Origin of the sequence: Streptomyces spiralis, from assembly GCF_014654675.1 — a bacterium.
Taxonomy (GTDB): domain Bacteria; phylum Actinomycetota; class Actinomycetes; order Streptomycetales; family Streptomycetaceae; genus Streptomyces; species Streptomyces spiralis.
This window is the reverse complement of the sequence record NZ_BNBC01000001.1, coordinates 435,870-493,540: the sequence shown is the minus strand read 5'-3', so window position 1 is coordinate 493,540 and position 57,671 is coordinate 435,870. Positions and strand designations below refer to the sequence as shown.

The 57,671-nt window shown below is 69.4% G+C and carries 47 protein-coding genes, 3 tRNA genes and 2 pseudogenes (2 of these 52 cut by a window edge); 42 read left to right on the top strand and 10 right to left on the bottom strand.

The genetic code is table 11. From position 1 onward, the window contains the following. Positions 1-182, top strand: partial view of a hypothetical protein gene (locus IE318_RS02295; protein ID WP_189895735.1) — the 3' portion only. It extends 349 nt beyond the left edge of the window; the window shows 182 of its 531 coding nt (coding positions 350-531); its start codon lies beyond the left edge, outside the window; its stop codon occupies positions 180-182. A 95-nt stretch (positions 183-277) separates the two neighbouring features. On the opposite strand, the gene IE318_RS02290 is transcribed toward IE318_RS02295, so the two are convergent. Further along, positions 278-934 carry an NAD(P)H-binding protein gene (locus IE318_RS02290; RefSeq protein ID WP_189895734.1) on the bottom strand — a complete coding sequence of 219 codons (657 nt, stop codon included), beginning with the start codon at positions 932-934 and terminating at the stop codon, positions 278-280. A gap of 83 nt (positions 935-1,017) precedes the next feature. Then, positions 1,018-2,445, bottom strand: coding sequence for an amidohydrolase family protein (locus IE318_RS02285; RefSeq protein ID WP_229903286.1), 1,428 nt, complete (start codon positions 2,443-2,445; stop codon positions 1,018-1,020). A gap of 241 nt (positions 2,446-2,686) precedes the next feature. Here IE318_RS02285 and IE318_RS02280 point away from each other — a divergent pair. The 6 genes from IE318_RS02280 (at position 2,687) to IE318_RS02255 (ending at position 5,287) form a co-directional block, all read left to right on the top strand. Continuing rightward, positions 2,687-2,759 (top strand) — tRNA-Thr (locus IE318_RS02280). A gap of 46 nt (positions 2,760-2,805) precedes the next feature. After that, a tRNA-Met gene (locus IE318_RS02275) sits at positions 2,806-2,878 on the top strand. Positions 2,879-2,964: 86 nt separating this feature from the next. Continuing rightward, positions 2,965-3,129 (top strand): 50S ribosomal protein L33, encoded by a 165-nt coding sequence (rpmG, locus tag IE318_RS02270; protein ID WP_003948671.1) that lies wholly within the window; start codon positions 2,965-2,967, stop codon positions 3,127-3,129. A 147-nt stretch (positions 3,130-3,276) separates the two neighbouring features. Next, on the top strand, positions 3,277-3,729 hold the full coding sequence (locus IE318_RS02265; protein WP_030174437.1) for a MaoC family dehydratase N-terminal domain-containing protein: 453 nt from the start codon (positions 3,277-3,279) through the stop codon (positions 3,727-3,729). A 7-nt stretch (positions 3,730-3,736) separates the two neighbouring features. Continuing rightward, positions 3,737-4,165 carry a MaoC family dehydratase gene (locus IE318_RS02260; RefSeq protein ID WP_030174439.1) on the top strand — a complete coding sequence of 143 codons (429 nt, stop codon included), beginning with the start codon at positions 3,737-3,739 and terminating at the stop codon, positions 4,163-4,165. A gap of 66 nt (positions 4,166-4,231) precedes the next feature. After that, positions 4,232-5,287: a UDP-N-acetylmuramate dehydrogenase gene (locus IE318_RS02255; protein WP_189895733.1), complete on the top strand. Its 1,056-nt coding sequence runs from the start codon at positions 4,232-4,234 to the stop codon at positions 5,285-5,287. A 37-nt stretch (positions 5,288-5,324) separates the two neighbouring features. Here the strand turns inward: IE318_RS02255 and IE318_RS02250 are convergent, their stop codons facing one another. Continuing rightward, the gene (locus IE318_RS02250; RefSeq protein WP_189895732.1) at positions 5,325-5,957 is read right to left on the bottom strand and encodes an NAD(P)-dependent oxidoreductase; all 633 of its coding nucleotides are present in this window, start codon (positions 5,955-5,957) and stop codon (positions 5,325-5,327) included. A 120-nt stretch (positions 5,958-6,077) separates the two neighbouring features. Between IE318_RS02250 and IE318_RS02245 the strand changes: the two genes are divergently transcribed. Together IE318_RS02245 and IE318_RS02240 are read left to right on the top strand one after the other, a co-directional pair. Beyond that, positions 6,078-6,689: a TetR/AcrR family transcriptional regulator gene (locus IE318_RS02245; protein WP_189895731.1), complete on the top strand. Its 612-nt coding sequence runs from the start codon at positions 6,078-6,080 to the stop codon at positions 6,687-6,689. Between the two features lie 114 nt (positions 6,690-6,803). Continuing rightward, a complete protein-coding gene (locus IE318_RS02240; protein WP_189895730.1) occupies positions 6,804-7,499 on the top strand; it encodes a hypothetical protein in 696 nt (231 codons plus the stop codon). On the opposite strand, the gene IE318_RS02235 is transcribed toward IE318_RS02240, so the two are convergent. Together IE318_RS02235 and IE318_RS02230 are read right to left on the bottom strand one after the other, a co-directional pair. Then, entirely contained in the window at positions 7,480-8,520 is a 1,041-nt protein-coding gene (locus IE318_RS02235; protein WP_189895729.1) for an adenosine deaminase, read from the bottom strand. The two genes, IE318_RS02240 and IE318_RS02235, sit on opposite strands and share 20 nt — an antisense overlap. 121 nt (positions 8,521-8,641) lie before the next feature. Then, positions 8,642-9,868 (bottom strand): pyridoxal phosphate-dependent aminotransferase, encoded by a 1,227-nt coding sequence (locus IE318_RS02230; RefSeq protein WP_030174456.1) that lies wholly within the window; start codon positions 9,866-9,868, stop codon positions 8,642-8,644. 304 nt (positions 9,869-10,172) lie between these two features. On the opposite strand from IE318_RS02230, the gene IE318_RS02225 reads away from it, so the two are divergent. The 14 genes and pseudogenes from IE318_RS02225 to tuf all read left to right on the top strand — a co-directional run bounded on the left by IE318_RS02225 (position 10,173) and on the right by tuf (position 28,177). Then, positions 10,173-10,245 (top strand) — tRNA-Trp (locus tag IE318_RS02225). 109 nt (positions 10,246-10,354) lie between these two features. Beyond that, positions 10,355-10,642, top strand: coding sequence for a preprotein translocase subunit SecE (gene secE, locus IE318_RS02220; protein ID WP_030174459.1), 288 nt, complete (start codon positions 10,355-10,357; stop codon positions 10,640-10,642). An 81-nt stretch (positions 10,643-10,723) separates the two neighbouring features. Further along, the gene (gene nusG / locus IE318_RS02215) at positions 10,724-11,575 is read left to right on the top strand and encodes a transcription termination/antitermination protein NusG (protein ID WP_189895728.1); all 852 of its coding nucleotides are present in this window, start codon (positions 10,724-10,726) and stop codon (positions 11,573-11,575) included. Between the two features lie 176 nt (positions 11,576-11,751). Further along, positions 11,752-12,186, top strand: a complete 435-nt coding sequence (gene rplK, locus IE318_RS02210) for a 50S ribosomal protein L11 (protein ID WP_019756559.1) — start codon at positions 11,752-11,754, stop codon at positions 12,184-12,186. A gap of 111 nt (positions 12,187-12,297) precedes the next feature. After that, the gene (gene rplA / locus IE318_RS02205) at positions 12,298-13,023 is read left to right on the top strand and encodes a 50S ribosomal protein L1 (protein ID WP_030174468.1); all 726 of its coding nucleotides are present in this window, start codon (positions 12,298-12,300) and stop codon (positions 13,021-13,023) included. A gap of 110 nt (positions 13,024-13,133) precedes the next feature. After that, a pseudogene (locus IE318_RS46945) lies at positions 13,134-13,674 on the top strand (SCO4651 family lipoprotein); the annotation flags it as partial. A gap of 341 nt (positions 13,675-14,015) precedes the next feature. Further along, positions 14,016-14,546, top strand: coding sequence for a 50S ribosomal protein L10 (gene rplJ, locus IE318_RS02195; protein ID WP_030174471.1), 531 nt, complete (start codon positions 14,016-14,018; stop codon positions 14,544-14,546). Between the two features lie 116 nt (positions 14,547-14,662). After that, positions 14,663-15,052: a 50S ribosomal protein L7/L12 gene (gene rplL, locus IE318_RS02190; RefSeq protein ID WP_030174473.1), complete on the top strand. Its 390-nt coding sequence runs from the start codon at positions 14,663-14,665 to the stop codon at positions 15,050-15,052. Between the two features lie 609 nt (positions 15,053-15,661). Then, positions 15,662-19,147 (top strand): DNA-directed RNA polymerase subunit beta, encoded by a 3,486-nt coding sequence (gene rpoB, locus IE318_RS02185; protein WP_189895727.1) that lies wholly within the window; start codon positions 15,662-15,664, stop codon positions 19,145-19,147. Between the two features lie 97 nt (positions 19,148-19,244). Continuing rightward, positions 19,245-23,144 carry a DNA-directed RNA polymerase subunit beta' gene (locus tag IE318_RS02180; protein ID WP_030174479.1) on the top strand — a complete coding sequence of 1,300 codons (3,900 nt, stop codon included), beginning with the start codon at positions 19,245-19,247 and terminating at the stop codon, positions 23,142-23,144. A gap of 663 nt (positions 23,145-23,807) precedes the next feature. Further along, positions 23,808-24,179, top strand: a complete 372-nt coding sequence (rpsL, locus tag IE318_RS02175; RefSeq protein ID WP_003948652.1) for a 30S ribosomal protein S12 — start codon at positions 23,808-23,810, stop codon at positions 24,177-24,179. 2 nt (positions 24,180-24,181) lie between these two features. After that, positions 24,182-24,652 carry a 30S ribosomal protein S7 gene (gene rpsG, locus IE318_RS02170; protein WP_003992340.1) on the top strand — a complete coding sequence of 157 codons (471 nt, stop codon included), beginning with the start codon at positions 24,182-24,184 and terminating at the stop codon, positions 24,650-24,652. Between the two features lie 39 nt (positions 24,653-24,691). Continuing rightward, positions 24,692-26,818, top strand: coding sequence for an elongation factor G (gene fusA / locus IE318_RS02165; protein WP_030174480.1), 2,127 nt, complete (start codon positions 24,692-24,694; stop codon positions 26,816-26,818). Positions 26,819-26,983: 165 nt separating this feature from the next. Next, positions 26,984-28,177: an elongation factor Tu gene (tuf, locus tag IE318_RS02160; protein WP_030174481.1), complete on the top strand. Its 1,194-nt coding sequence runs from the start codon at positions 26,984-26,986 to the stop codon at positions 28,175-28,177. A gap of 200 nt (positions 28,178-28,377) precedes the next feature. On the opposite strand, the pseudogene IE318_RS02155 reads toward tuf, so the two are convergent. Next, positions 28,378-29,756 (bottom strand): annotated as a pseudogene (locus IE318_RS02155) (carbohydrate-binding protein). Positions 29,757-29,849: 93 nt separating this feature from the next. After that, positions 29,850-30,821: a LysR family transcriptional regulator gene (locus IE318_RS02150; protein ID WP_189895726.1), complete on the bottom strand. Its 972-nt coding sequence runs from the start codon at positions 30,819-30,821 to the stop codon at positions 29,850-29,852. Positions 30,822-31,009: 188 nt separating this feature from the next. Between IE318_RS02150 and IE318_RS02145 the strand changes: the two genes are divergently transcribed. The 4 genes from IE318_RS02145 (at position 31,010) to mycP (ending at position 38,092) form a co-directional block, all read left to right on the top strand. Continuing rightward, positions 31,010-34,159, top strand: coding sequence for a glycosyl hydrolase 115 family protein (locus tag IE318_RS02145; RefSeq protein WP_189895725.1), 3,150 nt, complete (start codon positions 31,010-31,012; stop codon positions 34,157-34,159). A gap of 170 nt (positions 34,160-34,329) precedes the next feature. Then, complete coding sequence (locus tag IE318_RS02140) at positions 34,330-34,896, top strand: DUF2563 family protein (protein ID WP_229903285.1); 567 nt, start codon at positions 34,330-34,332, stop codon at positions 34,894-34,896. Between the two features lie 100 nt (positions 34,897-34,996). Then, positions 34,997-36,523: a translation initiation factor IF-2 gene (locus IE318_RS02135; protein ID WP_229903284.1), complete on the top strand. Its 1,527-nt coding sequence runs from the start codon at positions 34,997-34,999 to the stop codon at positions 36,521-36,523. A 66-nt stretch (positions 36,524-36,589) separates the two neighbouring features. Beyond that, the gene (gene mycP / locus IE318_RS02130) at positions 36,590-38,092 is read left to right on the top strand and encodes a type VII secretion-associated serine protease mycosin (protein ID WP_229903283.1); all 1,503 of its coding nucleotides are present in this window, start codon (positions 36,590-36,592) and stop codon (positions 38,090-38,092) included. Positions 38,093-38,307: 215 nt separating this feature from the next. Here mycP and IE318_RS02125 read toward each other — a convergent pair whose 3' ends face one another. Continuing rightward, complete coding sequence (locus tag IE318_RS02125) at positions 38,308-38,931, bottom strand: hypothetical protein (RefSeq protein ID WP_189895723.1); 624 nt, start codon at positions 38,929-38,931, stop codon at positions 38,308-38,310. 958 nt (positions 38,932-39,889) lie between these two features. On the opposite strand from IE318_RS02125, the gene IE318_RS02120 reads away from it, so the two are divergent. Then, positions 39,890-40,357, top strand: coding sequence for a hypothetical protein (locus IE318_RS02120; RefSeq protein WP_189895722.1), 468 nt, complete (start codon positions 39,890-39,892; stop codon positions 40,355-40,357). Between the two features lie 135 nt (positions 40,358-40,492). Here the strand turns inward: IE318_RS02120 and IE318_RS02115 are convergent, their stop codons facing one another. Continuing rightward, a complete protein-coding gene (locus IE318_RS02115; protein ID WP_189895721.1) occupies positions 40,493-41,041 on the bottom strand; it encodes a hypothetical protein in 549 nt (182 codons plus the stop codon). 725 nt (positions 41,042-41,766) lie between these two features. Here IE318_RS02115 and IE318_RS02110 point away from each other — a divergent pair. The 6 genes from IE318_RS02110 (at position 41,767) to IE318_RS02085 (ending at position 48,006) form a co-directional block, all read left to right on the top strand. After that, positions 41,767-43,050, top strand: coding sequence for a sugar transferase (locus IE318_RS02110; RefSeq protein WP_444546212.1), 1,284 nt, complete (start codon positions 41,767-41,769; stop codon positions 43,048-43,050). A gap of 84 nt (positions 43,051-43,134) precedes the next feature. Further along, positions 43,135-43,656, top strand: coding sequence for an LbetaH domain-containing protein (locus IE318_RS02105; protein WP_189895719.1), 522 nt, complete (start codon positions 43,135-43,137; stop codon positions 43,654-43,656). After that, a complete protein-coding gene (locus IE318_RS02100; protein ID WP_189895718.1) occupies positions 43,653-44,786 on the top strand; it encodes a glycosyltransferase in 1,134 nt (377 codons plus the stop codon). The genes IE318_RS02105 and IE318_RS02100 overlap by 4 nt, the downstream gene beginning before the upstream one ends. 115 nt (positions 44,787-44,901) lie before the next feature. Beyond that, positions 44,902-46,128: a nucleotide sugar dehydrogenase gene (locus tag IE318_RS02095; RefSeq protein ID WP_051844297.1), complete on the top strand. Its 1,227-nt coding sequence runs from the start codon at positions 44,902-44,904 to the stop codon at positions 46,126-46,128. Between the two features lie 73 nt (positions 46,129-46,201). Beyond that, positions 46,202-47,224: an NAD-dependent epimerase/dehydratase family protein gene (locus IE318_RS02090; protein ID WP_189895782.1), complete on the top strand. Its 1,023-nt coding sequence runs from the start codon at positions 46,202-46,204 to the stop codon at positions 47,222-47,224. Positions 47,225-47,268: 44 nt separating this feature from the next. Continuing rightward, the gene (locus IE318_RS02085) at positions 47,269-48,006 is read left to right on the top strand and encodes a CDP-alcohol phosphatidyltransferase family protein (protein ID WP_189895717.1); all 738 of its coding nucleotides are present in this window, start codon (positions 47,269-47,271) and stop codon (positions 48,004-48,006) included. A gap of 9 nt (positions 48,007-48,015) precedes the next feature. On the opposite strand, the gene IE318_RS02080 is transcribed toward IE318_RS02085, so the two are convergent. Then, positions 48,016-49,254, bottom strand: a complete 1,239-nt coding sequence (locus IE318_RS02080) for a glycosyltransferase (RefSeq protein ID WP_189895716.1) — start codon at positions 49,252-49,254, stop codon at positions 48,016-48,018. Positions 49,255-49,423: 169 nt separating this feature from the next. Between IE318_RS02080 and IE318_RS02075 the strand changes: the two genes are divergently transcribed. The 8 genes from IE318_RS02075 to rplD all read left to right on the top strand — a co-directional run. Further along, positions 49,424-50,842, top strand: coding sequence for a hypothetical protein (locus tag IE318_RS02075; protein WP_229903281.1), 1,419 nt, complete (start codon positions 49,424-49,426; stop codon positions 50,840-50,842). A gap of 10 nt (positions 50,843-50,852) precedes the next feature. Further along, positions 50,853-52,490, top strand: coding sequence for a hypothetical protein (locus IE318_RS02070; protein WP_189895714.1), 1,638 nt, complete (start codon positions 50,853-50,855; stop codon positions 52,488-52,490). Then, entirely contained in the window at positions 52,487-54,046 is a 1,560-nt protein-coding gene (locus tag IE318_RS02065; protein WP_189895713.1) for an oligosaccharide flippase family protein, read from the top strand. The genes IE318_RS02070 and IE318_RS02065 overlap by 4 nt, the downstream gene beginning before the upstream one ends. Before the next feature lie 82 nt (positions 54,047-54,128). Then, positions 54,129-55,673, top strand: a complete 1,545-nt coding sequence (locus tag IE318_RS02060) for a fibronectin type III domain-containing protein (RefSeq protein ID WP_229903280.1) — start codon at positions 54,129-54,131, stop codon at positions 55,671-55,673. Continuing rightward, entirely contained in the window at positions 55,673-56,137 is a 465-nt protein-coding gene (locus IE318_RS02055) for an FAD synthase family protein (RefSeq protein WP_189895712.1), read from the top strand. Before IE318_RS02060 ends, IE318_RS02055 begins: the two co-directional genes overlap by 1 nt. Positions 56,138-56,655: 518 nt before the next feature. Then, positions 56,656-56,964: a 30S ribosomal protein S10 gene (rpsJ, locus tag IE318_RS02050; RefSeq protein ID WP_003948644.1), complete on the top strand. Its 309-nt coding sequence runs from the start codon at positions 56,656-56,658 to the stop codon at positions 56,962-56,964. 16 nt (positions 56,965-56,980) lie between these two features. Beyond that, a complete protein-coding gene (rplC, locus tag IE318_RS02045; protein WP_009190129.1) occupies positions 56,981-57,625 on the top strand; it encodes a 50S ribosomal protein L3 in 645 nt (214 codons plus the stop codon). Positions 57,626-57,633: 8 nt separating this feature from the next. Then, positions 57,634-57,671, top strand: partial view of a 50S ribosomal protein L4 gene (gene rplD, locus IE318_RS02040; RefSeq protein ID WP_030174531.1) — the 5' portion only. Its footprint extends 622 nt past the window's final position; only the first 38 of its 660 coding nucleotides appear in the window; the start codon lies at positions 57,634-57,636; its stop codon lies off the right edge, out of view.

Genomic DNA, 57,671 nt, shown 5'->3' with positions numbered 1-57,671 from the left:
CCTTCCGTGTCGTCCTCGACGCCGGCACCGGCAACGACAGCGTGACCACCGGCGGCGCGAACGACGTCATCAACGTCTCGGACGGGCTCCCGGACACCGTCAACTGCGGCGGCGGCAACGGTGACATCGTCAACGGAGACTCGCACGACACCTTCACGGGCTGCGAGTTGCACAACCCGTAGAAGAACCGAAGAGGCCCTCCGCCCCCAGGAGACTCACTCCGCCGGCGTCGGCGCCGACGCGGCGCGGAGAGAGTCTCCTCGGGAATCGCTTCCCCTCAGTTCCCCGCCACCGACTTCACCGCCACCGACACCGGGGTCGAGCCGCCGATGAGTTCCAGGGTCAGGCCGGCCGTCGCCGGGGTGTCCACCAGCTCGGCCAGGACAGTGGCCACGTCGTCGCGGGGGACCGAGCCGCGACCGGTGTGGGCCTCCAGACGGACCTGCCCGGTGCCCGGCTCGTCGGTCAGCGAACCGGGGCGCAGGATCGTCCAGTCGAGGGCCTCCTGGGCGCGTACGTGATCGTCCGCGGCGCCCTTGGCGCGCAGGTACACGTCGAAGACGTCGTCGCCCCTGTGCCGGGCGTCCGCGCCCATGGAGGACACCACCAGGTGGCGCCGGACGCCCGCCCGGACCGCCGCGTCCGCGAACAGCACCGCCGCGGCCTTGTCCACCGTGTCCTTGCGGGCCGCGCCGCTGCCCGGACCCGCGCCCGCGGCGAACACCGCCGCGTCGGCGCCCCGCAGCCGTTCGGCGACCTCCTCCACCGAGGCGGACTCCAGATCCAGCACGACCGGTTCGGCGCCGGCCGCCCGCAGGTCGTCGCCCTGTTCGGCGCGGCGGATGATCCCCGCGACCTCGTCCCCGCGCGCGGTGAGCAGCCGCTCCAGCCGCAGCGCGATCTGACCATGACCACCAGCGATGACAATGCGCATGTTTCCGACCGTACGCCCGGACGGCCCCGTCCGCCGCACGACTTGAGGCCAACTCCCCTGCGCCCCCTCTCCTCTGCGGCTTTCTACGACAGCTCCCCCCGCCCCTGCCTCGGCAGCCCCAGCTCCACCGACGCGGCCGAATCGCAGAACTCGCGCACCGCGCTGGTCCGTGCCACCACGCGCCCCTGGTGCACCACGATCCGGCTGTACGCGAGCGACAGCGCCCCCGCGAGCCGTTCGCCGCGCACGGCGAGCAGTTCGGCGGCGAAGCCCGCCTCCACGCGTACCTCGGGCAGGCCGAGCACCGCGCGGGCCGACGCGCTCACCGCGTCGTACGCGTCCTCGGGGCGCAGTCCGTGGTGCGAGGCCAGCAGGTAGGCCGCCTCCAGCGGGTCGCCGCGCCCCACCGGGTTCGACACGTCCCGTAGGGCGCCGCTGCCCGCGGCCACCCGTACCCCGGCCGCCCGCAGCAGCCGTACCGGAGCCGTCCCGGGCCCCTCCGCGCCCGCGCAGCCGCCCTGCGGCAGGCACACCACCGTCACCCCGGCAGCGGCCAGCTGCTCCGCGGCGCGCGCGGCCGCCTCGGCGGGCAGCCTCGACAGGCCGCCGCACGGGCTGAGCGTCACTCCGGGGCGCAGCCCGCCCGCCATCGCCGCGATACGGGCCAGGCGGGCCGGGTCCGTGCCGTCGGTGTGCAGGTCGACCGGGCGGCCGTGCTCGGAGGCGACCTCCAGGACCGCCTCCACATAGCCCGTGGGGTCGGGATCCACGTCAGGGCAGCCGCCCACCACGCACGCGCCCATCTTCACCGCGTCCCGCAGCATCGCCAGCCCGTCCGCGCCGGCCGCGCCCGTCAGCACGCGCGGCACCGCCACCGTCGTCAGCTCGGTGAGTCCACGCAGCGCCCGGCGCGCCCGCAGGACCGCCTTCAGGGCGCCCAGTCCCTGGACGTCGCCCACGCGCACGTGTGCGCGCAAGGCGGTCGCCCCGTGGCCGAGCTGCAGCAGCGCGGCCTCGGTCGCCCGCCGCTGGACGTCCTCCGCGTCGTACGAGACGGGGCCGCCGCTGTCGGCGGTCAGCGCGGTGTCGGCGTGGGCGTGCGGCTCCGCCGGGGCCGGCAGGAGCAGATAGCCGGTGAGGTCCAGACGGGCGCCGCCGTCCCGCGGGGCACCCCCGCCCGGCCTGCCCGGTCCGCTCGCCTTGTCAGGCCCGCCGGGTGCCCCTGGTTCCCTCCGTTCCCCCGGCTGCCTCGGCTCGCCCGCTGTGTCGGGCCTGTCGGGCGTGGCGGGCGTGTCGAACGCGCCGGCCCTTCCGGGGCCCCTGCCCGAGCTGCGGCCGAGGCTGCCCGCCGTGCCGACCGCCTCGATGCGCCCGCCGGCCAGTCGTACGTCCACGGTGCGCCCGTCGGTCAGCCGGGCCCCGCACAGCAGCAGGCCGTCCGGTTCCGGCGGACCGCCGGAGGGACCGTGCGGTGGGGACGAGTGGGGCGGCTGTGGCTGACCGGGGGGCATCGCACTCCAGGTACGACAGGCGAGGGCTGGCGGGAGACGAAGGACAGGGGGCCCGAGCGGACACGGGACGCAAGATCACGCAGAGTGCGTCGAGCCTATGGCGACCGCCCGCCGGGAGGGGGGAGGGGCGCAATAGTCGTACCGGTGTGGCCACGGGGTCATCGGGCTCCGGACCCGGACGCGGGGAGCGCGGAACGGATTTGGGCGAACGGCCGCGGAGCGTGTAATGTCTTCATCGCTCGCCCCAATAGCTCAGTCGGCAGAGCGTCTCCATGGTAAGGAGAAGGTCAACGGTTCGATTCCGTTTTGGGGCTCTGGTGTGAGAGGTTCCCGTCGCAAGGCGGGGTCCGATCGCATCGCAGCGGTGTAGCTCAGTCGGTAGAGCAAGCGGCTCATAATCGCTGTGTCACCGGTTCAAGTCCGGTCACCGCTACTCACAGTAGCCGATTGCGGGGTCGGTCCTTCGATCGGCTACTCTTTCTTGCGTTAATAACTACCCGTTCGTCAAGGAGCACTCACGTGGCTGCCACCGACGTCCGCCCGAAGATCACGCTGGCCTGCGTGGAGTGCAAGGAGCGGAACTACATCACCAAGAAGAATCGGCGTAACAACCCGGACCGTCTTGAGATGAAGAAGCACTGCCCGCGTTGCAACGCGCACACCGCGCACCGCGAGACGCGATAAATCAGGCTCATACATGAGGCCGCCCCCGCACCAGGGGGCGGCCTCATGTTGTTTCTGATCCTGCTGATCCCGCTGATCCCGTTGATCCGCGACTGATCCATCTGAACCATCCGCACGACCACAGCTGACACCAGGAGGTGCCGAGCCATGGCGCTCGACCAGACCTTCGTGGGGCGGTCCTACCCGCCCACCGCCCCCTACGAGGTGGGCCGGGAGAAGATCCGCGAGTTCGCGGAGGCCGTGGGGGACGCCAACCCGGCGTACACGGACCCCGAGGCGGCCAAGGCGCTCGGCCACTCCGATGTGATCGCCCCGCCGACCTTCGTCTTCGCGATCACCTTCAAGGCCGCCGGACAGGTCGTCCAGGACCCGCAGCTCGGCCTCGACTACAGCCGTGTGGTGCACGGCGACCAGAAGTTCGCCTACACCCGGCCGGTGCGGGCCGGTGACCGGCTGACGGTCACCTCCACCATCGAGGCGATCAAGTCCCTGGCCGGCAACGACATCCTGGACATCCGTGGCGAGGTGCACGACGAGGCGGGCGAGCACGTCGTGACCGCATGGACCAAGCTGGTGGCCCGCGCGGCCGAGGAGGCGTGAGGAACCGATGACGGCGAAGATCGCCTACGACGACGTCGAGGTCGGCACCGAACTGCCGGCCCAGACCTTCCCCGTGACCCGCGCCACCCTCGTGCAGTACGCGGGCGCGTCCGGGGACTTCAACCCGATCCACTGGAACGAGAAGTTCGCCAAGGAGGTCGGGCTGCCGGACGTGATCGCGCACGGCATGTTCACCATGGCCGAGGCGATCCGCGTCGTCACCGACTGGGTGGGCGACCCCGGTGCCGTCGTGGAGTACGGCGTGCGCTTCACCAAGCCCGTCGTCGTCCCGAACGACGACAAGGGGGCCCTGATCGAGGTCGTCGGCAAGGTCGCGGCCAAGCTCGACGACAACACCGTGCGGGTCGACCTGACGGCGACCAGCGAGGGCCAGAAGGTCCTCGGGATGTCCCGCGCGGTCGTACGACTGGCCTGACGGCCCGCGCACCGGGCGCGTCGTCGGCGTACGGGGCTGTCGGCGGGGTCTCGTAGTCTTGGGCGCGTGCAGGAACTCCACGACGCGCCCCTGGCCCCGCTGACCACCTTCCGGCTGGGCGGCCCCGCGACCCGGCTGATCACCGCGACGACCGACGCCGAGGTGATCGCCGCCGTCCGCGAGGCCGACGCCGCCGGTACGCCGCTGCTGGTGATCGGCGGCGGCTCGAACCTGGTCATCGGTGACAAGGGCTTCGACGGCACCGCCCTGCGCATCGCCACCCGCGGCTTCGAGCTCCGCGGCACGACGCTGGAGCTGGCCGCCGGCGAGGTGTGGACCGACGCGGTCGCCCGCGCCGTCGAGGCGGGGCTCGCCGGCATCGAATGCCTGTCCGGCATCCCGGGCTCCGCGGGCGCCACCCCGATCCAGAACGTCGGGGCGTACGGCCAGGAGGTCTCCGCCACCATCACCGAGGTCGTCGCCTACGACCGCAGGGCGGGCGAGACGGTGACCCTGGCCAACGAGGAGTGCGCGTTCTCCTACCGCCACAGCCGCTTCAAGGCCGACCCCGAGCGGTACGTCGTCCTGCGCGTCCGCTTCGAGCTGGAGGACGCCGGAGGGCTGTCGGCGCCCGTCAAGTACGCCGAGACGGCGCGGGTGCTGGGCGTGGCGGCGGGCGACAGGGTGCCGCTGGCCACCGCCCGGGACACGGTGCTGAAGCTGCGCGCCGGGAAGGGCATGGTGCTGGACCCCGAGGACCACGACACCTGGTCGGCAGGGTCCTTCTTCACCAACCCGATCCTCACGGACGCCGACTTCGCCGTGTTCCGCGCGCGCGTGCGGGAGCGGCTGGGCGAGGGCGTCGAGCCGCCCGCGTACCCGGCCGGCGAGGGCCACACCAAGACCTCGGCGGCCTGGCTGATCGACAAGGCGGGCTTCACCAAGGGCTACGGCAGCGGGCCGGCCCGGATCTCCACCAAGCACACCCTCGCCCTCACCAACCGCGGCGGGGCGACCACCGAGGACCTGCTGGCCCTGGCCCGCGAGGTCGTGGCCGGGGTCCGCGAGGCGTTCGGCATCACCCTGGTGAACGAGCCGGTGACAGTGGGCGTGAGCCTCTGACGGCAGGCCTCCGGGGGAGACACCCCGCCGACGGGCGTCAGTACGCCACCCCGACGCCCTGCTTCACCGTCGCCGGGTCGTCGAGCATGGTCAGCATCGCGTGGGCCACGTCCGCGCGGGCGATGAAGCGGCCGTGGGGCGGGAAGCCGCCGATGACCGTGCGGTAGGTGCCGGTCAGGGGCTTGTTCTGGAGGCGGGGCGGGCGGACCACCGTCCAGTCCGTGGTGCTGCGGGCCAGTTCGGCCTCCATCTCGCGCAGGTCGGCGTAGACGTCCTTCAGGAGCGCCGAGATCACCTTGCGCGCCGTCCGGTCCACGGCGCCGGCGTCGGCCGGCTCGGGGCCCACCGGGCCCGCGCTGACCACGAGCAGCCGCCGTACCCCTTCCGCCTCCATTGCGCCCAGCACCGTACGGGTGAGCCGGGTCGCCACCCCGGCGTCCTTGCGGCTGCGCGCGCCCAGTCCGGACAGCACCGCGTCCCGGCCCGCCACGGCCGGACGCACGGCCTCCGGGGAGGCCAGGTCGGCGCGGAACACCTCCAGGCCCCGGCCGGTCACGGTCAGCCGGGCCGGGTCACGTACGACGGCGGTCACCTGGTGACCGGCGGCCAGCGCCTGCCGGACGATCTCCTGGCCGATGCCGCCCGTGGCGCCGAAGACGGTGAGGTTCATGATGGCTCTCCTGGTTGCCCGAGGTGGGTGAGTGTTCACTCACCATGTTCTCCCCTAGGGTGAGTAAGTACTCACTCACCCGTCAAGCCACTCGGACCCGCCATGAAATCCTTGGGCACCATGGAGCAGAAACCGGCCCGCGTCCGTGTCCTCGACGCCGCCCATGAGCTGATGCTCACCGTCGGGCTCGCCCGCGCCACCACCAAGGAGATCGCCAAGGCGGCCGGCTGCTCCGAAGCGGCGCTCTACAAGTACTTCCCGAGCAAGGAGGAGCTGTTCATCCAGGTGCTGCGGGAGCGGCTGCCCCGGCTGACCCCGCTCCTGCGCAGCCTCGCCGCCGAGCCGGGCCGCCGCACCCCCGAGGAGAACCTCACCGAGATCGCCCGCCAGGCCGCCCTCTTCTACGAGCAGAGCTTCCCGATCGCGGCCTCCCTGTACGCCGAGACCCAACTCAAGCGCCGCCACGACGAGGCGATGCGGCAGATGGGCTCCGGCCCTCACCTGCCCATCGAGGAACTGGACGCCTACCTCCGCGCCGAACAGGCCCTCGGCCGGATCGGTCCCGACGCCGACACCTTCGCCGCCGCCTCCCTCCTCCTCGGCGCCTGCGCCCAGCGCGCCTTCGCCTACGACTCCACCCCCACGGGCGAACGGCCGCCCCTGGACGACTTCGCCCCCCGCCTGGCCCGCGCCCTGCTCGCCGGAATCTCCGTTGCCGACGGCCGCCGGTGACCGCGACGCTGAGGGCATGACAACCCCGGAGTCGACAACTCCAGAGACGACAACCTCAGAGACGACAACCCCGGACACGACAACCCCGGCCGACCGCACCGCCCGGCGCCGCGCATGCGGCTGAGACTGCGCCAGTTCCGGCCGCGCACCGGCCCGCACGAACACCGGATCGTCCAGCCCCTCCGGCCGCTGCGGCACACCTCACTGCGCGACCCGGAGTCGTACGGCCTCCTCATGGGCGACCACGACGGCCTCAGCCGGCTCGCCGGTCTGTTCTCCTTCGCCGCCTACTCCCGGCACACCGTCGTCCACGTGCCGCTCCGCGACGGCGTCCCGCCCGACGAGGGCGTCGGCGAGCGGGTCGACCTGGTCCTGGTCCACCACTCCTACGGCCTGCGGCCCAGCCGGTGGCCCCAGCTGCGCCGCAGGCTCGGGCCGGGCACACCGCTGACCGTCCGGACCGACGAGGCCCGCACGGCCCGCGACGCGGCGTCCTGGCGCGAGCGGCAGGACCGCTTCGGCGAATGGCGCCGGAACCGCGGGCGGGACGATCTGCGGCAGCTCACCCACGCGCGCACGCACTTCCTGATCGGCAGCCGGGACGTCTTCGCCGAGGCCGCGACGGCCTTCGCCCACGCGGCCGGCCGGGGGCCGCGGATGAGACACGTGGCCAAGGGACACGCGGCCTTCGTGACGAACCTGCCCGGTCTACGGGCGGGCACCGGCCCGGATCGGTACCGCGGCCCCGAGATCGTGATCTGCTTCAAGCCCTACCCGCCCTACGCCCACTTCAGGCGACCGGGGCGCTGAGCCAGTCGTCCACCCCGGACAGCAGCTTCGCCCGTACGTCCTCCGGGGCGGCCGAGGCGCGGATCGACTGGCGGGCCAGTTCGGCCAGTTCCGTGTCCGTGAAGGCGTGATGGCGGCGGGCGATGTCGTACTGGGCCGCCAGCCGCGAGCCGAACAGCAGAGGATCGTCGGCGCCGAGGGCCATCGGGACGCCCGCGTCGTAGAGGGTCCGCAGGGGCACGTCCTCCGGCTTCTCGTAGACGCCGAGGGCCACGTTCGACGCCGGGCACACCTCGCAGGTCACGCCCCGGTCGGCGAGGCGCCGCAGCAGCCGCGGGTCCTCCGCCGCGCGCACTCCGTGGCCCACGCGGTGGGCGTGCAGATCGTCCAGGCAGTCACGGACCGACGCCGGGCCCGTCAGCTCCCCGCCGTGCGGCGCCGCGAACAGGCCGCCGTCCCGGGCGATCGCGAACGCCCGGTCGAAGTCCCGCGCCATGCCCCGGCGTTCGTCGTTGGACAGGCCGAAGCCGACCACGCCGCGGTCCCGGTAGCGCACGGCCAGGCGGGCCAGCGTCCGCGCGTCCAGGGGATGCTTCATACGGTTGGCCGCCACCACGACCCGCATGCCCAGGCCCGTCTCCCGGGAGGCGGTGTCGACCGCGTCCAGGATGATCTCCAGCGCCGGGATCAGCCCGCCCAGCCGCGGGGCGTACGAGGTCGGGTCGACCTGGATCTCCAGCCAGCCCGAGCCGTCCCGGAGGTCCTCCTCGGCGGCCTCCCGCACCAGCCGCCGGATGTCCTCCGGCTCCCGCAGGCAGGAACGCGCCGCGTCGTACAGCCGCTGGAAGCGGAACCAGCCCCGCTCGTCGGTCGCCCGCAGCCTCGGCGGCTCCCCGCTGGTCAGGGCCTCCGTCAGGGCCTCGGGCAGCCGTACGCCGTACTTGTCGGCCAGTTCCAGCAGGGTGGTGGGCCGCATCGACCCGGTGAAGTGCAGGTGCAGATGGGCCTTCGGCAGCTCAGAGACATCACGTACACGCTCCATTCCAGGATCCTGCCGTACCTCCCCCGGTCCCGGTAGCCGTTTCCCCGTTCGTGGTCTTGCCCGCACAGACGTACGGGCCGTCTCCCCTGAAGGGAAACGGCCCGCACACGCGCGTGGGAGGTCAGTCCCGCGCCTCCGCCAGCAGCTTCTGGATCCGGCTCACGCCCTCCACCAGGTCCTCGTCACCGAGGGCGTAGGACAGGCGCAGGTAGCCCGGCGTGCCGAAGGCCTCGCCCGGGACGACAGCGACCTCGGCCTCCTCCAGGATCAGCGCGGCCAGCTCGACCGTGTTCTGCGGGCGCTTGCCGCGGATCTCCTTGCCGACCAGCGCCTTGACCGACGGGTAGGCGTAGAAGGCGCCCTCCGGCTCCGGGCACACGACGCCGTCGATCTCGTTCAGCATGCGCACGATGGTCCTGCGGCGCCGGTCGAAGGCCTCGCGCATCTTCGCGACGGCCTCCAGGTCGCCGGAGACGGCGGCGAGGGCGGCCACCTGGGCGACGTTCGACACGTTCGAGGTGGCGTGCGACTGGAGGTTGGTCGCGGCCTTCACGACGTCCTTCGGGCCGATGATCCAGCCCACCCGCCAGCCGGTCATGGCGTACGTCTTCGCCACGCCGTTGACGACGATGCACTTGTCGCGCAGCTCGGGCAGGAGCGCGGGCAGGGACACGGACACCGCGTCGCCGTAGACCAGGTGCTCGTAGATCTCGTCGGTGAGCACCCACAGGCCGTGCTCCACGGCCCAGCGGCCGATCGCCTCGGTCTCGGCCTCGGAGTAGACCGCGCCGGTCGGGTTGGACGGGGAGACGAAGAGGACGACCTTGGTCCGCTCCGTGCGGGCGGCCTCCAGCTGCTCGACCGTGACCCGGTAGCCGGTGGTCTCGTCTGCGACGACCTCGACCGGGACACCGCCGGCCAGGCGGATCGACTCCGGGTACGTCGTCCAGTACGGCGCGGGCACGATGACCTCGTCGCCCGGGTCGAGGATCGCGGCGAAGGCCTCGTAGATCGCCTGCTTGCCGCCGTTGGTGACCAGGATCTGGGAGACGTCCGGCTCCCAGCCGGAATCGCGCAGCGTCTTGGCGGCGATCGCGGACTTCAGCTCGGGCAGGCCGCCGGCCGGGGTGTACCGGTGGTACTTCGGGTTCTTGCAGGCCTCGACGGCGGCTTCGACGATGTAGTCGGGGGTGGGGAAGTCGGGCTCACCGGCGCCGAAGCCGATCACCGGACGCCCGGCGGCCTTCAGGGCCTTCGCCTTGGCGTCCACGGCGAGGGTGGCGGACTCGGAGATCGCGCCGATTCGGGCGGAGACCCGGCGCTCGGTGGGAGGGGTTGCAGCGCTCATACCGCCATCGTTCCAGACTGCGAACGCCCCGGGCACGCGGGTTTCACGGACTGAACAGCAGCGGTCTAACCCCTGAACAGCCGTCCGTTTCCGCCCTCCGGGGCCGTCCGGTTCCACCCCCGGGCGGACCTCCGGCTTCCCTCGGACTTCCTTTCGACGGGCACCGAAGAACACTTTCTGTTCGACGACCGGCTCCGGACCACGTACACTCTCACCTCGTTGGCCTTCAGCAGCCGCCGCCGCACCCGGTGCCCACAAGGACACCGGGCATACGCTCGGATGCGGTACGTTGGGGGACACACAAAGGGTCGTAGCTCAATTGGTAGAGCACTGGTCTCCAAAACCAGCGGTTGGGGGTTCAAGTCCCTCCGGCCCTGCTACACACACCTTCGCCAGGATGTGTGCGCATGTACGTACAGCAATCTGCACCGCCGTGCGGCTCGACCGGGCGCGGCACGGCCACGACCCGGAATCAGGTGAGGACGAATGACGGACGCCGTGGGCTCCATCGACACGCCTGATGCCCAGGACGAGGTCACGGAGTCCAAGAAGAAGCCCCGCAAGGGTGGCAAGCGCGCCAAGAAGGGCCCGCTGAAGCGCCTTGCGCTCTTCTACCGGCAGATCATCGCGGAGCTCCGCAAGGTCGTCTGGCCCTCGCGTAACCAGCTGACGTCCTACACCACCGTGGTGATCTTCTTCGTGGCCATCATGATCGCCCTGGTGACCGTGATTGACTATGGGCTCAACCACGCGGCCAAGTACGTCTTCGGCTGAGCCAAGAGCGAAGGGCGCCGTGGTTACCGGCGCCCGTTTTCGCATGTTCCACCCCTATGTATCCAGGAAGAAGCAGCCACCGTGTCTGACCCGAACCTGAACGACGCCATCGAGCCGACCGAGTCCGTGGATGACGAGCTCGACACCGTCGAGGGTGCGGACGAGGTCGACGAGGCCCAGGCTGCCGAGGCCGCCGCGGGGGAGCCGGCCGAGGAGGCCGCCGTCCACGTCGAGGAGCAGGTCACCGAGGAGGCGGCCGCCGAGGGTGAGGCCGAGGCGGCCGCCGAGGAGGAGGCCGGTGCCGAGGAGCCCGAGCTCGACCCGGTCACCAAGCTCCGCGAGGAACTGCGCACGCTGCCCGGCGAGTGGTACGTGATCCACACCTACGCCGGCTACGAGAAGCGCGTGAAGGCCAACCTGGAGCAGCGTGCCGTCTCGCTGAACGTCGAGGAGTTCATCTACCAGGCCGAGGTGCCCGAGGAAGAGATCGTCCAGATCAAGAACGGCGAGCGCAAGACCGTCCGGCAGAACAAGCTGCCCGGTTACGTGCTCGTCCGCATGGACCTGACGAACGAGTCCTGGGGCGTCGTCCGCAACACGCCGGGCGTCACCGGCTTCGTCGGCAACGCCTACGACCCCTACCCGCTGTCCCTGGACGAGATCGTGAAGATGCTCGCCCCGGAGGCGGAGGAGAAGGCCGCCCGCGAGGCCGCCGAGGCCGAGGGCAAGCCGGCTCCGCAGCGCAAGGTCGAGGTCCAGGTGCTGGACTTCGAGGTCGGCGACTCGGTCACCGTCACCGACGGCCCGTTCGCCACGCTGCAGGCGACCATCAACGAGATCAACGCCGATTCGAAGAAGGTCAAGGGCCTGGTCGAGATCTTCGGCCGCGAGACCCCGGTCGAGCTCTCCTTCGACCAGATCCAGAAGAACTAGTTCGTACTGTTCGTTCTGGACGAACCGCTTCCGAACAGGTCAGGCGGGCTGCCTCAGCCCGTCTGACCTGCTCGGTTTTAAGCCGCGCATCTATACCCGTTATCGTTGTGCGGTATGCCTGCGTCAGGGTCGCGACTCGCGCGGGCATGGACCCGAATGAAAGGACCCGGAGAGCTATGCCTCCCAAGAAGAAGAAGGTCACGGGGCTCATCAAGCTCCAGATCCAGGCCGGCGCCGCCAACCCGGCCCCGCCGGTCGGTCCGGCGCTGGGTCAGCACGGCGTCAACATCATGGAGTTCTGCAAGGCCTACAACGCCGCGACCGAGTCGCAGCGCGGTTGGGTCATCCCGGTGGAGATCACGGTCTACGAGGACCGTTCCTTCACCTTCATCACCAAGACTCCGCCGGCCGCCAAGATGATCCTCAAGGCCGCGGGCGTGGAGAAGGGCTCCGGCGAGCCGCACAAGACCAAGGTCGCCAAGATCACCGAGGCGCAGGTCCGCGAGATCGCCCAGACCAAGCTGCCCGACCTCAACGCCAACGACCTGGACGCCGCCGCGAAGATCATCGCCGGCACCGCCCGTTCCATGGGCGTCACCGTCGAGGGCTGAACCCCAACCCCGTAGTACGTATGCGGCCGTGATCGCCCGATCGCAGCGCCGCACGTGGCAGGGCCTGCTCGGCCCGTACCACGACTCCTTTCAGAACCCACAGGAGCAGTTGTGAGCAAGCGCAGCAAGGCTCTCCGCGCTGCGGACGCCAAGGTCGACCGGGAGAAGCTGTACGCCCCGCTCGAGGCCGTCCGTCTCGCCAAGGAGACCTCCACGACCAAGTTCGACGGCACCGTCGAGGTCGCCTTCCGTCTGGGTGTCGACCCGCGCAAGGCCGACCAGATGGTCCGTGGCACCGTGAACCTTCCGCACGGCACCGGTAAGACCGCCCGGGTCCTGGTCTTCGCGACCGGCGACCGTGCCGAGGCCGCGCGTGCCGCGGGCGCCGACATCGTCGGCGCCGACGAGCTGATCGACGAGGTGTCGAAGGGCCGTCTGGACTTCGACGCCGTCGTCGCCACCCCGGACCTCATGGGCAAGGTCGGCCGCCTCGGCCGTGTGCTCGGTCCCCGTGGTCTGATGCCGAACCCCAAGACCGGCACCGTGACCCCGGACGTCGTCAAGGCTGTCAACGACATCAAGGGCGGCAAGATCGAGTTCCGCGTCGACAAGCACTCGAACCTGCACTTCATCATCGGCAAGACGTCGTTCGACGACTCCAAGCTGGTGGAGAACTACGGCGCCGCGCTGGAGGAGATCCTCCGTCTGAAGCCGTCCGCCGCCAAGGGTCGCTACATCAAGAAGGCCGCCATCAGCACCACGATGGGCCCCGGCATCCAGGTCGACCCGAACCGCACCCGCAACCTCCTCGTCGAGGAGGACCCGGCCGCGGTCTGAGCACCACGGCAGGCCTGAAGTCGGCGACGAGCCCCGCAACCGTTCCGGTGCGGGGCTCGTCGCTTTTCGTGGGACCGGGATCACTTGCGCGACCACCCAGGGGTGGACGAATGAAGAACGGGACCGTGCGCCGGGCGACGCTCTCCGTCGCGGTCGTGGCCGCGCCGGCGGGGGTGGCCGCCTGCGGCTCCGGTTCCTCCGACGGCTCCGGCAAGGGCGGCGGGGCCGCCGGCCAGGGTGTGACGCACGTGAGCCCCACAGCGGCCCTGCGCACGCCGCTGACGCCACCGGCAAGGCCGACTCCGCCCGGGTCGAGAGCACGACCAGCATCGGCGATCTGATGTCCATGAAGGGCGAGGGCGGCCTCGCCTTGGGCGACGGCCTGACCGGCACGATGACGATCACCTGCACCGGCGGCCGAATGAGCGACGCCATGGGGCCTCACCACCGAGACCGTCGACCTCTGGATCAACGACCAGAACCTGCTGGTGAAGAAGGCCGAGCGGGGCGAGTCGTCCAACGGCACCATGGCCAGCACGGCGCACTACAGGGACTACGGCGTGAAGGTCTCCACCGAGGTGCCCCCCGGCCGGCGACACGGTGGACTTCAAGGACCTGATGAGGTCGCAGGCGGCCGGGCAGGGTGCCTCGGGCACGAGTTCCCGACCCGCCCGCCCGGTCGCGCCCGTAGGGCCCGGCACGGGCCGTACGGGCCGATTTGCTCTCGCCCGCCCCGTTCCCGTACTCTCCTTGCGAAGCCAAAGACCGCTGGTCGTTGCCGCGTGCTCGCCAGAGCCGCGGTGGCCGAAGGATCCGCTGAAAATGCGGGCGACCCGCGCAGGTGACTGTGGAAGAACTCCCGGAGTGCGCGCCCGTGTCGTGCGTTCGGCCGGTCGAGTCCGCCCCGTGCGCCTGCGCCGGGGCGTTTCGTTTTCCCCAGTCCTCCTTCGGGTCCGCGCGGTCCGAATCACCCGGAAGGAGGCCGAGGCTCTATGGCGAGGCCCGACAAGGCTGCCGCGGTTGCGGAGCTGACGGACAAGTTCCGCAGCTCCAGCGCCGCCGTGCTGACCGAGTACCGCGGTCTCACCGTGGCGCAGCTCAAGACGCTGCGCCGGTCGCTCGGTGAGAACGCCCAGTACGCCGTGGTGAAGAACACGCTGACCAAGATTGCGGCCAACGAGGCCGGGATCACGCTGGACGACCAGCTCTTCGCTGGTCCGACGGCCGTCGCCTTCGTCACCGGAGACCCGGTGGAGTCGGCGAAGGGTCTCCGTGACTTCGCCAAGGACAACCCGAATCTCGTCATCAAGGGCGGTGTCCTTGACGGCAAGGCGCTGTCCGCCGACGAGATCAAGAAGCTTGCGGACCTCGAGTCCCGCGAGGTTCTGCTCAGCAAGCTGGCCGGTGCCATGAAGGGCAAGCAGTCCCAGGCTGCCTCCCTCTTCCAGGCGCTGCCGTCGAAGCTCGTCCGCACCGTGGACGCGCTGCGCGCCAAGCAGGCCGAGCAGGGCGGTGCCGAGTAACTCGGCTCGCTTTCTGATCCAGGCCGCATGAGGCGGCAGGGGTCACAGCGGGCCGACGTACGCCCGCCATTCATGTACATCCGGCACCAGCCGAATTAGTGGAAGGATCGCCCATCATGGCGAAGCTCAGCCAGGAAGACCTGCTCGCGCAGTTCGAGGAGATGACCCTCATCGAGCTCTCCGAGTTCGTGAAGGCCTTCGAGGAGAAGTTCGACGTCACCGCCGCTGCTGCCGCCCCGGTCGTGATGGCCGGCGGTGCCGCCGGTGGCGCTGCCGCCGAGGCCGTCGAGGAGAAGGACGAGTTCGACGTCATCCTCTCGGGTGCCGGCGACAAGAAGATCCAGGTCATCAAGGTCGTGCGCGAGCTGACCTCCCTGGGCCTGAAGGAGGCCAAGGACCTGGTCGACGGTGCGCCGAAGGCCGTCCTGGAGAAGGTCAACAAGGAGGCCGCGGACAAGGCCAAGGAGGCCCTCGAGGGCGCCGGCGCCTCCGTCGAGGTCAAGTAAGACCTTCCGGAGTCGTACCGACTCTCCGCGCGCTGACTGCGGCCCGGTAGGGCTGTAACGCGAACGCACCGAAGAGCGATCATCCAACCGGGTGGTCGCTCTTCGGCGTTCCCGGGGGGTGGCTGTGGCGGCCTTGCACGCACGACCGGGAGGGGTATGGTGATCTTCGTCGTGCCTCGAGAGGCCCCCGGAGGCAGGCTGCAAGTGACGATGGCAGCATCCGGTTGGGGCATGGGGGGCCTTGACGAACCGCACGCAGCGCGCAATTCTCAGGACGCGTCGTCACAAGGATCCGAATCCGAGGCATGGATCGACGGCGAAGAGGGCAGTATCAACGTGCGTTGAGGGCAGCAGGCCGCAGGCGGTGACGACAACGAGGGTCTCGAGAAACCCGCACTGGACATCAGTGGGCCAAGTGGCTACACTGACCCTTTGCGCTGCCTGTTAGCTGTCCCCTGCCCGTCACCAGGGGCATGCCCTCACCCGAGCATCGACGACCGGACCACGCCCGACCTGGCCTTTTGGCCACATAGGGCACCGTCTGTCCCGGCGCGTGGGAGAGGGGCCGGTACGCGCGTAGTGAGTCCGAGCCCTCGGAAGGACCCCCTCTTGGCCGCCTCGCGCAACGCCTCGACCGCGAATATGAACAACGGCGCCAGCACCGCCCCGCTGCGCATCTCCTTTGCAAAGATCAAGGAGCCCCTCGAGGTTCCGAACCTTCTCGCGCTGCAAACCGAGAGCTTCGACTGGCTGCTCGGCAACGACGCGTGGAAGGCTCGCGTCGAGGCGGCTCTGGAGTCCGGTCAGGACGTCCCCACCAAGTCCGGTCTGGAGGAGATCTTCGAGGAGATCTCCCCGATCGAGGACTTCTCCGGGTCGATGTCGCTGACGTTCCGCGACCACCGCTTCGAGCCCCCGAAGAACTCGATCGACGAGTGCAAGGAGCGCGACTTCACGTACGCCGCCCCGCTCTTCGTCACGGCCGAGTTCACCAACAACGAGACCGGCGAGATCAAGTCCCAGACCGTCTTCATGGGCGACTTCCCGCTCATGACGAACAAGGGCACCTTCGTCATCAACGGCACCGAGCGTGTCGTGGTGTCGCAGCTGGTCCGTTCCCCCGGTGTCTACTTCGACTCCTCCATCGACAAGACCTCCGACAAGGACATCTTCTCCGCCAAGATCATCCCGTCCCGGGGTGCCTGGCTGGAGATGGAGATCGACAAGCGCGACATGGTCGGTGTCCGCATCGACCGCAAGCGCAAGCAGTCGGTCACCGTCCTGCTCAAGGCGCTCGGCTGGACCAACGAGCAGATCCTCGAGGAGTTCGGCGAGTACGAGTCGATGCGCGCCACCCTGGAGAAGGACCACACCCAGGGCCAGGACGACGCGCTGCTCGACATCTACCGCAAGCTGCGCCCGGGCGAGCCCCCCACGCGTGAGGCCGCGCAGACGCTGCTGGAGAACCTCTACTTCAACCCCAAGCGCTACGACCTCGCCAAGGTCGGCCGCTACAAGGTCAACAAGAAGCTGGGTACGGACACCCCGCTGGACGCGGGCATCCTGACCGTCGAGGACATCATCTCGACGATCAAGTACCTGGTGAAGCTGCACGCCGGCGAGACCGAGACGGTCGGTGACAACGGCCAGCCGGTCGTCGTCGAGACCGACGACATCGACCACTTCGGCAACCGCCGCCTGCGCAGCGTCGGCGAGCTCATCCAGAACCAGGTCCGCACGGGTCTGGCCCGTATGGAGCGCGTCGTCCGCGAGCGGATGACCACGCAGGACGTCGAGGCGATCACGCCGCAGACCCTGATCAACATCCGGCCGGTCGTCGCCTCCATCAAGGAGTTCTTCGGCACCAGCCAGCTGTCCCAGTTCATGGACCAGAACAACCCGCTCTCCGGGCTGACGCACAAGCGGCGTCTGTCCGCGCTGGGCCCGGGTGGTCTCTCCCGTGAGCGGGCCGGCTTCGAGGTCCGTGACGTGCACCCCTCGCACTACGGCCGTATGTGCCCGATCGAGACGCCCGAAGGCCCGAACATCGGTCTGATCGGCTCGCTCGCCTCCTACGGCCGGGTCAACGCGTTCGGTTTCGTCGAGACCCCGTACCGCAAGGTCGACAACGGCCAGGTCACCGACGAGGTCGACTACCTGACCGCGGACGAGGAGGACCGCTTCGTCATCGCGCAGGCCAACGCCACGCTGAACGACGAACTCCGGTTCGCCGAGGCGCGTGTCCTGGTCCGCCGCCGTGGCGGTGAGGTCGACTACGTCAGCCCCGAGGACGTCGACTACATGGACGTCTCGCCGCGCCAGATGGTGTCGGTCGCGACCGCCATGATCCCCTTCCTCGAGCACGACGACGCCAACCGTGCCCTCATGGGCGCGAACATGATGCGTCAGGCCGTGCCGCTGATTAAGTCCGAGTCCCCGCTCGTCGGCACCGGCATGGAGTACCGCTCCGCCGTCGACGCCGGCGACGTGGTCAAGGCCGAGAAGGCGGGTGTGGTCCAGGAGGTCTCCGCGGACTACATCACCACGGCCAACGACGACGGCACGTACATCACGTACCGCCTGGCCAAGTTCGCCCGCTCCAACCAGGGCACCTCGGTCAACCAGAAGGTCATCGTCAACGAGGGCGACCACGTCGTCGTCGGTCAGGTCCTGGCCGACGGCCCGGCCACCCAGAACGGCGAGATGGCGCTGGGCAAGAACCTGCTCGTGGCGTTCATGCCGTGGGAGGGTCACAACTACGAGGACGCGATCATCCTGTCGCAGCGCCTCGTGCAGGACGACGTCCTCTCCTCGATCCACATCGAGGAGCACGAGGTCGACGCCCGTGACACCAAGCTCGGCCCCGAGGAGATCACCCGGGACATCCCGAACGTCTCCGAGGAGGTCCTCGCCGACCTCGACGAGCGCGGCATCATCCGCATCGGCGCCGAGGTCATCGCCGGCGACATCCTGGTCGGCAAGGTCACGCCGAAGGGTGAGACCGAGCTGACGCCGGAGGAGCGCCTGCTGCGCGCGATCTTCGGTGAGAAGGCCCGTGAGGTCCGTGACACCTCGCTGAAGGTGCCGCACGGCGAGACCGGCAAGGTCATCGGCGTGCGCGTCTTCGACCGCGAGGAGGGCGACGAGCTTCCCCCCGGTGTGAACCAGCTGGTGCGCGTGTACGTCGCGCAGAAGCGCAAGATCACCGACGGCGACAAGCTCGCCGGCCGCCACGGCAACAAGGGTGTCATCTCCAAGATCCTGCCGATCGAGGACATGCCGTTCCTGGAGGACGGCACCCCGGTCGACATCATCCTCAACCCGCTGGGTGTCCCGTCCCGAATGAACCCGGGACAGGTCCTGGAGATCCACCTCGGCTGGCTCGCCAGCCGCGGCTGGGACGTCTCCGGCCTCGCGGAGGAGTGGGCGCAGCGCCTCCAGGCGATCGGCGCCGACCAGGTCGACCCGGGCACGAACGTCGCGACCCCCGTCTTCGACGGTGCGCGCGAGGACGAGCTCGCGGGTCTGCTCCAGCACACCATCCCGAACCGGGACGGCGAGCGCATGGTGCTCCCGACCGGCAAGGCGCGGCTGTTCGACGGCCGTAGCGGTGAGCCGTTCCCGGACCCGATCTCGGTCGGCTACATGTACATCCTGAAGCTGCACCACCTGGTCGACGACAAGCTGCACGCCCGCTCGACCGGTCCGTACTCGATGATCACCCAGCAGCCGCTGGGTGGTAAGGCCCAGTTCGGTGGCCAGCGGTTCGGTGAGATGGAGGTGTGGGCACTCGAGGCATACGGTGCCGCCTACGCCCTCCAGGAGCTGCTGACCATCAAGTCCGACGACGTCACCGGCCGTGTGAAGGTCTACGAGGCGATCGTCAAGGGCGAGAACATCCCCGAGCCCGGCATCCCCGAGTCCTTCAAGGTCCTCATCAAGGAGATGCAGTCGCTCTGCCTGAACGTGGAGGTGCTGTCCAGCGACGGTATGTCCATCGAGATGCGTGACACCGACGAGGACGTCTTCCGCGCTGCGGAGGAGCTCGGCATCGACCTGTCCCGGCGCGAGCCGAGCAGCGTCGAAGAGGTCTGACGGGAGTCCGGCGGGGCCCTCACCCACAGGGCCCCGCCGACCCCCAGGCCCCCGTTTCAGACCAAAGACTTTCGACCCTGAGAGGGATTGACGCATAGTGCTCGACGTCAACTTCTTCGACGAGCTCCGGATCGGCCTGGCCACCGCTGACGACATCCGTCAGTGGAGCCACGGCGAGGTCAAGAAGCCCGAGACCATCAACTACCGCACCCTCAAGCCCGAGAAGGACGGCCTCTTCTGCGAGAAGATCTTCGGCCCCACCCGGGACTGGGAGTGCTACTGCGGCAAGTACAAGCGCGTCCGCTTCAAGGGCATCATCTGTGAGCGCTGCGGTGTCGAGGTCACCCGCGCCAAGGTGCGCCGTGAGCGGATGGGCCACATCGAGCTGGCCGCTCCCGTCACGCACATCTGGTACTTCAAGGGTGTCCCGTCGCGCCTGGGCTACCTGCTCGACCTGGCTCCGAAGGACCTGGAGAAGGTCATCTACTTCGCGGCGTACATGATCACGTACGTCGACGAGGAGCGCCGCACCCGCGACCTGCCCTCGCTGGAGGCCCACGTCTCCGTCGAGCGCCAGCAGATCGAGCAGCGCCGCGACGCCGACCTGGAGGCCCGCGCCAAGAAGCTCGAGTCCGACCTGGCCGAGCTGGAGGCCGAGGGCGCCAAGGCCGACGTGCGCCGCAAGGTGCGCGAGGGTGCCGAGCGCGAGATGAAGCAGCTGCGCGACCGTGCGCAGCGCGAGATCGACCGCCTCGACGAGGTGTGGACCCGGTTCAAGAACCTCAAGGTCCAGGACCTCGAGGGCGACGAGCTGCTCTACCGCGAGCTGCGTGACCGCTTCGGCACGTACTTCGACGGTTCGATGGGTGCCGCGGCGCTGCAGAAGCGCCTGGAGTCCTTCGACCTGGAGGAGGAGGCGGAGAAGCTCCGCGAGATCATCCGCACCGGCAAGGGCCAGAAGAAGACCCGTGCCCTGAAGCGGCTGAAGGTCGTCTCCGCGTTCCTGCAGACCTCCAACAGCCCCAAGGGCATGGTCCTGGACTGCGTCCCGGTCATCCCGCCGGACCTGCGTCCGATGGTGCAGCTGGACGGTGGCCGCTTCGCGACCTCCGACCTGAACGACCTGTACCGCCGTGTCATCAACCGCAACAACCGCCTGAAGCGGCTTCTCGACCTCGGCGCGCCCGAGATCATCGTGAACAACGAGAAGCGCATGCTCCAGGAGGCCGTCGACGCGCTCTTCGACAACGGCCGCCGCGGCCGCCCGGTCACGGGCCCCGGCAACCGTCCGCTGAAGTCGCTGTCCGACATGCTCAAGGGCAAGCAGGGCCGCTTCCGTCAGAACCTGCTCGGCAAGCGAGTCGACTACTCGGCCCGTTCCGTGATCGTCGTCGGCCCGCAGCTGAAGCTGCACCAGTGCGGTCTGCCGAAGGCGATGGCGCTGGAGCTGTTCAAGCCGTTCGTGATGAAGCGCCTGGTCGACCTGAACCACGCGCAGAACATCAAGAGCGCCAAGCGCATGGTCGAGCGCGGCCGCACGGTCGTGTACGACGTGCTGGAAGAGGTCATCGCGGAGCACCCGGTTCTGCTGAACCGTGCGCCCACGCTGCACCGCCTCGGCATCCAGGCCTTCGAGCCGCAGCTGGTCGAGGGCAAGGCCATCCAGATCCACCCGCTCGTCTGCACCGCGTTCAACGCGGACTTCGACGGTGACCAGATGGCCGTGCACCTGCCGCTGTCCGCGGAGGCGCAGGCCGAGGCCCGCATCCTGATGCTGTCCTCGAACAACATCCTCAAGCCCGCTGACGGCCGTCCCGTGACGATGCCGACCCAGGACATGGTCCTCGGTCTGTTCTTCCTCACCACCGACGGCGAGATGCGGGACGTCAAGGGCGAGGGCCGTTCGTTCGCGTCGGTCGCCGAGGCGATCATGGCGTTCGACGCCGGCGAGCTGTCCCTGCAGTCCAAGGTGGACATCCGCTTCCCGGTGGGCACCATCCCGCCGCGCGGCTGGACCCCGCCGGTGGCCGAGGAGGGCGAGCCGGAGTACCAGACCGGCGACAGCTTCCGTCTGAGGACCACGCTGGGCCGTGCGCTCTTCAACGAGCTGCTGCCCGAGGACTACCCGTTCGTCGACTACGAGGTCGGCAAGAAGCAGCTCTCCGAGATCGTCAACGACCTCGCCGAGCGCTACCCGAAGGTCATCGTGGCGGCGACGCTCGACAACCTGAAGGCGGCCGGCTTCTTCTGGGCGACCCGTTCCGGCGTCACCGTGGCCATCTCCGACGTCGTCGTTCCCGAGGCGAAGAAGGAGATCGTCCGCGGCTACGAGGCGCAGGACGAGAAGGTCCAGAAGCAGTACGAGCGCGGTCTGATCACCAAGGACGAGCGCACGCAGGAGCTCATCGCGATCTGGACCAAGGCGACCAACGAGGTCGCCGAGGCGATGAACGACAACTTCCCGAAGACCAACCCGATCTTCATGATGGTGAACTCGGGTGCACGAGGCAACATGATGCAGATGCGTCAGATTGCCGGTATGCGTGGTCTGGTGTCGAACGCGAAGAACGAGACCATCCCGCGTCCGATCAAGGCGTCCTTCCGCGAGGGTCTGTCCGTGCTGGAGTACTTCATCTCCACGCACGGTGCCCGTAAGGGTCTGGCGGACACCGCTCTGCGTACCGCCGACTCGGGTTACCTCACCCGTCGTCTGGTGGACGTCTCGCAGGACGTCATCATCCGCGAGGAGGACTGCGGCACCGACCGTGGCCTCAAGCTCCACATCGCGGAGCGCGGCGCGGACGGCGTGCTGCGCAAGGCGGAGAACGTCGAGACGTCCGTGTACGCGCGCTGCCTCGCCGAGGACATCGTCGTCGACGGCCAGGTGCTGGCCCCGGCCGGCACCGACCTGGGCGACGTGCTCATCGAGGAACTGGTCTCCCGCGGTGTCGAGGAGGTCAAGACCCGCTCGGTCCTGACCTGCGAGTCCGCGGTCGGTACCTGCGCGATGTGCTACGGCCGTTCGCTCGCCACCGGCAAGCTGGTCGACATCGGTGAGGCGGTCGGCATCATCGCCGCCCAGTCCATCGGTGAGCCCGGCACCCAGCTGACGATGCGTACCTTCCACACCGGTGGTGTGGCCGGTGACGACATCACCCAGGGTCTGCCGCGTGTCGTCGAGCTCTTCGAGGCCCGTACCCCGAAGGGTGTCGCCCCGATCTCCGAGGCGGCCGGTCGCGTCCGCATCGAGGAGACCGAGAAGACGAAGAAGATCGTCATCACGCCGGACGACGGCAGCGACGAGACGGCGTACCCGATCTCGAAGCGCGCCCGTCTGAAGGTCGAGGAGGGCGACCACGTCGAGGTGGGCCAGCAGCTCACCGTGGGTACCCAGAACCCGCACGACGTGCTGCGCATCCTGGGTCAGCGTGCCGTCCAGGTCCACCTGGTCGGCGAGGTCCAGAAGGTGTACAACTCGCAGGGCGTGTCGATCCACGACAAGCACATCGAGATCATCATCCGGCAGATGCTCCGCCGGGTGACGATCATCGAGTCCGGCGACGCCGAGCTGCTGCCCGGCGAGCTGGTCGAGCGCTCGAAGTTCGAGACCGAGAACCGTCGTGTGGTCCAGGAGGGCGGTCACCCGGCCTCCGGTCGTCCGCAGCTGATGGGTATCACCAAGGCCTCGCTGGCGACGGAGTCCTGGCTGTCGGCCGCCTCCTTCCAGGAGACGACCCGAGTCCTGACGGACGCGGCGATCAACGCCAAGTCCGACAGCCTCATCGGCCTCAAGGAGAACGTCATCATCGGTAAGCTCATCCCGGCCGGTACGGGCCTGTCCCGCTACCGCAACATCCGGGTCGAGCCGACCGAGGAGGCCAAGGCCGCGATGTACTCGGCCGTCGGCTACGACGACATCGACTACTCGCCGTTCGGCACCGGCTCCGGCCAGGCCGTTCCGCTGGAGGACTACGACTACGGTCCGTACAACCAGTAAGCGAGCAGCATGACCGAAGGGCGGTCACCCCGATGGGGTGGCCGCCCTTCGGCCTTTCGGCGTGCGGCGCGGCAGGCCGCAGGGAGCCGCCCGACGAGGGCCGGCCGGCCGACCCTGCCCCCGAAGCCGCGGACGGCCCAGGAGGCGGGCGTCGCCCCCTTGCCGTGGCCCGGCCCCTCGGCGCTCCCCGCAGACGCCCACAGCGCCCGGCAGGGGCGCGGCAGGGCCGCACGGGGCACACCCGGCGCGGCACGGCCCCGTACGACGCGAGAACCCGGCTTCTGGCCCTCGTACGGCCCATTCCTGGTTCGCATCGCGTCGTCACCTGTGATAGTGAGGTGAGGATGGGAGGAACCGCAGGCAGGGCGGCGAAGCCGACGCGCGGAGAGTCCCGGCGCGCCGGTGGAGCCGCCTGTGTTCGGGCCGGAGAGCGCTTCTGTTTTGACCGGAGTGAGTGTGCTGGGTACGCTCAGACCTTGTGCCTGGGGTGTGCCCTGGCTCCCGTGCGTGCCTTCAACCGCCAGGGGGCCGTCACCGGCCACCGCAATCTGCGCTTCTTTCTGCCTTGCGGCGGGAGTCCGCGGGATTCGACACACCCGACCGCGTGGGTCGGCGAAGTTCCAGGTTAGCTGTACCCATCGGCACACAGAAACCGGAGAAGTAGTGCCTACGATCCAGCAGCTGGTCCGCAAGGGCCGGCAGGACAAGGTCGAGAAGAACAAGACGCCCGCACTCGAGGGTTCGCCCCAGCGCCGTGGCGTCTGCACGCGTGTGTTCACGACCACCCCGAAGAAGCCGAACTCGGCCCTCCGCAAGGTCGCGCGTGTGCGTCTGACCAGCGGCATCGAGGTCACCGCTTACATTCCGGGTGAGGGACACAACCTGCAGGAGCACTCCATCGTGCTCGTGCGCGGCGGCCGTGTGAAGGACCTGCCGGGTGTTCGCTACAAGATCATCCGTGGCTCCCTCGACACCCAGGGTGTCAAGAACCGCAAGCAGGCCCGCAGCCGTTACGGCGCCAAGAAGGAGAAGTAAGAATGCCTCGTAAGGGCCCCGCCCCGAAGCGCCCGGTCATCATCGACCCGGTCTACGGTTCTCCTCTGGTCACGTCGCTCATCAACAAGGTGCTGCTGAACGGCAAGCGCTCCACCGCCGAGCGCATCGTCTACGGCGCCATGGAGGGCCTGCGTGAGAAGACGGGCAACGACCCGATCATCACGCTGAAGCGCGCGCTGGAGAACATCAAGCCGACCCTCGAGGTCAAGTCCCGCCGTGTCGGTGGTGCGACGTACCAGGTTCCGATCGAGGTCAAGCCCGGTCGCGCCAACACGCTCGCGCTGCGCTGGCTCGTCGGTTACTCCCGCGCCCGTCGCGAGAAGACCATGACCGAGCGTCTGCTCAACGAGCTTCTCGACGCCTCCAACGGCCTCGGTGCCGCTGTGAAGAAGCGCGAGGACACGCACAAGATGGCCGAGTCCAACAAGGCCTTCGCGCACTACCGCTGGTAGTCGCTACCCACATCGAGACCGAGAGAAGACTGAAGCCTTATGGCTACCACTTCACTTGACCTGGCCAAGGTCCGCAACATCGGGATCATGGCCCACATCGACGCGGGCAAGACGACCACCACCGAGCGGATCCTGTTCTACACCGGCGTTTCTTACAAGATCGGTGAGGTCCACGACGGCGCTGCCACCATGGACTGGATGGAGCAGGAGCAGGAGCGTGGCATCACGATCACCTCTGCTGCCACCACCTGCCACTGGCCGCTGGAAGACGTCGACCACACCATCAACATCATCGACACGCCGGGCCACGTCGACTTCACCGTCGAGGTGGAGCGCTCCCTGCGTGTGCTCGACGGTGCCGTGACGGTGTTCGACGGCGTCGCCGGCGTCGAGCCCCAGTCCGAGACGGTGTGGCGTCAGGCGGACCGCTACGGCGTTCCGCGCATCTGCTTCGTGAACAAGCTCGACCGCACCGGTGCCGAGTTCCACCGCTGTGTCGACATGATCTCCGACCGCCTGGGCGCGCAGCCGCTGGTCATGCAGCTGCCGATCGGTGCCGAGGCGGACTTCAAGGGTGTCGTCGACCTGGTGAAGATGAAGGCCCTGGTGTGGTCCGCCGAGGCCACCAAGGGCGAGATGTACGACATCGTCGACATCCCGGCCACGCACACCGAGGCCGCCGAGGAGTGGCGCGGCAAGCTGCTCGAGGCCGTCGCGGAGAACGACGAAGAGCTGATGGAGCTGTACCTGGAGGGCGAGGAGCCCACCGAGGAGCAGCTGTACGCGGCGATCCGCCGTATCACCATCGCCTCCGGCAAGGGCACCGGCACCACCGTGACCCCGGTGTTCTGCGGCACCGCGTTCAAGAACAAGGGCGTCCAGCCCCTGCTCGACGCGGTCGTGCGCTACCTGCCGTCCCCGGTCGACATCGAGGCCATCGAGGGCCACGACGTCAAGGACCCGGAGACGGTCGTCAAGCGCAAGCCGTCCGACGACGAGCCGCTGTCGGCGCTGGCGTTCAAGATCATGAGCGACCCGCACCTCGGCAAGCTCACCTTCGTCCGCGTGTACTCCGGCCGCCTGGAGTCCGGCAGCTCCGTGCTGAACTCGGTGAAGGGCAAGAAGGAGCGCATCGGCAAGATCTACCGCATGCACGCCAACAAGCGTGAGGAGATCGAGTCGGTGGGCGCCGGTGACATCGTCGCCGTCATGGGTCTGAAGCAGACCACGACCGGTGAGACGCTGTCCGACGACAAGCAGCCGGTGATCCTGGAGTCCATGGACTTCCCGGCGCCGGTCATCCAGGTCGCCATCGAGCCCAAGTCGAAGGGCGACCAGGAGAAGCTGGGCGTCGCGATCCAGCGCCTGGCCGAGGAGGACCCGTCCTTCCAGGTCCACTCGGACGAGGAGACCGGCCAGACCATCATCGGCGGCATGGGCGAGCTGCACCTCGAGGTGCTGGTCGACCGTATGCGCCGTGAGTTCAAGGTCGAGGCCAACGTCGGCAAGCCGCAGGTCGCCTACCGCGAGACGATCCGCAAGTCCGTCGAGAAGGTCGAGTACACCCACAAGAAGCAGACGGGTGGTACCGGCCAGTTCGCCCGCGTCATCATCGCGATCGAGCCGATCGAGGGCGGCGACGCCTCGTACGAGTTCATCAACAAGGTGACCGGTGGCCGCGTGCCGAAGGAGTACATCCCTTCGGTCGACGCCGGTGCGCAGGAGGCCATGCAGTTCGGCATCCTCGCCGGTTACGAGATGACCGGTGTCCGCGTGACGCTGCTCGACGGTGCCTACCACGAGGTCGACTCCTCCGAGCTCGCGTTCAAGATCGCCGGCTCGCAGGCCTTCAAGGAGGCCGCGCGCAAGGCCAGCCCCGTGCTGCTCGAGCCGATGATGGCCGTCGAGGTCACCACGCCCGAGGACTACATGGGTGAGGTCATCGGCGACATCAACTCCCGCCGTGGCCAGATCCAGGCCATGGAGGAGCGGGCGGGTGCCCGCGTCGTGAAGGGCCTCGTGCCCCTCTCGGAGATGTTCGGCTACGTCGGCGACCTGCGCAGCAAGACGTCCGGCCGGGCCAGCTACTCCATGCAGTTCGACTCCTACGCCGAGGTTCCGCGGAACGTCGCCGAGGAGATCATCGCGAAGGCCAAGGGCGAGTAACTCTCCCGAGTTCCAGCCTTTAGGCTTGACTCCGGAGCCTCGTGGGGCATTCCGCCCCTTCCGCAGTGAAGCGGGAGGAATGCCCCGGGGATCCGGGCCATCCAGCAAAGATCACCTGGCGCCGATGAAGTAAGGCGTACAGAACCACTCCACAGGAGGACCCCAGTGGCGAAGGCGAAGTTCGAGCGGACTAAGCCGCACGTCAACATCGGCACCATCGGTCACATCGACCACGGTAAGACGACCCTCACGGCCGCCATTACCAAGGTGCTGCACGACGCGTACCCGGAGCTGAACGAGGCCACCCCGTTCGACAACATCGACAAGGCTCCCGAGGAGCGCCAGCGCGGTATCACCATCTCCATCGCGCACGTCGAGTACCAGACCGAGGCGCGTCACTACGCCCACGTCGACTGCCCGGGTCACGCGGACTACATCAAGAACATGATCACCGGTGCCGCGCAGATGGACGGCGCGATCCTGGTGGTCGCCGCCACCGACGGCCCGATGCCGCAGACCAAGGAGCACGTGCTCCTGGCCCGCCAGGTCGGCGTTCCGTACATCGTGGTCGCCCTGAACAAGGCCGACATGGTGGACGACGAGGAGATCCTGGAGCTCGTCGAGCTCGAGGTCCGTGAGCTCCTCACCGAGTACGAGTTCCCGGGCGACGACGTCCCGGTCGTCAAGGTCTCGGCGCTGAAGGCGCTCGAGGGCGACGCCCAGTGGACCCAGTCCGTCCTGGACCTCATGAACGCCGTCGACACCGCGATCCCGGAGCCGGAGCGCGACGTCGACAAGCCGTTCCTGATGCCGATCGAGGACGTCTTCACCATCACCGGTCGCGGTACGGTCGTCACCGGCCGTATCGAGCGTGGTGTCCTCAAGGTCAACGAGACCGTCGACATCATCGGCATCAAGCCGGAGAAGACCTCCACCACGGTCACCGGCATCGAGATGTTCCGCAAGCTGCTCGACGAGGGCCAGGCCGGTGAGAACGTCGGTCTGCTGCTCCGCGGCATCAAGCGCGAGGACGTCGAGCGCGGCCAGGTCATCATCAAGCCGGGCTCGGTCACCCCGCACACCGAGTTCGAGGCGCAGGCCTACATCCTGTCCAAGGACGAGGGTGGCCGCCACACGCCGTTCTTCAACAACTACCGCCCGCAGTTCTACTTCCGTACGACGGACGTGACCGGCGTGGTGACCCTCCCCGAGGGCACCGAGATGGTCATGCCGGGTGACAACACCGAGATGTCGGTGCAGCTCATCCAGCCCATCGCCATGGAAGAGGGCCTGAAGTTCGCCATCCGTGAGGGTGGCCGGACCGTCGGCGCCGGCCAGGTCACCAAGATCGTCAAGTAACTCTGACGACCTGACCTGGTAGCTCCTGCGAGCACCCGAGAGGGCCCGTACGACTTCGGTCGTACGGGCCCTTTCGCATGCCTGCGCGACTTCCGGCCGGGCCGGGCGGGTCGCAGCGGGAACGGCAGCGGGCCCGGGTGCCGCCCACGGCGCACCCGGGCCCGCCCGCCCCCCTGGCGGTCAGTGACGCATGCCGCGGTTCACACCCGCTCCCACAGCGCCGGTACGTTCGGCGGCTCCCAGCCCGGCTGCGCCTGGTGGCCCTGGAGGCAGCGGTACGTGGCGCCGCCGTAGGTCACCGTGTCACCGGCCTGGTAGACGGTGCCGGCCGCCCAGGTGCCGCCCGGCTCACCGGGGTCGCCCGGGTCGCCGGGGCCACTGGTCGTCGTCTTCAGGGTGAGCCCGTAGGTGCTCAGGATCGGGTTGATGGGCTGGAAGTACGTCGTCCCGCCGCTGGAGCAGTTGCCCGAGCCGCCGGAGGTGACCCCCTGCGCCTGGCTGCCGGAGATGAAGGAGCCGCCCGAGTCACCGGGCTCCGCGCACACCGAGGTGCGGGTGACCCCGGAGACGGTGCCCTCCTGGTAGGTCACGCTGGTGTTCAGCTGCTGCACGGTGCCGCAGTGCCAGCCGGTCGTCGAACCGGAGCGGCACACCGACGAGCCGACCGGCGCCACCGTGGACCCGGTCACCTGGACGTTCTGCCCGTTCTGGTTGACGTAAGGGTGGCGGTCCAGCTGGAGTTGACGGCCACCCAGGCCATGTCGTTGCCGGGGAAGACGGACGCCTGGAAGGTGCCCTGCGAGACCTGGTTGGAGCCGGTGGTGGTGGAGCCGGGCCGGCCGCAGTGCCCGGCCGTGGCGAAGCCCTGCTGGGTGCCCCGGGTGATGGGGAAACCGATCGAGCAGCGGGTGTTTCCGTTGATGTAGTACGCCTCGCCGCCCCGCAGGTCGTACAGCGGACGGGGCCGCTCGGCGGTCTTCTTCACCCGCACGAGGCCGCGGTCCACCCCGGCGGCCTTCACCAGCGCCTGTGCCGCGGCCGGACGTACGGCCTCGATCACCACACGGTTGGTGAGCACGTCGACGTACCAGGCCGGGGCGTCGGCGGTCGGGGTGTGCCGGGCCGCCCGGTCCAGGCCGGCCTTGGCGGCGTCCAGCGCTGCCAGGGAGTGCCGTACGACCGTGGGCTCGGCGCCGCGCGCCCTGATGGCCGACGCGTCGGCGGCGTCGGTGGTCGCCACGGTCAGCGTGCCCGACTCGGCACCGCTGACCCAGGCGCCCGCGAAGTCGGCGCCCAGCGCGCCGCGCAGCCGGCCGGCCGTGGCGCCCGCCTCCGCCTCGTTGGCCAGCCGCTGTTCGGCCTGCCGCCGGTCGATGCCCAGGTCGCGCTGCATGGCGCGCAGCACGGCGGCCGGGGTGTCCGCGGTGTGCAGCGTCCGCGCGGCCGACTGCGCCGCCGGACCCGCCTGCGTGTCGGGAGCGCCCGTCCCGGCGTTCGCCGTGCCGCTCAGGCCGGTCAGGACCAGGGCGCCCGTGGCCACCACGGCGGCGCACGCGGCTCTGGTGTGTCGCTGGAGCATGGGGGATCTCCTCGGTCTCGGTGGGGAGGTGCCGAAACCGTAGGAAGGCGCAACTGCACGACGTAAGACACCGGTTGACCCCCTGGCCCGGTGTTATGGAAGCGCCTCGGCCGGGTTCTCACCGCGGGCGAGCCAGTCGGCGTAGCTGTCGCTGCGGGCCGCCGCGTCGGCGTGGGCGGTGCGGGCCTGGGCCAGGACGGTGGCCGCGGTGTCCGCGCGCTGGGTGGCCGGATGCCAGCCGAGCAGGTGCCGCCAGAGCAGCGGGGTGCCGGCCAGCGGCCTGGTGGTGATGCCGGGCGTGGCCGGGAAGGTGGCCCGGCACAGTCCCATCGCCCGGCCCACCTGGACCAGGTGCACACAGGAGGCGATGTCCGTCTCGTACATCCGCCGGGGAGCGAAACCGGCGCGGGCGCAGGCCGCGGTGAAGCAGTCGCCGAAACAGCCGTCGCCGGGTACGCAGGTCCACTCCTCGTCCGCGAGCTTGGCCAGTTCCACCTCGGGCGCGTGGGCCAGCGGGTGCGCGTCGGGGAGCATGACGAAGACCGGGTCGACGGCGAACTCCTGCCACACCAGGTGCTCGGTGTCCGGCGGCGCGGCGCTGCCGCAGGTGCCGGTGACGGCGAAGTCCAGGCGGCCCTCGGAGAGCAGGGCGGCCAGCTCCCGCTCGGACCAGGAGGCGTGGGTCGTCACCCGGGTGTCGGGTCCCGCCGCCGCCATCAGGTCCACCAGCGCGCCCAGCAGCGGCCCGTGCGTGCCGCCCAGCCGCAGCAGCCGCTCCGTCCCGCGGCCCGCCCGTGTCCGCGCGAACCGGACGGCCTCCTGCTGGAGTTCGGTCACCGCGGGCAGCACGATCCGGGTGCGCTCCAGCACCAGCTCGCCCAGCGCGGTGGGCCGTACGCCGTGCCGTCCGCGTTCGAACAGCTCACCCCCCAGCGCCCGTTCGATCCGTCTGAGCTGAGCGCTCAGCGCGGGCTGCGCGAGCCCCAAAGCCGTCGCCGCCCGGGTGAGGCTGCCCGCTTCGGCGATCGCCCGGAGGGTCCTGAGATGCCGCAACTCCAGCTCCATGGGGGGAGCTTGCTGCGCGGGCGGCGCACGGGCAAGGGGTTGGTCCGGACCATTGGAGGCACGGCGGGCGCGTCCACGCCACCGTTATTCGAAACTATTCGGCGCGCACGACCCCTGTTCCCCAGGAGTCACTCACCCCACTATTTGTCATGCCGCTAACCAAATTCGAGTGGGAGGGGTGTGGCAGCATGTCTGCGCACGTCAGCCGCAGAGCCGTACTCGGGGCCGGTCTGGCCGCGGTGCCGGTGGTGTCGTCACAGGGAGCCGCCTGGGCGGCGGGAGACGCGGGGAACAGCGACGCGGAGGCGGCCGGCGGCGCAAGCGGCGAGCTGCGGCGCACGGACCCGGGTGAGTACGTCTCCTTCTCGCCCACGCCCCCGGCGCCCGGAGCCTTCTCCCTGATCGGCGCCCCCGTCCTGGTCAGCGACGACGACCACCCGGGCGTCGTACGGGCCGCGGCGGACCTGCGCGGCGACATCGAGCGGGTCACGGGCGTACGCCCCGGCAGCACCGTCGCCCGCTACGCCGTGCTCGTCGGGACCATCGGCCGCAGCCCGCTGATCGACGGCCTGGTGAAGTCCGGCAAGCTGGACGTCACCGGCGTCCGGGACCGCTGGGAGACCTCCCTCCAGACCGTGGTGGACCATCCGATGCCGGGCGTGGAGCGCGCGTTCGTCATCGCGGGCAGCGACCCGCGCGGCACCATCTTCGGCGCCTACGACGTCTCGTACGGCATCGGGGTCTCCCCGTGGTACTGGTGGGACGACGTGCCGCCGGTGCGCAGGAACCGCGTGTGGATCCTGCCGGGCCGGTTCACTCAGGGCACGCCGACGGTGAAGTACCGGGGCGTGTTCATCAACGACGAGAACCCGGCGCTCGGCACCTGGGCCCCGGAGTACTTCGGACCGGGCAAGGCGGAGGGCTACCCCGGCGGTTTCAACGCCGACTTCTACGCGAAGGTCTTCGAGCTGTTGCTCCGCTTGAAGGGCAACTACCTCTGGCCCGCAGTGTGGGGCCGTGCCTTCGCCGAGGACGACCCGGACAACCACCGGCGGGCCGCCGAGTACGGCATCGTCATGGGCACCTCCCACGAGGCCCCCATGATGCGCGGCATCGAGGAGTGGAACCGCCACGCGACCGCCGCCGTGCGGGACTCCTCCGGCGCGATCGTCACCCCGGGCCACGACCCCTACGGCGGCACCGGCGAGTGGTCGTACGTACGCAACGCGGAAGCCCTCAAGAAGTACTGGCGGGCCGGCATCCAGCGCATGGTCGACCAGGGCTTCGAGGGCGTGGTCACCCTCGGGATGCGCGGCAACGGCGACACCAGCCTGCCCGACGGCGACGGCATCGAGCTGATGCGGGAGATCATCGCGGTGCAGCGCCAGATCCTCGAGGAGGTCACCGGCAGGCCGGCCACCGAGACCCCGCAGGTGTGGACGCTGTACAAGGAGGTGCAGCGCTACTGGGACCGCGGCCTGCGAGCACCCGACGACGTGACGGTGGTCCTCACGGACGACAACTGGGGCAACATCCGCAAGCACCCGGACCCGGCCGAGCCCGCGCGCGACGGCGGCTACGGCCTGTACTACCACTTCGACTACGTGGGCGCGGGCCGCAACTACAAGTGGGTCGACACCGCCAACATCCGCAACACCTGGGACCAGCTCCACCAGGCCCACACCTTCGGCAACCACGGCCTGTGGGTGGCGAACGTGGGCGACCTCAAGGGCAACGAACTGCCGACGGAGTTCTTCCTGAACTACGCCTGGAGCCCCGAGAACTGGCCGCAGGAACGCCTGCCGGAGTGGGAGCGGCGCTACGCCCGCCAGAACTTCGGCGAGGCGCACTCCGCGGCGATCGCGGACGTACTCGCGGCATACGGTCGGCTCCAGGCCCGCCGCAAGCCGGAACTGCTCAACCGCCGTATCACGGTGCAGGACGGCAAGCCGGTGAACGACGACCAGCAGAGCCCGTACTACTTCGCCCACCGCGAGCTGGAGCGGGTCACCGAGGAGTGGCAGACCCTGGCGAAGAAGGCCGACAGGATCGCCCGCGCGCTGCCCGCCGGCACCCGGGACGCGTGGTTCGAGCTGGTGGGCTACGAGGTGGAGGCCACGGCGAACCTGTACGAGCTGCGCCAGGCGGAGTTCACGAACCTCCTTTACGCGGGACAGGGCCGGGCCGCGACGAACGCCCGCGCGGCGCAGGCGGAGGCGGGCCTCGCCAAGGACCTGTCCCTGGCCGACCGCTTCAACGCGCAGGTGGCGAACGGAAAGTGGAAGGGCTTCCAGACCCAGCCCCACATCGACTACGGAGACGTCGACCGCTACGGCCCGAACGCCCCCTGGCAGCAGCCGGAGAAGGACAACGTGGCGCTGCCGGACGTGCTGTTCCCCGCGGTGAAGCGGATCGACCTGCCGGAGGCGGCCGAACTGGGCGTGTCGGTCGACGGCGCCGAGGACGCGGGCACATGGTGGCCGGGCGGTGCGGATGCCGAGGAGGCGAAGCTCCCCGAGTTCAGCCCGTACCAGACCCGCCCGCAGCAGTACGTGGAGATCTTCAACCGGGGCCGTACGTCCTTCGACTACCGCGTCGAGACCTCCGCCCCGTGGCTGAAGGTCGACCGCACGAAGGGCCGGGTGGACCAGCAGGTGCGCCTGGAGGTGCGGGCGGACTGGTCGAGGGTCCCGGCCGACGGGGCGACCGGCACACTGACGATCACGGGCGCGGGCAGCACGGTGACCGTCTCCTGCACGGCGAGCAAGCCGTCCACGCGGGTGGCGCGCGGCCTGCGCGGCTTCGTGGAGGCCGGCGGCTACGTCGCGATCGACGCCGAGCACTACGCCCGTGCGGTGGGCGAGTGGCGCCGCCTGGACGACATCGGCCGTACGACCTCGGGCATGACCCCGTGGCCGGTGACGGCCCCCCGCCACACCCCCGGCGGCTCGTCCGCCCGCCTGGAGTACGAGGTGACCCTGCTCACCCCGACCCCGGGCGAGGTGACGGTCTGGGCCGAACTCTCCCCGCGCAACCCCGCACTTGCGGGCGGTCAGGGCGGCCTGCGCTACGCCGTCTCCTTCGACGACCAGACCCCGCAGACGGTCGACATCATCGCGGCCACCGGCTCGGACGACGGCACGATGAACAACCAGTGGGCCAGGAACACCTCGGACAACATCAACCGCACGCCCACCAAGCACACCCTCACGAGCGCGGGCGTCCACCGCCTGAAGTTCTGGATGGTCGACCCGACGGTGGTGGTGCAGCGGCTGCTGATCGACGTGGGCGGGCTGCCGGAGACGTATCTGGGGCCGGTGGAGAGCAGGAGGGTGTGACGGAGGGGGAGTGACGCAGGGCGTGTGACCCCTTTTTCCGGAGCCTGTGCTGCTTGTGCGGCACAGGCTCCTTTCGCTTCGGGCGCACAGCCCGACGCGGGACTGTCACTGGATGTAGCTAGAGTTGTCCCGAGGCTTTCGCTTACGAACTCACGGGGGAGGACGTTGTGTTGCCGAGCGATGCCGGTTCGGGGGCGGGCGATGAGCCGTCGCCGTTGCTGTCGGGTATGGCGGGGATGTTCGCGGCGACCGGGGCCGCCGCCGTCGGGGCCGCGGCCGCGCTGGCGGCGGAGTACACCTCGTTCACGGAGTTCAAGAAGAGAGTGGACGCCCTGATCCACGATCTGAAGGGCTCCGAGGCCGGTCCGGGCAAGGTCGGCAAGGGCCGCCTCGCACGCCATGAGTTCGGCGGCGGAGGAGGGGAGTGGTCGGAGGCGGCCGGCCTCTACACGGCGTACGAGACGGTCGTCAGCGAACTCGAGACGCTGTCCAAGCTGCTGTCCGACTCCATGGAGGGCATGGGCATCGCGGTCGTGGCCTCGCACAAGGGCTACCAGAACATCGACATCGACGTCCGCAGGCGGATGGCGGCGATCAGCGCGGAGACGACCGAGCACTACGGCGGGACCTACGACCCGTCCCTGCGCAGGAAGACCCACGGTCAGGGCGACCCCGGGGCGAATCCGGCGCACCAGGACGGGCAGCCGCCGACGGGCGACTCGGGTGGCACGATCTGATGACGACGGTCGTCTTTCGGACTCTGACGGGGGAGGCCTGATGGCAGGGGCAGGGGCAGGGGCAGGAAAGGGAAACGGCGGCGGTACGTCCTTCGAGAGCATGAGCCACGAGCAGATGCTCGCGTGGCTGGACCAGGCGAACGCCGGCGAGGTGCAGGCAGCCGCCGACCGTCTGACCGCGGCCGCCAAGGAGATCCGCAAGATCGCGGACGAGTTGAAGGTCCGTCCGCAGTGGGTGGCGTGGAAGGGCGACGGCGCGGAGGCGTTCCGCACCTGGGCCGACGACCTGGCCAACTCGACCCATCGGCTGGGCGACTTCAGCGAGGGTGCCGGGAAGTGGCTGGGCCACGCCTCGAGCGCGATCGCCACCGTCCAGGCGTCGACGCCCCGCGACACCAAGAGCGCCCAGGCCAACCTCGACGCGGCGAACGCCGCCCACAACGACCCGGACGCCGCCGCCATCCGCACCAAGTCCGCCGGCGAACTCGCCGCGCTCAAGGCCGACCGCGAGAAGGTCCGCCTGGAGGCGGCAGCCCAGATGCGCAAGCTGGGGCAGTCGTACGAGCAGTCCGCGACGCAGATGAACACCTTGGAGCGACCGAAGTTTCCGCCGCCGCCCACGTCGATCACACCGGGCATCGGTCAGTCGTCCGAGGACATCGCTCGCCCCGGGAGTGGTACCGCGGGGAGGACAGACAGCGGAAGCGTCAGTTCGGGAACCGCTCGAAGTGCGGGGACCGCAAGGACCGAGCACCGGGTTGTGGACCCGGGGATCGGTGCGGATCTGCCCGCGAGTGCGGTGCCGTCCGGTCATGTGCATCCGTCGACGATTGCGCCTGCGGCGCATGTCGGCATCGACTCAGTGACTGTGCAGCCAGAAGTGCATCAGCGCTCCACGGGCCCCGTGGACGTACCTCCCACGACCGCCCGACCGGACACGCAAGCGCCGTTGCCGACGAATGGCCCGGTTGCACCGCTGCCTCGGGGTCCTGTGCGGCTGCCTTCGACGTCAGGCGGCACCGGAAGACCCGTCGGCGGGGGCCGCTTGCCCGCCCAGCCCGGGCAAGGACCCGTGGGGCGTGCTGCGAGCCGTGGCATCGCGGACGTCAGCCGTACCCCGGGCCGTAACCTGCCGAGTTCGACTGGACCGGTCGGCCGTGCCGTCTCAGGCCAGAACCCGAGTCGAGGTGGCACATCCGGCTCAGGAATCACCGGCGGGCGTCCGGGTGCGCCCTCCGGCACTGGCAAGTCGATGGGTCGGGCACTTGGGCCCTCGCTTGGTGGTGAGCCGGCAGCCGGTCGCGGTTCGAGCAGCCGTCTGCCGAACGCAGGAGCGACAGGGCAGCCGGCCACGCGGACCTCGGGGCCCACTGCCGGGCGTTCTGGTGCGACGCCGCGCGACGGAATCGTCGGCGGTACACCGCAGAGAGCCGGGGGTGCCCCGGCGCGACCCGGCGCACAGGTACCCTCCGCACCGACGCGGGGAGGCATCGCAGGCGGTGTGCCCAGTGAGCCTTCTACGCGGCGTGGCGTTCGCGGTGCTCCGAGTGGAGCAACCCGTCGCGCGCAGCAGCGGAACGACAAGCAGCGCAACGACCGCCGAAACGAACCGCCGACCACCGACTGACGGTCAAGGGATACCAACACCATGCGCATGCCCGGGGCCAACACGCGGCAGAGAGGGATCCGTGCAGTGGCCTCAACGGCCCTTGGCCTGCTGATGGTGGGAGGCGCAGCAACGCAGGCGCAGGCCGACTCCACGCGTTCCCTGCAGTGGCACCTGGACGCCATGCATGCGGAGGAGATGTGGCGGACGAGTACAGGTAAGGGCATCACGGTCGCGGTGATCGACAGCGGAGTCGACCCGACCAATCCAGACCTGAAGGGGCAGGTACTCGACGGGAAAGATCTGGCCCCGCCGAAGAGTGCCGGCGACGAACACACGGACTATGACGGCCACGGCACGGGGATGGCCGGGCTCATCGCCGGCACCGGAGCCTACGGGGGCGGGAAGGGAGCGTTCGGCCTCGCCCCTGGTGCCAAGGTCCTTCCCGTTCGCGTACCTTCCGAGAACGAGGATGCGTTGGGCTTCGGAAGGCCCGCGTACTTCAGCAAGGCCATCCGCTATGCAGCAGATCAGCATGCTCAGGTCATCAACATATCCATGGTGTCGTCGATCGGCACGCCCGAGCTCACCGCTGCGGTCAAATATGCCCTGGATCGCGGCTCACTGATTTTCGCAGGCGTGGGCAACAACGCTGAAAAAGGCAACCCGGTCCTGTATCCGGCCGGTACCCCTGGTGTCGTTGGTGTCGCAGCGGTCGGCAAGAACCTCCGGCGTTCCTCCTTCTCCGAGTACGGATCCCAGGTGGACGTGGCTGCGCCGGGCGAAGACATGGTCCATGCGTGCGGCGGCAAGACGGGCCTTTGCAGGACGGACGGCACCAGCGACGCCACCGCCCTCGCCTCCGCCAGTGCCGCCCTGATCTGGTCCGAGCACCCGACCTGGACCAACAACCAGGTCCTCCGCGTCATGCTCAACACCATCGGCGCGCCCACCAACGGCGCCAAGCGCAACGACTCCATCGGGTACGGGATCGTGCGGCCGCGCATCGCGCTGCAGAACCCGGGAGATCCGGGGCCGGCGGACGTCTATCCGCTGCCGGACCTCGCAGCGGCGGAGTCGACGGCGCCGGCCGAGCCCTCGTCCTCACCGTCGGGCAAGGACTCCGGCGCCGCACAGGACCAAGGTGTCGCCGCAGGCGTTTCCTCCGAGGACAGCGGCGGCGACGGCATGCTGTGGATCGGGCTGGGTGCCGGCGCGGTCGTGGTCGTCGGGGGAGCCGTGGCGGCCGCCGTTGTCGCCAGGCGCCGGCGTTCCGGCGGGAAGAAGAGGAGCAGGGAGGATGCGGTTGCCGCGGCCTCCCACTATCTGAACACCACCGCGTACCCGGAGAAGGCCGGCTCCGTGATCGTCTTCCCGGACTCGGGAATCGACTTCGCCTACGGCTGGACGTTCCGCTTCGACTTCAGGGAACACATGGAGACGGGCGACCCGACGAAGGCTCCGTTCAGCGCCGCCATCGTCGTCCCGCACTCCGGAGCGAGCCCCCACACCCCACCGACCCACCTTCCCGTGGCCCAGTACATGGAGATGTGTGCCTCGGGTACCTGGCCTCCGGTCCAGACCCGCTGACGGTCGGAGCGGTTCGCATCGCCCAGCGGCGACAGCCGTCCTGGCTCACGGCTTCCTCCGCTGCGAAGGCATACTCCCAGGTCCAGCTCAATCGCGTACTGCCTTCATCGCCTCGTCCAGGGACCGCCCGCGGAACCGGAGCCCGTGGTTGCGGGTTCCGGTTCGGCAGGTTGTGATCGGGTCGCGTGGGACGGGAGGCAGGGGCGCGGCTCGGGTCAGAAGGTCTCGTCGTTCTCGTCGTCGTAGTCCTCGGGGGCGGTTTCGTGCCGAATGCACCCGCCGTCAGCCTGGATCGTCGGCCTGCCCGTGAAGTAGTCGGGAGCGAGGGACAGTTGGATGTCTTGCTCGTCGGTCGTCCTGATGCCGTGCAGGCCGGCGCCGGGTTCGCCCCGGGGCTGTGCCGGGAGGTCGATCACTTTCAGGCCGCGGGCGGTCCAGGTTCTGCGCAGGTCGTCGACCGCCGAGTTGTATGCCGCCCGGCTCGGGAACTCCAACTCCCATTTGTAGGTGGGTTCGTCGCGGGTGACGCCGGCGTCGTCGAAGCCGAAGTCGTCCACGCAGGAGGTGCTGCCCACTTCGTCCGCCGTTCCAGCCTGGGTGGGGATCGGGTTCAGATCGCCCAGTGCGCGCTCACCCGCTCGCCGCGTCTCCGCCCCCCGCTCCCTGTAAGCGGCGGCCGATCTGACGGGTCCGCCCTCCAATGACTGGCAGGCCACGGCTCCGAAGGCCAGGAGGACGACGATGGCCATGCCGATCAGCGTCACGGTGCGGTAGCCGTACAGGAAGGGACGGCGGGGCGCCGGGGCGGCGGTCGTTGCCGCGGGAGTCGTCGTGTGCATGAGCCGATCGAAGCCGTCGGCCCGTGGGCTCCGGCAGCGGCGAACTACTCATCATGCCCCGGGTGCAACTGCTCAGGACGGCCACCCGAATGCTCACCAACGGCGTCCTTGCGTTCCACCTCGGCGCGGAAGTCGCGTCGAATATCCAGGACTCGGCAAGGCTGCGAACGCGGGAGGGATTGCGGTCGGTGCGCCGGAATCGGCGCGGGAACGCCCCCGTACGGCGTGGTCGCCGCCGGGTGGCGGAGCCGGCGCGCTTCATGGGGGAGGTGCACGGCATCTGCCATGAGACCGCCGAGCGCTACGGCGCCCCTGCCGACCACCTGACCGGTGCGGACATCGCCGGTTTCGAGCGGGCCGCCGACGCCATGCCGGCCGGCCCAGGGCGTCATCTGAACAAGATGCGGGGATCCGTCGATCCGCGCTACTGCATTCGTGGTGTGCAGCCGTTCATCGCGTCGGAGGAAATGGCAGGATTCATGTCCGGGCGACAGGCGCAGAAAAAGGAATCCGCCTTGGATGAGCGTCGCGTCATAGGTGAGCCGTTACCGCCCCGAAGTGTCAGTCCGTCCCGACCGCAGGAAATGAGGCGCCACATCGATGCAGGGGCATATGAAGGTCGATGCCGAGATGGAACGCGCGGTAGCTCAAGTCATCGACGCATTTCCGTTCCGCGGCTATTTCGATCCGGAGCTGTCCGGACACGTCACGCTCGCCCAGACCGTCCAGCGGTTCCTCGAGCCGGGGTGGCGCATCCTGGACTTCGGGGCCGCCCCGGCGGACAAGACCGCTGTGCTGGCCGCACTCGGCTACCGGTGCACGGCCGTCGACGACCTCCAGGACGAATGGCACAAGCGCGGCCGGGCCCGCGAGCTCATCCTCGACTTCGCCGAGAAGATGGGCATCGAGTACATCCAGCTCGGCGGTGGCGCTCTGCCCAGCGCCGGAGCCCCGCGACGTGCTGGAACAGCTCCACAACTCGCCGCGCGACCTGCTGAACGGCCTGCTCGAGCGGGTCCGCGACGGCGGCTACCTGTTCGTCACCGTCCCCAACCACGTCAATCTGCGCAAACGCTTCGACGTGCTGCGCGGCAGGACCAGCCACCCGCAGTACGAGCTCTACTACTGGTACCCCGGCAACTGGCGCGGCCACGTGCGCGAGTACACCGAGGGCGACTGCCTGGCGCTGGCCAAGGCGCTGGGGCTTCAGGCGCGCGAGGTGCGCGGCACCCACCACATGCTCTGCAAGGTGCCGCGGCGCTTCCTGCGTGCCTACCTGGCCGCCAGTCGGCTCGCTCCGTCGACCAGGGACACGTGGTCGCTGGTCGCGCAGAAGCCGCCGGGCTGGGTGGCCAAGCCGGAGCTCGACGACTCCGAGTTCCGCCGGCTCACCGGCCTGAAGTCATGGAGTGAGCTGGCCCACTGACACGCGGATCACATGCGACACGTGTGGGGCCCGGGAATTCCCGGGCCCCCACTCCTTCATTGTGACGGCGGGTGCGTGAACCTATTCACGCCTCACCGCCGGACGGGCCGTTCCGCACAGCCGGCCCGAGCCCCATCAGGTGTACTTGGTCTTGACCGAGCAGAAGACGATGTGGCTGATGCCGTAGAACTTGTCGTTCTGGGGGTTGACCGACGTGTGGAGCGTCGTGTCGGCCGCGATGCTGCCGCTGCCGAGGCTCCTGTAGTCGTAGACGTTCGCCCTCGGGCCGCCCTTGACGATGACAGCGGCGGCGGCGAAGGTGCTGCCCGTGCTGTAGGAGAAGTCGACCAGCTGCCCGTCAGGCGTCACCGGGTCGATGTTGTTGGGGTAGATGTTGAAGTCGATGGTGCTGCCATCCGGCAGCGGGAGCTGGCCGGATCCCGAGGGGTTTTCGCCCGTGGTGTTCTGCACTGCGCTGCCGAGGCCAATGTCCTGGCAGAACGGGTTGGTCTGGAGATCGGTCTCCGTCGGGGCCACTGCGGCATCGTACTGAGGGCCGGGCGCCGCCAGCGCGGGGCTGGCGGTGAGGCCGACTGCCACTGCGGCCGTCAGGCCCGCGCCGACAAGCCGTGTGGCCCACTTCGCCTTGGGCGACTGGGTCTTCGCTCGGGTAGCTACTCGCATTACGAGCAGTCCTCCTTGTTTCTGGGGGTACCAGACCTCGGGTACCGGATCACGCCCTCGCGGCCGCTCGCGCCTTTTCCTTCGGGCATTCGAGTTGGGAACATCCCTGCGCCGCTGGACGTCACGACATTTACATGACTGGCCCGCAATCGCGTTTTACGACTCCTTTTCCTACGCCGTTCGGATTGCAAATGCGGCCGGAAAGGTGAAGAGGACCGTTCCGGCCTCCCGTGAAGGCGGCTGTTTCCGTGCTGGTGGACGGGTAATAGTCGCTCGAGGCAGCTAGTTGGAGGCGCCGTCGCCGCGCCCGCGCCACCTCCGGACGACCCCTCCTTCATCCCGTCCGACGCCGCTCGCGCCCACCCCGTCACTCCTTCGCCGGTCGCAGCGCAGGCGTTGCATGGCGGCAAATCCGGAATATAGGACATAGCCGTGTAATGGTTGATATCACCATCGCATGAGGTGCGTGCCCCGGCTTCCGTCTGCTGCCGTTGCGGCCGCGCCCTGCGCTTCGTACGGGGTCTCAGGGGAGAACCATGCGGCAGTCCACCAGTGCGGCGTCATGGCAGAGGCCATATTCCACGGCGTATCGACCGCCCTCGCGCACGGGCCCGAGGTTCGGGTGGTACGCGGCGGTCGCGTTCTGTGCGGATGCCGCCGCAGTGGCGCTGCCGACGTCGGCGACGCTCTCGGCGATCGGGGAACCACACCCGCTGCGGCAGGCGATGGTGATCAGTGTGGTCTGGCTGCTCGTGGGCCTCGCCGACAGGCGGTACGCGCAGTCGGCATGGGACGAAGGCGCACCGGTCGGACCGATCGTGCGGGACTGGTTGCTGCTGCTCGGCTCGCTGGCCGTGCTGCGTACCGTCTCCGGCCTCGAGGGTGCGCCCGGCGTACCGCTCGCCGCGCTGGGCCCGTCGCTCGTGGCCACTCTGGTTTGCCGCAAGGCGGTGCACCGCAGTGTGCTGGCCGCGCGTCGCGACGCGTGGGCGCTGCGGCGCGTCTTCGTCATCGGTGAGGCAGGGGCGGTGGACGCGGTGGTCGGACAGCTCGCCGAGCGGACCGATCACGGCTATGTGGCGGTCGGAGCCTGTGTCGTGGGCGAGGGAGAGGTGCTCTCCGGCGTACGGGTCTGTGGCAGGCTCCGGGTGCAGGAGCCGGCCGACTTCGAGGAGGACGCCTCGTCCGTACGGGAGGCGGCCGAGGCGCTCGGTGCCGACCTGGTCTTCGTGGCCCCCGGCCGGCACATGTCCGGGGGCCGGCTTCGGCGGCTGTCCTGGGCCCTGCACGACGAGGGCCGCCCGTTGATGGTCCTGCCGGGCATCATCGAGGTGGCCCGGCGCAGGATCCGGCTCACTTCGGCGGCCGGGCTCACCCTGCTGCACATCTCACCGCCTACCCGGCACGGCCTGCCGACGCTTCTCAAGGACGCCACGGACCGGCTGGGCGCGTTTCTGCTCCTGGTCGTGCTGGCTCCGCTGTTCGCGCTTCTGGCGCTCGCCGTGCGCCTGGGCTCGCCGGGACCGGTCATCTACCGCCAGACGCGTGTCGGGCGGTACAACACGCATTTCCCCCTGTGGAAGTTCAGGACCATGGTGGTCGACGCGGACCGTATGAAGGGCGACTTGGCGGCGGCGAACGAGAACGACGGCCACATGTTCAAGCTCCGCCGGGACCCACGAGTCACGCCGGTCGGCCGGTTCCTCCGCCGCTACTCGCTGGACGAGCTGCCCCAGCTGGTCAATGTCCTGCTCGGTCACATGTCGCTGGTGGGCCCCCGCCCGCCGCTTCCCGAGGAAGTCGCCCGCTACGACCAGGTGGAGATGCGCCGGCTGAGCGTCAAACCAGGCCTCACAGGGCTCTGGCAGGTGAGCGGACGGTCGGACCTGACCTGGCCCGAGACCGTCTCGCTCGACCTGAGGTACGTCGACAACTGGTCCTGGTCATGGGACATGGCGGTCATGGCCCGCACCGTCCGCGCCGTGCTGGACGGGCGCGGCGCCTACTGACGCCCGTACGCCGACGACCGGACATACCCGCCCGCCAGGAACTCGCAGCGGGATCACACGCTCGACCTCAGGAGAACCATCGCGATGGACCGTCACCTACGGGGTTTCACCGGAGCAGGTTACGACAAGGGGCGCCCCCTGCTCGTTCAGGCCGCCTGGTTCGCCGTCCTCAATCTCGTCTTCGTCAAATGGTGGTTCCCGACCCGCTGGCGCCCCGCCGTGCTGCGGGCCTTCGGGGCCCGCATCGGGCGACGCGTACTGATCCGCCAGCGGGTGCGGGTGCACTGGCCGTGGCGGCTGGACATCGGCGACGACGTATGGATCGGCGAGGGCGCCTGGCTGCTGAACCTGGAGCAGATCACGATCGGCAGCAATGTGTGCGTCTCCCAGGACGCCCTGTTGTGCACGGGAAGTCATCAACGGCACAGTTCGACCTTCGAGTTCGACAACGGCCCCATCCGCCTGGAACCGGGATCCTGGGTCGCGGCGCGGGCCGTTGTTCTGCGTGGAGTCACGGTGGGCCGCAGTGGGGTGGTCGGCGCCTCGGCGGTGGCCCACCACGACGTGGGTCCCGGCGCCGTCGTCACGACGGGGGCCCCGGCATGAGACTCGTCCATGTGGTGACGCTCGTCAGCGACGACGGCGCCTACGGCGGTCCCACGAGCGTGGCCACCGGGCAGCTCGAGGAGTGCGCCGCGCGTGGCCACGAGGCCACGCTCGTGTCCCTGTGGCAGGGCAGGTCGCCCGCACCGGCCCGCATCGGCGCCGTGGCGCTGCGGACGCGCCCCGCCCGCTCCCTGCTTCCAGGGCGCTTCACCGGAATCATGCACCCGCTGCTCGTCAGGGATCTGTGGCGCTCCATGGGCCAGGCCGATGTGGTGCACATCCATGCGGGGCGCGACCTCGTCTCCCTGGCCGCGCTCGCCGTCGCCGCCCTGCGGCGCAAGAGGTTCCTGGCGCAGACGCACGGCATGGTGGAGCCCCGTCGCGCTGCCCTCGTGCGACTCTTCGACCGCGTCTACGTGCCGCTTCTGCGCCGGGCGCGCGGCTGCCTGGTTCTCACCGAGCGGGAGCGGCTCGCCCTGGCCCAGGTCATCGGCCCCGGCGGCCCGTCGCTGCTGACCCTGCCCAACGGTGTACGGCCGGACAGGGACGGTGCCGAGGGACACTGGCACCGCGACCGGGAGGTGCTGTTCCTGGCCCGACTCCACCCGCGCAAGCGCCCCGAGTCGTTCGTGGAGATGGCCGCGCTGGTCCACCGGAGAGTGCTCGACGCGCGGTTCACCCTCTACGGGGCGGACGAGGGGTCGCTGCCCGCAGTGCGCCGGCTCATCGCCTCCCACGGGCTCACGGACATCGTCTCCTACGGCGGGGCGCTGGACCATGCCGAGGCCGTACGGGCCTACGCGAAGGCGGCCGTCTATGTGCTGCCGAGCGTCGACGAGCCGTTCGGGATGACCGTGATCGAAGCCATGTCCGCCGGCACTCCGGTGGTGTGCACCGACGGCTGCGCCATCGCCGACGACCTGGCCCGCCGGGGCGCGGCGGTGGTCACCGACGGCAGTCCGAGCGAGCTGGCCGACGCGGTGTGCGGGCTGCTGGCGGACGACGAGCGGCGCCACGCCCTGGTGAGTGCGGGGCGTCGCGCCGTCGAGGAGACCTTTTCCATCCACGCCGTCACGGACCGGCTGGAGGAGATCTACCGGCGTCTGTGTCATATCGGCTGTACGGAGTAACTCTGCCGAGCGGCCTGTTGCCGAATCATTCTTTTCAGAAAAAGCCTTGTACGGTTTTCACGCATCGTTGTCCGCCCGCCGAAGGTGGCCCGCACGACGGAGATGAGTTCCAGGAATGAACCAGCAGTTGTGTGGCGGCGCGGGGAGCTCGGCGCCTGCCGCGGATGTGGTCATCATCGGCGGTTGCGGGCGCGTTGGCCTCCCGTTGGGGATCGCCCTCGCCGCGCGTGGAATGCTGTCGGTCACGCTCTACGACATCGACACCGCGGCCGTCGACACGGTCAACCGGGGAGAGCTTCCGTTCCAGGAGGCAGGGGCCGCCGAACCGCTGCGCCGGAGCGTGTCCGACGGTCTGCTGCGCGCCACGACCGACGGTGCGAGCGTCGCCACCACGGAGAACCTGATCGTGGTGGTGGGCACGCCGGTGGACGAGCATCTCAACCCGGATCTCGGAGCGGTCCCCCGGGCGCTGGAGCGCTGCGCGGAGCATCTGAGGGACGGACAGCTGGTCATGCTCCGAAGCACGGTGCACCCCGGAGTCACCGCGCTGACCGAGCGGCTGCTGGAGCGGCTCGGCAAGACGGTGGACGTGGCCTTCTGCCCGGAGCGCATCGCCGAGGGCGCGGCCATGACCGAACTGTTCGAGCTGCCGCAGCTGGTGGCGGCCCGGTCACAGCAGGCGGGGGACCGGGCCGAGAAGTTCTTCCGCACCCTCACCGACAAGATCGTCCGCACCGAGCCGGAGGAGGCGGAGCTCGCCAAGCTCTTCGCCAACACCTGGCGCTACGTCAAGTTCGCGACGGTCAACCAGTTCTGGATGATGGCGAACGACTTCGGGCTCGACTTCGAGCGCATCCGCCAGGCGATCACCTACGAGTATCCGCGTGCCGCCGACATGCCGGGAGCGGGATTCGCGGCCGGCCCCTGCCTGCTCAAGGACACCTTGCAGCTGGCCGCGTTCACCGGCAACAACTTCGTGCTGGGGCACGCGGCGATGCTCATCAACGAGGGACTGCCGCTCTACCTCGTGTCCCGGCTGGAGCGCAGGTTCCCGCTGGCGGACACGCGAGTGGGCGTGCTCGGCATGGGATTCAAGGCGGGCAGTGACGATGTGCGCGAAAGCCTGTCGTTCAAGTTGCGCAGAATTCTGACGGCCAAGGCGAGGGAAACACTGTGCACCGACCCGTACATCAGCGATCCGCGTTTCCTTGAATTGGGCGATGTCATGCGTCGGGCCGATCTGCTGGTCGTCGCCACGCCGCACCCGGAATACCGGGATCTGGTCACGGATAAACCGGTCGTGGACCTCTGGGGAATCACCGGCAGAGGCGTCCGGGTCTGATCGGCAGCAGGACAAGGCTTGTGCCATCCGGCCCGAGGAACCGGGCACGCAACCCGCACCAGAAAGGTCTCCTGTGAAGGTTCTCGTCACCGGCGCGTCCGGTCTGATCGGCAGTTACCTCGTCAGGGAGCTGCTTCACCAGGGGCACACCGTGGTGGGTCTGGACAACTTCTCCAAGTACGGCGAGGGCCGCCGCAGCACGGTGGACGATCCGAGCTACCGACTGGTCGAGGGAGACGCCCGCGACACGGACCTGCTGGCGGACCTGCTCGCCGACTGCGACCACTTCGTCGCCGGGGCCGCCATGATCGGCGGAATCTCTTATTTCCACACCTACGCCTACGACCTCCTGGCCACCAACGAACGGATCACCGCCGCCGCGTGCGATGCGGCGATCCGCGTCCACGGCGACGGACCGCTGCAGAAGGTGACGTACCTGAGCTCCTCGATGGTGTACGAGAACACCGGCTTCTGGCCGTCCCGCGAGGGCGACGAGCGTCGTATCCCCGCACCCTCGTCCTCCTACGGCTTCCAGAAGCTGGCGGTGGAGTACTTCGCCAGGGCGGCCCACGACCAGTACGGCCTTCCCTTCACCATCGTGCGGCCCTTCAACTGCGTGGACGTGGGGGAGGAACGGACCGTCGGGCAGAGCGAGGAGCGTTCGGGCGACCTCAAGATCAGCATGTCGCACGTCGTTCCGGACCTGGTGCAGAAGGTGCTGAAGGGCCAGGACCCGCTGCACATCCTCGGCAGCGGCGCCCAGGTGCGGCACTTCACCTACGGCGGGGACCTGGCGCGCGGCATCTGCGCCGCGATCTTCCATCCCGGCGCATTCAACGAGGACTTCAACCTGGCGAGCCCGGAGTCGACCAGCGTCCTGGAGCTCGCGGAGCGGATCTGGCACAAGATCAAGGGGCCCGACGAACCGTTCCGTTACGCGACCGACCGCCCCTTCGAGCACGATGTGCAGCGCCGGACGCCCGACGTCTCCAAGGCCAGGGACGTGCTCGGCTTCACCGCGACGACCACTCTGGACGAGATCCTCGACAAGGTCATTCCCTGGGTGCGCCAGGCGATCGACGACGGCCGCCTCTGATCAGAGGTGATCATTCCACTTGATCACGCCAGGAGGTGCGGCGAGTGAACTTCTCCAGCGCGCTGCGGCAGCTTTCGCAGGTGCAGAAACCGGCCCGCGGAGCTCCCTTCTACGCCCGGTTCGTCAACCGGCCGGTCGGCCGGGTGCTGGCGGCCACGGCGCATCGCATGGGTCTTTCCCCCAACCACGTGACCGCGGTCAGCGCGCTGGCCACCTTCGCGGCCATTGCCGCGATCCTCGCGTGCCCCCCTTCCTACGCGCTCGGACGATGGGTCACCCTGGCTCTGCTTCTCGGCTTCGCGCTCGACTCCGCGGACGGCCAGCTCGCCCGGCTGACCCGGTCGGCCAGCCCTTCCGGGGAGTGGATGGACCATGTCGTGGACTGCGCGAAGCTCCTCGGTATCCATGCGGCGGTCCTGATCTCCTTCTACCGATTCTTCGAACTGCCGCGTACCGTCATGCTGCTCGCCCCGGTCGGCTTCCAGTTCGCCGCCGTCCTGCTGTTTTTCGGGGGGACCCTGACGGACCAGCTCAAGAGGCGGGGGTCCGAGGTGTCCGCCGGCCTCCGGCCCCGGTCCTCTGCCGTTCGGGTGATGGCACTGCTGCCCGTGGACTACGGACTGCTGTGCCTGACCTTCCTTTTCCTGGGGAACCAGAAGATCTTCTGCGGGCTGTACGTCACCCTGCTCGCGGCCCATGTGCTGCTGGTGCCGGCGTTCCTCGCCAAGTGGTTCCGGGAACTGTACCGACGGCCCGCCGAGGAGTCGGCGGGCCGCCTGTGAGGACTGTCGTCACCGGGCCAGGGCCTCGGACAGCATCGCGGTGATCCGGCCGAGTCCGGCCTCCGGGCTCAGCCGTTGCCGGACATAGGCGGGGCCGCGTGCGCCCAGCGCGGCCGAGCCGCCGGGGTCGCGCATCAGTCCCGCGACCGTGCCGTGCAGCGCCTCCGGATCCTCGGCCGGGACGACGACTCCGGCAGCGGAGCGGCGCACCTCCTGGGCGGTGCCGCCGTCGGCGGCCACCGAGGCCACAACCGGTCGCCCGCTGGCGAAGTAGGACGTCAGCTTGGACGGCAGACTCATGTCGAGCACGGACGCGCGTTGGGTGACCGCGAGGACGTCCGCCGCGGCCAGAACGTCGGGGAAGTCCGCGTCGGGCACGGGCGGGAGGAACGTGAGGTTCGGCAGGCCGGCCGCGAGGTGCTCCAGGTGCGCCCGGCGACTGCCGTCGCCCATGAGGACGATCCGCAGGCGCGGGGTGTCGCGGGCCGCGATCCGGGCCATCTCGACCAGCACCTCGAGGCCCTGTTTGAGCCCCATGTTGCCCGCGTGCAGCAGGACGAACTCCTCGTCGCTCCAGTCGAGCCGCGCCCGTACCGCCCGGCGGTCACCGGTCGGGGACGGCACATGGGCCCAGTTGGGCACCACCCTGACCCTCGGCCCCGGCACGCCCATGGCGGTGACGCGGTCGACGAACGACTCGTGCACCACACCGGTCAGGACGGCCCCGCGCAGCACACGCGCCTCCACTCCGGCCACCAGGGACGCCACGCGGCCTCCGCCGCCGATCCCGCTCTGCGCCGCCGCCGCGCCCATGAGGTCCTGCACCACGACCACGTGCGGCACCCCGTGGCGGCGGGCCAGCCGGCCGCCGATGACACCGCCCGCGAGGGTCGGCATCTGACTGATCACCACGTCCGGCCGACCGGTCGGCGGTCGGATCGAGCCGTGCGCCAGGAAGCTGGTCTCGTAGGCCGCTCTGAACAGTGCCGTCTGACGCCTCGGAACGAAACTGCGGCGGCGATGGACCCGGACGCCTCTCCGGTTCTCCACCGTGCGCCAGCGCCCCTGGTACTCGCTGTGGATCCGCCACTCGGGATAGTGCGGCATACCCGTGAGGACATCGACGTCGGCGCCGAGGGCGGCCAGGTGTTCCGCGGTCAGGGTCGAGTAGGGCGCGATTCCCGTGCGCTCCGGCGCGTAGTTGGTCGACACGAGGAGGACGCGGCGCCCCTCGAATACATCGGTCATTCACATAAAATACGACACAAATTGCCAATTCCTGACGCGAAACGCCCTTTGGTGGCGATCGATATGCCCGGTAACTGAGCTATAACTCGATTGCTCATGATTCATTCGATTCATTCTGATCCGGTGCTTCGGTGAGGGGATGCGGGTGCGGGACGGTCGATTCCGTTGCATGGCTGCGGTAGGGGTCTGGGCCCTGGTGCTCATGGTCCTGCTGCCGGGCCTGGTCCTGCTGAGTCCCGGCGCGCACCTGAGCGTGGCGCTCGTCGTGCAGTGCGGCGTGGTGGCGCACGCCGCCGTCGCCCTGACCCGCGTGCTCACCGACACCTCGGTGCGGCTCCTCGCCCTGGGGTTCTGGCTCTTCACCTACGTCTGGCTGGGGCTGGCGCCGCTCGCCATGCTCGCCACCGACACCTACCCCCTCGGCTACCGGACCGGTGACACCACTGCTCTCGCCGCCGTCGTACTGACCGAACTCGGGCTCCTGGCGTACACCGTCGGGGCGGCGCTGGCCGCCCGGCGCGCGGGCGACCGGTCCGTCGTCCTCGAACCGCTGCTCTCCCGCAGGCTCGCCCCCCTGCCGGTGCTCCTGCTCTGCGCTCTGGCGCTCGTTCTCGCGGTCCTGCTGATCCCCCAGCAGGAAGGAGGGTGGCAGGCCTTCTTCACCAGCCGTCAGGCTCTGCGGCAATCGGGCGTCACCACGGACACGGTGCACGTGCTGCGTCTGTGGGGCCTGTCCGTACCCGCCTTCTGGGCGCTGGTGGCTCTGGTGCACCTGGCCCGGCCGGCCAGGAAGGACCGGCTGCTGCGCTGGATGCGCCGCGCGCTGCTGCCGCTGCTGCTCGTCGTCAACGTGGTCGTCAACAATCCGATCAGCAGGCCGCGCTTCTGGACCGGAACCGTCCTTCTGGTCCTGCTCTTCTCGTGGCGCCGGTTCAACCGTCCCCGCGCCTTCCGTATCACCGCCGGGGCACTCGCGGCCGTCCTGCTGCTCGTCTTCCCGTACGCCGACTACTTCCGCTACGACAAGCGCCAGGCCGTCCAAGTGGTGTCCATGACGGAACAGTTCAGCACCAACATGGACTACGACGCCTTCCAGCAGATGCAGACCGGCATCGACGCCGTCGAGGCGAACGGGCTCTCGCCCTCGTCCGCGCTCGGGACGGCCCTCTTCATGGTGCCCCGCTCCATGTGGCCCGACAAACCCGAGGACACCGCGATCGGGCTGGCCCGATTCGCGGGCTACAAGTTCAGCAATCTCTCGGCGCCGCTGTGGATCGAGAGCTATCTGTGGGGCGGTGCCCCCTGCGTGGCCGTCGTCTTCTTCCTGCTCGGCGCGGTCAGCCGCCGCATGGACGACATCCGGGAACGGCTGCGGGACGGGCCGGTCACGCTGGCCGTTCCACTGATCCCGGCTCTCGCCTTCTACCAGCTGATCCTCCTGCGCGGCAGCCTCATGGCGATCATCGGCCCCGTGGCGCTGCTGCTGACCGTTCCGTTCTTCATCACCGCCCGTGCCGCCCGGTCATCCCGGTACCCCTCACCGGCGCAGCCGCCCGCGACCGCAGGTCATGCACCGATCCCCGGATAAGGAGGCAGCCGTGCCCAGCCCCACCCACCTCGATGACCGGTACGACGAACCGGACCAGCTCCGCGACCAGGTGCGCCAACTGCTGACGTACCGTGCGACCATCACGCTCGCCATCGCCGTGGGGCTGCTCGGCGGCCTGCTGCTGGCGCTGCTCCGCCCGGACGGTTACTCCGCCACCAGCGACGTCCTGGTCCGCTCCAGAATGGACCCGGCGTTCGGCGTGTCCAACGACAACCAGGTGCTGCTGGGCACAGAACGGCAGATGGCGCTCAGCCCCGCCGTCGCGGCCCGTGCGGCCGGGGCGCTGGGCGAGCCGTCCCGTGCCGGCGCATTGTCGGCGGGCCTGCGCGTCACGAGCCCGCCGAACACCCAGATCCTCAGGCTCGAGTACACGGCGCCCACCGCGCAGTGGGCGGCCCGGGTGAGCAACGCGTTCGCCGAGGCCTACCTCGCGGATCGCCAGGAGCGGACCCAGGCCCTGGTCGCTCGGATGACCAGCGGCCTCGAAGAGCAGACGACCGAGCTGAGTGAGCGGATCGCCGCGAAGCAGAGGGAGAAGAACGCGGCCGCGACCGCGGCACTGCAGGGCCAGAACGAGGAACTGCAGAAGCGGATCTCCGACATCAGGGCCTTCGACACCACCGGCGGGGACATCATCCGCCGGGCCGAGCCGCCGACGCGGCCCTCGGGCCCGGGCCGCGCGCCGCTCATCGGCCTCGGCCTGCTGGGTGGTCTCCTCCTGGGCATCGTGCTCGCCTGGCTGCGGTCCGCCCTGGAGCCGCGGGCCCGCTCGGTCGGCGAGGTCCAGGGGGCGCTGGGCGCTCCGGTGCTGGGCATCCTCCCGGGGCCCGGGAAGGACGGTGAACTGCTGGAGGTCGGGCGGTCCGGCGGTGACCGCGCGGAGGCGTACCGGACCCTCGCTTTTCGGCTGCGGCACACCGGGGGCGGCACGCCCGGCGGTTCCCTCCTGGTCGTGGCGCCGGGGCGCGGCGGTGATGCCGAGGCCGTCGCGGTGAACCTCGCCGCCGCGCTCGCCGAGGCCGGTGACGACGTCCTGCTGATGGACGCCACCGCCGGCACCCCCGGCCTGTCGGCGCGACTGCCGCTGGTCGACGGGGACTTGGACGGCACCGGCGCATCGTCCGGCGCCGCCGAGGGCCGGGTCGTGGTCGACGCGGGCACGGCGGGGCGCTTCACCCTCCTTCCCGACGCGCGCGGCACCGGCGACGACGCTCCGGCGTCCGCCCCGCTGACGGACACCCTCGCGAGCGCCGGCTCCGGAGGTGCGGCGCTCGTCGTCACCCGTCCTGTGCTCGAAAGCGCCGACGCTCTCGCGGTCGCCCCCCGGGTGGGCGGTGTCCTCGTGGTGGGCGGCGACCGCACCAGGCGCGACGAGCTGAAGCGGGTCAGCGAGCTGATCGGCTGCTCGGGCGGACGCATCCTGGGCGCGGTGCTGGACATCGACACACATCGGAGCCCGTTCCTCGGCGCGAGCCGGCCGCTCCCGGCCGCGACACCGACTGCGGCCGTCCGAGGAGCCGGTGAGCTGCCCGCGCAGCACACCGAGGGCACGGAGCAGGGGGAGAAGCTTCCCCAGCCGCAGAAGAGCTCTCCCGTACAGGACGACACAGTCACCGCATCCCGATGACGAATGCTTCCGGAACGCTTACCGCCCCCTCGGTCACGCCCGCCCCCAGCGGGGTCGCCGCCACCGCACGTGGCGGATGGTGGGGTGTGGTCGGGTCGACGGTGAACGCCGTCTTCGGCTACCTCCTCGTCACCCTCGTCACGCGCGCCCTCGGGGCGCAGGGGTCCGGAGCGGTGTTCACCGGCGTCGCCGTCTTCACCATCCTCAGCAACACGTGCAAGCTCGGTGCCGACACCGGGCTGGTGCGCTTCGTGTCCCGCGACATGGCCACGGACGGTGGCCACCGGGTGGGCGCCCTCCTGCGCAGCGCCGTCGTGCCGGGAGCCGCGGCGAGCACCGCGGCCGCAGCCCTGCTGCTGCTGTCCCCGTCCACGGCCACCTCACTGCTGCCCACCCTCACCCCTCACGAGGCCGTCACCCTGATCCGGCTCTTCGCACTGTTCCTCCCGGTGGCCACGGTCACCCTGATCCTGCTCGGCGGCACCCAGGGCTACGGCACCGTGGTCCCGTTCGTCGGCGTCGAGCAGGTCGTCAAACCGGTGCTGCGCGTGCTCATCGCCGTACCGGTCACGCTGCTGGCTCCCGGGGTGCTGAACCTGGCCGCCGCCTGGCTCGTCCCCACTCCGGCCGGCGCCGTCATCGCCTGGGCCGCGCTGCGCCGGTGCCGTCGCACGAGCCCGGTACACCCGTCCGGAACCGGCACGGCCGCACCCCGCACGGACGCCGTTCGGCGCGGATTCTGGGCGTACGCCGCCCCCCGGGCCGTCTCCGCCGTCTTCGACATCAGCTCGGTCTGGGTGGGGGTGATCCTGCTGTCCTGCCTGGCCACGAGCGAGGAAGCAGGGATCTACACCGCCGTCAGCCGGGTCATCGTCGCGGCGACCCTGCTCCAGCTCGCCGTCCGCCTGGCCTTCGCCCCGGAGATCAGCCGCCTTCTGGCCGCGGACGAGTCGGAGCAGGCCGGTCAGCTGCATCGCATCTCGACGCGCTGGATCGTGCTGTTCTCCTGGCCGCTGTTCGTGCTCCTGGCGAGCTTTCCGGCCACGGTCCTCTCCCTCTTCGGACCGGAGTTCGTCCAGGGAGCGGACGCGTTGGTCGTCCTGTGCGTCGCCTCCGCGATCAACGTCGGCGTCGGAAACGCACAGACCGTGCTGCTCATGGCCGGGAAGAGCTCATGGCACCTGGGGGCCACCGCCGTCGCGTTCGCAGTGCAGCTGGCCGTCGGCATCCTCGCCGTTCCCCGTTACGGGGTCCTGGGCGCCGCCCTTTCCTGGGGAGCGGCCATTGTCGTCGAAAATCTCATGGCGGCCGTCCTGGTACGGCGTCATCCGGGCTTCACGACGGTGGACCGGGGATATCTCGCCGCGACCATCGTGGGTCTGTTTCTCACGGCGGTTCTGGTTATTCCGGCCAGACTCCTGACGGGAGACACGGAAATCGGACTCGCCGTTGGAATTACGTTGGCTTTCGGTGTACTCGGTGTAGGTTTGCATCGCCTTCCTGCCGTGCTGGGAGTGTGTGATCTCATCGATGCATTCCGTAAACGGGTCGCCTGATGCCGTCGCGGCATCGAATTCGCCGCAATTTCTTCCCGGCACCTTTTCGTCACCTGGACCACCTCAATCCCCGAGGTATTGCATGCGCCTGAGTAAATTCACGACGAGGTTCGTCACCACGGCTTCCACCGTGGTGCTCCTCGCGGCAGCCGCGCCCATGGCCGCCGTCGGCGCGCCCGCCCGCGGCCAGACGAACGAACAGAGCCTGACCGCCGCGCCCATGGCCACCTGGCAGACGGACGGCATCGTGTGGACGGTCGCGTACGCACGCGGTGTCGTGTACGTCGGCGGCGAGTTCGGCACGGTCCGCCCGCCGGGCGCCGAACCCGGCGAGGACGAGGTGGCGCGCGAGAACTTCGCCGCCTTCGACGCCACCACCGGTGCTCTGCTGCCGTGCACCCACTCCTTCTCGGGGTTCGGCAACGCGGTACGGGCGTTGAAGGTCTCGCCCGACGGCAAGAGACTGTACGTAGGCGGCTCGTTCGGCGAAGTCGACGACACGAAGGTCTACAGCGCGGTCGCGCTCAACACGGCCGACTGCTCGCTGCGCAAGGATTTCCACCCCGGCGCTTCGGCGACGGTCCGGGCCATCGAGACCACGGGCAACACTGTCTATCTCGGCGGAGACTTCACCCGGATCAGCAATCAGACCAGGAACCGCATCGCGGCGTTCACCCCCAGCGGGGAACTGCTGCCCTTCAAGGCGGACGTCGACCTGGGGGTCTCGGCCCTCCTGGCCGCCCCTGATCAAGGAAAGCTCATCGTCGGCGGCGACTTTCACAACGTCAACGGCAGAGCGGAACAGGCTCTGGTCGCCCTGAATCCGTCGACGGGTGCGACCGTGACCTCCTTCCCGCACTGGCTGCCGCAAAGATCTTCCGTCAAAACGCTCGCACGCGACGAGACCAACTTCTACCTGGGAGCCGACGGCAAGGGGGTGGGAATCTTCGACGGTCGCATCGCCGGCCGTCTCTCCGACGGCCGGATGGTCTGGAAGGACACCTGCCTGGGCGCCACCCAGTCCGTGCTCGTGTACAACGGAATCCTCTACAGCGGATCCCACGCCCACTACTGCGGCCTCACTCCGGGGGGCTTTCCCGACGGACCCCGCCGGCACTTCCTGGCCCAGTCGGTGCGTGACAAACGCATCCTGCACTGGTTCCCGAACACCAATGAGGGACTTGGTGAGGGGGTCGGCCCCCGGTCGATCGTGATGGCGGGCGGCATCCTCTGGGCGGGCGGGGAGTTCACCACGGTCAACGGCAAGCCCCAGCAGGGCCTGACGCGCTTCGGGACCGGCGGCCGCGGCAGCGCCCCGGAGGCCGCCCCCCGGCTCACGGCCAAGAGCTCGGGCACCGGCAAGGTCACGCTCACCTGGCGCGCCGCCTGGGACCGGGACGACGCGGAGCTGACGTACCGGATCTACCGTGACGGCGCCCTCGTGACCTCGATCAAGAAGGAATCGGTCGAGTGGGACCGCCCGGACATGACATACACGGACTCCGTCACTGCCGGCTCCCGCCACAGCTACACGATCTCCGTCAGCGACGGCGTGAACACCCTGCCGAAGTCTCCGGCGGTCGAGACGACCGCTCTCGCCGCGCAGCAGCCGGCGGGAGACCTCTGATGGGGGAGCGCCTCGGGTACGCGCCAGGGGTCTTCGACCTGTTCCACGTGGGGCACCTCAACATCCTGCGGCGGGCGCGGGAGCACTGCGACCGCCTGATCGCGGGTGTCTGCTCCGACGAACTGGTGGTCCGGCTGAAGGGCCGGCCGCCCGTGGTGCCGCTGGCCGAGCGGCTGGAGATCGTCCGCAGCGTGCGCCACGTGGACGGGACCTTCGTCGCCACGGTGGACGACAAGATCGAGATCTGGAAGCAGGTCGGGTTCGACGTGATCTTCAAGGGCGACGACTGGCTCGGCTCACCCCTGTGGACCAGCCTCGAATCCGAGTTCGCGAAGATCGGCGTGGACGTCGTCTACTTCCCCTACACCACGCACACCTCGAGCACCCTCCTGCGCGACGCGCTCCGCCATCTGGGCCCGCAGCCCGACTCCGGGCCCGAGGTCCGCTCCCTCCAGGAGAAGTGACAGCGAGCAGAAGCGGCGGACCGGAACCCTTCCGTCCGCCGCTTTGGCGTGCCGGTCGGCGGCCGTGGCGCCCGGTTCCGTTTGACCTCCGCCACTCCCGGGGTAATCTCTACGGCTCGATTGGCCAGCCTGCCGTTGCCTATGGCAGACTGTCCGAGTTGCTCGGTCGAGTGTTGATGCTGCGCGCCTCCCGCCGGGAGGACCGGAAGCGAGTCCCACAGTACTCGTCGCCCTAACTGCCTCACGGCAGCGCTGGGGCGGACGTACGGGAATCTTCCGGGAAGCGTGGGCGCGGCACCGGCCAGGCGCCCGGTGGGCCATGCGTCGGCATGACGGACGCGTACCCCCGGTCCTGCGGTTCCGGACGGGCCGCACTCCCATGCAGGGATGTTCGAACAAGGGACATCTGTGTCAGCGGGAGCGCGACACGCCCGACCGCGTGGGTCGGAGAAGGCCAAGGGAAACCAGGGAAACACCGGGTTCCAGAGCGTGAGAAGAGACAGGACTACGAAGTAGCCATGGCGGGACAGAAGATCCGCATTCGGCTCAAGGCCTACGACCACGAGGTCATCGACTCCTCGGCGAAGAAGATCGTCGAGACGGTGACCCGCACTGGTGCGTCGGTCGCGGGCCCGGTGCCGCTGCCCACTGAGAAGAACGTGTACTGCGTCATCAAGTCGCCGCACAAGTACAAGGACTCGCGCGAGCACTTCGAGATGCGCACGCACAAGCGCCTGATCGACATTCTCGACCCGACCCCCAAGACCGTTGACTCTCTGATGCGACTCGACCTGCCGGCCGGTGTCGACATCGAGATCAAGCTCTGAGGCTGGTGGGCTGAGAATGGCTAAGCAGATCAAGGGCATCCTGGGCGAGAAGCTCGGTATGACGCAGGTGTGGGACGAGAACAACCGTGTTGTTCCGGTCACCGTCGTCAAGGCCGGGCCGAACGTCGTCACCCAGGTTCGTACCAATGACGTCGACGGCTACGAGTCCGTCCAGATCGCCTTCGGCGAGATCGACCCGCGCAAGGTGAACAAGCCCCTCAAGGGTCACTTCGCGAAGGCCGACGTCACCCCCCGTCGTCACCTCGTCGAGATCCGTACGGCTGACGCTGCCGAGTACACGCTCGGTCAGGAGATCACCGCCGAGGTCTTCGAGGCGGGCGTCAAGGTCGACGTCACCGGCAAGAGCAAGGGCAAGGGCTTCGCCGGTGTCATGAAGCGCCACAACTTCGGTGGCCTCGGCGCCGGTCACGGCACCCAGCGCAAGCACCGCTCTCCCGGTTCCATCGGTGGCTGCGCCACCCCGGGCCGTGTGTTCAAGGGCCTCCGCATGGCGGGTCGCATGGGCAACGAGCGGGTCACCACCCAGAACCTGACCGTCCACGCCGTTGACGCGGAGAAGGGTCTGCTGCTCATCAAGGGCGCGGTTCCCGGTCCGAACGGCGGCCTCGTCCTGGTCCGCACCGCGGCCAAGGGGGCCTGAGGTAACCGATGAGCACTGTTGACATCCTTTCGCCGGCGGGCGAGAA

What these genes read in the sequence shown, in the direction of transcription:
- IE318_RS02290 (WP_189895734.1), bottom strand. Translation starts at nt 934, where the DNA reads ATGCGCATTGTCATCGCTGGTGGTCATGGTCAGATCGCGCTGCGGCTG.
- IE318_RS02285 (WP_229903286.1), bottom strand. Translation starts at nt 2,445, where the DNA reads ATGCCCCCCGGTCAGCCACAGCCGCCCCACTCGTCCCCACCGCACGGT.
- IE318_RS02265 (WP_030174437.1), top strand. Translation starts at nt 3,277, where the DNA reads ATGGCGCTCGACCAGACCTTCGTGGGGCGGTCCTACCCGCCCACCGCC.
- IE318_RS02260 (WP_030174439.1), top strand. Translation starts at nt 3,737, where the DNA reads ATGACGGCGAAGATCGCCTACGACGACGTCGAGGTCGGCACCGAACTG.
- IE318_RS02250 (WP_189895732.1), bottom strand. Translation starts at nt 5,957, where the DNA reads ATGAACCTCACCGTCTTCGGCGCCACGGGCGGCATCGGCCAGGAGATC.
- IE318_RS02245 (WP_189895731.1), top strand. Translation starts at nt 6,078, where the DNA reads ATGGAGCAGAAACCGGCCCGCGTCCGTGTCCTCGACGCCGCCCATGAG.
- IE318_RS02240 (WP_189895730.1), top strand. Translation starts at nt 6,804, where the DNA reads ATGCGGCTGAGACTGCGCCAGTTCCGGCCGCGCACCGGCCCGCACGAA.
- IE318_RS02235 (WP_189895729.1), bottom strand. Translation starts at nt 8,520, where the DNA reads ATGGAGCGTGTACGTGATGTCTCTGAGCTGCCGAAGGCCCATCTGCAC.
- IE318_RS02230 (WP_030174456.1), bottom strand. Translation starts at nt 9,868, where the DNA reads ATGAGCGCTGCAACCCCTCCCACCGAGCGCCGGGTCTCCGCCCGAATC.
- secE (WP_030174459.1), top strand. Translation starts at nt 10,355, where the DNA reads ATGACGGACGCCGTGGGCTCCATCGACACGCCTGATGCCCAGGACGAG.
- rplK (WP_019756559.1), top strand. Translation starts at nt 11,752, where the DNA reads ATGCCTCCCAAGAAGAAGAAGGTCACGGGGCTCATCAAGCTCCAGATC.
- rplJ (WP_030174471.1), top strand. Translation starts at nt 14,016, where the DNA reads ATGGCGAGGCCCGACAAGGCTGCCGCGGTTGCGGAGCTGACGGACAAG.
- rplL (WP_030174473.1), top strand. Translation starts at nt 14,663, where the DNA reads ATGGCGAAGCTCAGCCAGGAAGACCTGCTCGCGCAGTTCGAGGAGATG.
- rpsG (WP_003992340.1), top strand. Translation starts at nt 24,182, where the DNA reads ATGCCTCGTAAGGGCCCCGCCCCGAAGCGCCCGGTCATCATCGACCCG.
- fusA (WP_030174480.1), top strand. Translation starts at nt 24,692, where the DNA reads ATGGCTACCACTTCACTTGACCTGGCCAAGGTCCGCAACATCGGGATC.
- IE318_RS02150 (WP_189895726.1), bottom strand. Translation starts at nt 30,821, where the DNA reads ATGGAGCTGGAGTTGCGGCATCTCAGGACCCTCCGGGCGATCGCCGAA.
- IE318_RS02145 (WP_189895725.1), top strand. Translation starts at nt 31,010, where the DNA reads ATGTCTGCGCACGTCAGCCGCAGAGCCGTACTCGGGGCCGGTCTGGCC.
- IE318_RS02135 (WP_229903284.1), top strand. Translation starts at nt 34,997, where the DNA reads ATGAGCCACGAGCAGATGCTCGCGTGGCTGGACCAGGCGAACGCCGGC.
- IE318_RS02125 (WP_189895723.1), bottom strand. Translation starts at nt 38,931, where the DNA reads ATGCACACGACGACTCCCGCGGCAACGACCGCCGCCCCGGCGCCCCGC.
- IE318_RS02115 (WP_189895721.1), bottom strand. Translation starts at nt 41,041, where the DNA reads ATGCGAGTAGCTACCCGAGCGAAGACCCAGTCGCCCAAGGCGAAGTGG.
- IE318_RS02110 (WP_444546212.1), top strand. Translation starts at nt 41,767, where the DNA reads ATGGTGATCAGTGTGGTCTGGCTGCTCGTGGGCCTCGCCGACAGGCGG.
- IE318_RS02105 (WP_189895719.1), top strand. Translation starts at nt 43,135, where the DNA reads ATGGACCGTCACCTACGGGGTTTCACCGGAGCAGGTTACGACAAGGGG.
- IE318_RS02100 (WP_189895718.1), top strand. Translation starts at nt 43,653, where the DNA reads ATGAGACTCGTCCATGTGGTGACGCTCGTCAGCGACGACGGCGCCTAC.
- IE318_RS02095 (WP_051844297.1), top strand. Translation starts at nt 44,902, where the DNA reads ATGAACCAGCAGTTGTGTGGCGGCGCGGGGAGCTCGGCGCCTGCCGCG.
- IE318_RS02080 (WP_189895716.1), bottom strand. Translation starts at nt 49,254, where the DNA reads ATGACCGATGTATTCGAGGGGCGCCGCGTCCTCCTCGTGTCGACCAAC.
- IE318_RS02075 (WP_229903281.1), top strand. Translation starts at nt 49,424, where the DNA reads ATGGCTGCGGTAGGGGTCTGGGCCCTGGTGCTCATGGTCCTGCTGCCG.
- IE318_RS02065 (WP_189895713.1), top strand. Translation starts at nt 52,487, where the DNA reads ATGACGAATGCTTCCGGAACGCTTACCGCCCCCTCGGTCACGCCCGCC.
- IE318_RS02060 (WP_229903280.1), top strand. Translation starts at nt 54,129, where the DNA reads ATGCGCCTGAGTAAATTCACGACGAGGTTCGTCACCACGGCTTCCACC.
- IE318_RS02055 (WP_189895712.1), top strand. Translation starts at nt 55,673, where the DNA reads ATGGGGGAGCGCCTCGGGTACGCGCCAGGGGTCTTCGACCTGTTCCAC.
- rpsJ (WP_003948644.1), top strand. Translation starts at nt 56,656, where the DNA reads ATGGCGGGACAGAAGATCCGCATTCGGCTCAAGGCCTACGACCACGAG.
- rplC (WP_009190129.1), top strand. Translation starts at nt 56,981, where the DNA reads ATGGCTAAGCAGATCAAGGGCATCCTGGGCGAGAAGCTCGGTATGACG.